Raw genomic sequence first — 57671 nt, 5'->3', positions numbered from 1 at the left:
ATAACATAACATATAATAATTATCAGCGGTAGGGAGGCGGTGATGAGAAAAAAACAAATGAATTTAAAATCTCCAGTTACCCAAAGCTTTAGTATAGGCGATGGTGTAGAAATTTCCATTGAAACCGGAAAATTAGCAAAGCAAGCCGATGGTTCGGTAGTTTTAAGATGTGGCGATTGCATGATCTTAGCCACCGTAGTTAGTAATCAGGAAGCCCGTGAAGGGATTGACTTTTTACCTTTAAGTGTTGATTACCAGGAAAAATATGCCGGTTCAGGCCGTTTTCCGGGTGGCTTTTTTAAACGAGAAGCCCGATTGAGCGAATATGAAATATTGATATCCCGATTAGTTGATCGTGCGTTACGTCCGCTTTTCCCCGAAGATTATCATGCCGATGTACAAGTATTGTTAACGACAATTTCTTTAGATAAAAATGTGATGCCTGATTCGCTTGCCGGGTTGGCAGCATCAGCAGCCCTATCTATTTCCGATATTCCTTTTGGTGGGCCAATAGGGGAAGTACGCGTAGCGCGTGTTGACGGAAATTTTGTAATTAACCCATCCCCACAACAAATTGAAGTAGCAGATATAGATATTATGGTGGCAGGTAGTGCCGAGAATATTGTGATGGTAGAAGGTGAAATGCAGGAAGTAAGCGAGACTGAAATGATTGAAGCAATAAAGCTTGGCCATGATGCCATAAAAAAAATGTGTCAGGCGCAAGTTGAATTGGTTGAAAAAATTGGTGGTGTTACTAAAAGGGAATACAACCATGAGGTTAATGATGATGAATTGAAAGAAAAGGTGAAGCAAGGCACCTACCAAAAGCTATACGAAATTGCGCTAATGGGCATGGCCGATAAGCACAAGCGCACTGAAATGTTTAAAGCTGTTTTAGAAGAATACAAAGCAACTTTTACTGCGGAAGAATTAGCGTTGAACGAGTCGTTGGTAAAAAAATATTTCTATGAAGTACAGTATCATGCCGTAAGAGATGCAATATTGAACGAGAGCAAGCGCCTTGATGGCCGCGAATTGCAACAAATTCGACCAATATGGAGCGAGGTTAATTACATTCCTTCAGCACATGGAAGCGGTTTATTCACACGTGGCGAAACACAGTCGCTTACCACGGTTACACTTGGAGGAAAAATGGATGAGCAAATGATTGACGGTGCAATGTTTAAGGGTGAAAATAGATTCTTATTGCATTATAACTTTCCACCATTTAGTACAGGTGAAGCCCGCCCAATGCGTGGAACAGGCAGACGCGAAGTTGGACATGGTAACCTTGCCATGCGTTCTTTAAAGAAAGTATTGCCGCCTTCAACCGAAAATCCCTATACCATGCGTATTGTTAGTGATATACTAGAATCCAATGGTTCATCATCTATGGCTACGGTATGCGCTGGTTCAATGGCATTAATGGATGCCGGAATTAAAATTAAGTCAACCTGTGCAGGCATTGCAATGGGATTGATTAGCGATGGTAAAGGCAAGTTTGCTGTATTAAGCGATATATTAGGCGATGAAGATCATCTGGGTGATATGGATTTTAAAGTAACAGGCACAACCAAAGGAATATGTGGTTGTCAAATGGATCTTAAAGTAAATGGTTTACCATACCAGGTATTGGAACAAGCATTAGAACAAGCTCGTAAAGGGCGTTTGCATATTATTGGAGAAATGGAAAAAACCATTAGCGTAGCTAATGCAGATTATAAGCCACATGCACCACGTATTGAAGAAATTATTATTGACAAAGAATTTATTGGAGCAGTAATAGGACCCGGAGGCAAAATTATACAGGAAATACAGCGCACTACAGGTACCACCATTACCATTGAAGAGAAAAACGAAAGAGGCTACGTTCAGATACTTGCAACTGATAAAGTGGCAATGGATGCGGCAATAGAAAGGGTAAAGGCTATAGTTGCTATTCCAGAAGTTGGTGGAACATACCAAGGGGTTGTGCGAAACATACAAACGTTTGGAGCATTTGTAGAGTTTATGCCTGGCAAGGATGGACTCTTACATATTAGCGAAATCAGTTATGACAGACTAAATAGCATGGATGGTGTACTGAAAGAAGGTGATAAAGTAAAAGTGAAACTAATTGAAGTGGATGAAAAAACTGGTAAGTTTCGTTTGTCGGCAAAGGCGTTGTTGCCCAAGCCTGATGGCTATGTAGAAGCACCAGCCCGAGGACCCCGCCCTGAAGGGCCTCGTGGTCCGCGCAGAGACAACCGTAGAGATGGCGAACGAGGTGACCGCAGAGATAACGACCGAGGCGACCGTTCGCAACGCAGATCAGCACCCGAGAATAATTAAGCACTCGATTTTTAATTGTTTCTAAATAAAATAAATATGGTCGGAAAATTTTTTCCGGCCTTTCTTTTTATAGCAATTCTTATTCTGTATTTGCTTTTGAATTTACCACCATCATCAATAACAAAATACATGGTGCTATTTAATTTCTGTTATTTTTGCGCGCTTTAATAAAATCTACAAAACACGTTATGAATCTACACGAATATCAAGGTAAACAAATTCTAAAAAGTTTTGGCGTTGCCATACAAGAAGGGATAGTAGCCGACACTGTTGATGGTGCAGTGCAAGCCGCAAAAGATTTACAAGCACAAACTGGCACAGGTTGGTGGGTGGTGAAGTCGCAAATACATGCCGGAGGCAGAGGTAAGGGCAAGATTAAAGGAACCGAACAACGCGGAGTAGCATTGGCCAAATCGCTAGATGATGTACAAACGATATCGAAAAATATTTTAGGCAATGTGCTCGAAACTATTCAAACCGGGCCAACTGGTAAGGTAGTAAACAAAGTGTTGATTGCACAAGATGTATATTATCCCGGCCCAACAGAGCATAAAGAATTTTACATGAGCGTATTGCTAAATCGTAGTACAGGAAAAAATATTATCATGTACAGCACTGAAGGTGGAATGAATATAGAAGATGTTGCTGAGCATACACCAGAAAAAATTTTCAAAGAAGAAATTGACCCGGCTTTGGGCATACAATCGTATCAAGCACGCAAAGTGGCTTTTAATCTGGGCTTAAGCGGAAGTGCTTTCAAGGAAATGGTGAAGTTTGTGACTGCCCTATACAATTGTTATTCGCAAATTGATGCAGCCATGTTCGAAATTAATCCTCTGTTTAAAACAACCGATGATAAAATAATTGCTGTTGATTCAAAAGTTACCCTCGATGATAATGCATTGTTTCGACACCCTCAGTATGCAGAGATGCGTGATAAAAGCGAAGAGGATCCAACCGAGGTACTTGCAAGCGAAAACGAACTCAACTATGTAAAATTGGATGGCAATGTAGGTTGTATGGTTAATGGTGCCGGATTAGCGATGGCAACCATGGATATTATAAAACTTGCCGGTGGCGAGCCAGCAAACTTTTTGGATGTAGGGTGCACTGCCAATGCTGCCCGAGTAGAAAAAGCATTTCGCATCATACTAAGCGATGAAAATGTAAAAGCAATACTGGTAAATATTTTTGGTGGTATTGTACGATGCGACCGTGTAGCGCAAGGTATTGTTGACGCATACAAGAACATCGGTGAAATTAAAGTTCCAATCATTGTGAGACTTCAAGGCACTAATGCCGAAGAAGCAAAGCGAATAATAGATGAGAGTGGCCTCAAAGTTTATTCTGCTATTCAGTTGAAAGAAGCTGCTGATTTAGTTACTAAGGTTATGCAATAGTTTTTTTTACCTTGTAAAAAATCTGTAATTTCTAAGGTGAGTATAAAATCACTTTTATTGACATTAAAATAATTTTTAATCATGCCTAAATCGCTAACAGCTAAGGACAACTTTCTAGGTATTGCTGAAAAGAAATATTACGATTATGCTACCAGCAAATATGTAATACAGCAAGTGCCGTATGAGCATACATCATCCTACTTGGCGGGTAGTGCCAAAGGGCCGGCTGCTATCGTAAAAGCTTCGCAGTATGTAGAGTTGTATGATGAAGTACTCGATTGCGAATCATATTCCAAGTGTGGTATTGCCACCGTGCCAGCTATTAATTTTAAAAATAAAGTAAATGCAGCAGCAGTAGAATTAATAGCTAATGAAACTACCAAGCACCTTGATGCCGGTAAATATGTTGTTTCATTTGGTGCTGAGCATACGGTTACCTATGGTTTTGTAAAGGCATATAGCGAGCGTTATAAAAACCTCACTGTATTGCAAATAGATGCACACAGCGACTTACGCGATACTTATCATAACAATAAGTATTCTCATGCAAGTGTAATGCATCGCGTGCATGACATGGGATTAAACTTAGTTCAGATTGGCATTCGTGCTCAATGCATCGAAGAGTCGGATTTGATTAAGAAATCAAAAAATATAAAAACGTATTACGCACACCGCATACGCAAGGATAAGAACTGGGCTGCTAAGGCTTTGGCTGATTGCAGCGAGAATGTTTACCTTACAATTGATGCGGATGGATTTGATCCTTCAATTATGCCTGCAGTTGGAACTGCTGAGCCTCAGGGTTTGTTTTGGGACGAAACAGTAACTTTTCTCGAATCAGTTATAAAAAATAAAAACGTAGTAGGGTTTGATATTGTAGAATGTGCTCCTATGAAAGGCTCCATTCTTAGCGAATATACCTTGGCTAAATTGGCTTACCGCCTTATTGGTTTTTTGGAGCAAAAATAGCGAGGCAATTTTTTTATCAAGTTATTATAGTCAGCCTTTTTTTATACCACTTCGTTTTTCAATTACAACAATTAATCTAATTGGGCGTAAATTGTTTTTCTGTTTGTTAACCCTTACGATATTATTTCGTTACTTCTTTCATTTTTATCCTGTATGTTAGTCCAAATTGCATCACCGATTTTGCAAGGCCAACCTCTACATAGCCTGCCATCTTTGGACTAAAGAAAATTCTTGTTCCAAGAGTAAGTTCTGCCCCAATAGGGAAATTATAATTGTTCTCTTTTAAAATATCAGGTCTGAATTTAGGGTCATTATCTGTATAAAGAAAATATCCTTGCCTGAAACCTAACCCAAGCCCACCATAAATTGTTGTATGCCTGGTTACTTTAAAATGATAGCTCCCTCGCAATAAAATGCTGAAGGTGTTATAACTAAACTCACCCGTATTTTCATTTCGCAGAGAGTCGTAAGTGCCAATCGTTCCCTCCTGAATTATTTTTAAATATGCACCGCTAACGCCAAAACTCATGCCTGAACGATAAACTCGATCATATTTTAAATAGATGGTACCTATTGCATTATCCTTCGTTTTACGAGTCCATAAGTCAACCAATAATGTATCAAGTATCGAGTTAAAATAATTTCCAATACCATAGCCTGCTGATACAGCTATGTATCCATTTTGATAATTCCACAAATTTTCAATCCTTTTTTGCTCCTCTGCTTCGCGCTCTTCTTTGGTTTTGCGTGATGACTGTGCTTGCGCGCAGGCGAAAGACAAACAAAATAACAAAAGCAATACCGTGATATTTTTATACGTGTTCATTATAATTTGATGATTTCTTCCTGCTGCAGCAAGTTTAGTTTTTTATAGCGTAAAATAATTTGTGCAATGGTAATAACATCTTTGCTGCAATAGGTGGTTATGCGTTCGAGATCTTTTTCTTGCCAATATACCCAATGCACCATGCTTCCATCAATATCATCCTTTGGGCTTTCTATTTCGAGTACATAAGCAAGCAAATTTAGTGGCGTGTAATTTTTGTAGTCACCAAATTTCCACAACTCCATCGTGTCAAGGTGTTGCACCTCCCAGGGTTTTTTCATCACAATATCCATTATTGCTGGCACATCAATGTTATTGATAATCATTCTACGTACAATGTAGGGGAAATCAAATTCCTTTCCGTTATGCGCACACAGTAAATGTTGTGGCTTGTTAAAATGCTGTTTTAATAATATGCTAAAGTCTTCGAGCAGTTCAGTTTCATTATGGCTGGCAAAAGACTTCAGCCTGAACTTTCGTTCTCCTTTCGAAAAATAAAAATAGCCACATGAAATACATACAATTTTTCCAAATTCTGCAAATATGCCTGCGCGTGAATAGATGTCCCTGTTCGATTGCCCTTCTTCTTTCTTTAAAAACTCAGCTTTACGCAACCACATTTCTTTGAGCTCCTCTTCGAGTTCATCAAAACTGCTGCATCCCGGAACGGTTTCGATATCCAGAAACAGAATGTTTTCGAGATCTATTTTGTCAAGCATTCTTTTTGCGTTTTTACATTTTCATTTGCCGGGGCGAATTCTTAATTTATGAAGGATGCTATGCGTTTTAAAGTTAAATTATTTTTTTTAAAAAATAATCAAGGCAAGGTAAATCAAAACTAAAGAATACCCATCAATAAATTTTTCATATTCACTTTGGCATCAACTATGGCATTAACTTCGCTTACTGATATTCGCTCCTGCTTCATATCATCGCGAAAGCGTATGGTTACCGTGTCATCGTTCAATGTTTGATGATCAATCGTGATACAATATGGTGTGCCTATTGCATCTTGCCTGCGGTAACGTTTACCTATGGCATCTTTTTCTTCGTAAAAACACATGACATCCATTTTCAATGCATCCATTACCTGACGCGCTTTTTCGGGCAGGCCATCTTTTTTTATAAGTGGCAACACGGCCACTTTTATAGGTGCTAGCGGTGGTGGTATTTTGAGCACAACACGGTCGCTGCCATCTTCGAGCTGTTCATGTGTATAGGCTGCTGACAAGGTTGCAAGAAACAATCGGTCAAGCCCAATCGAAGTTTCTATAACATATGGCACATAGCTAATGTTTTCTTCCGAATCAAAATACTGTAGTCTTTTTCCTGAAAACTCTTCATGGCGCTTAAGATCGTAATCGGTGCGCGAGTGTATACCTTCTAATTCCTTAAAACCAAAAGGAAATTCAAATTCAATATCGCATGCAGCATTGGCATAGTGCGCTAGTTTTAAATGATCATGAAAGCGATATTTATTTGTTGCAAAACCAAGGGCGCGATGCCATGCTAAGCGTGTTGTTTTCCATTTTTCGTACCACTCAAGTTCTGTTCCAGGTTTTACAAAGTATTGCATTTCCATCTGTTCAAATTCGCGCATGCGGAATATAAACTGACGAGCAACAATCTCATTTCGAAATGCTTTTCCGGTTTGGGCTATGCCAAACGGAATTTTCATCCTTCCTGTTTTTTGAACATTCAAAAAATTGACAAATATACCCTGGGCAGTTTCAGGACGAAGGTAGATGGTAGAAGCTTCTTCGCTTACCGAACCTAATTGCGTATTAAACATCAGATTAAACTGACGTACATCAGTCCAGTTGCGTGTACCGCTTACCGGGCATGTAATTTCAAGATCAATTACTAGTTGCTTAACCTGATCAAGATCTCCCGCATCAAGACTCGACTTAAACCTTGCATTTATTTCATCCACTTTTTTCTGATATTCCATCACACGTGGATTGGTTTGGCGGTAAATGGTTGGGTCAAAGCTTTCTCCAAAACGCGCCTTAGCCTTTTCTACTTCTTTTTCAATTTTGGTTTCGATTTTCGCCACATGTTCTTCAATAAGAACATCGGCACGATATCGTTTCTTGCTATCGCGGTTGTCTATTAATGGGTCGCTAAAGGCATCCACATGTCCCGATGCTTTCCATGTGGTAGGGTGCATAAAAATAGCAGCATCTATACCTGCTATGTTTTCATTCATTTGCACCATACTGCGCCACCAATATTCGCGCAAGTTATTTTTTAGCAAAGCACCGCTTTGTCCATAATCATATACGGCACTTAGCCCATCGTATATCTCGCTCGATTGGAAAATAAATCCATACTCTTTACTATGCGAAATAATGTTCTTAAATAATTCTTCGTTGTTTGCCATGTGTGCAAATTAATAAGTATTAAGTATGATGTGCAACTTATTGAAAATAACTTACGAATAAAATCACGGTTATTTTTTTTGGTACGATGCAGGAAGCAATGGTATCTAAAAGCCAATGGCTTTTTAGAAAAAAGTGAAATGAGTGTAGTGCCCAGGACTGGATTCGAACCAGCACGGTTGCCCGCCACCCCCTCAAGATGGTGCGTCTACCAATTTCGCCACCTGGGCAGGAGTTTTTTTTGAGAGGCGCAAAGGTAGAAATCTTTGGTTTCTTTCTGATACATAGTTGTTTCTAAAATATACTTCGTCTGCCACTAATGGAATTTTATTTTGCCAATCGAAAATTAATTTATATTTATATCAATTAATTTTTAATACCAAACTAAGATGAAAAATTGCATTCTTCCAAAGCCCAAATCTGGCAAGGGATTTGCGGGGGGGTGATTTCCTTCAGATGCCAATTGCCAGGGATGTATTGGGAGTTAAATTTGTGAAAGAATAAGAGAATTAATACAGTCAACAAGAAATTATCGAATAAAAAAAACGATTACGGTTTTAATCATTCATGCATTAGCCACCATTTTCGAAAACCATGTAATTTGCCTTTTCGCATAGTTGCGCGTGTGTTGCTTAATTTTATCAATGCACATTTCCAACGTCATGTCTTCATCTATATACTCAAACATTTCTTTGTACCCCACAGTTTGCAATGCATGGTGATTACGATAAGCAAGCAGGCTCCTGCATTCTGCCTCTAGCCCGGCTTCTATCATAGCATCTACGCGTTTATTAATACGGCTATACAATTCCTGCCGGTTCATGGTTAAATACTTGTACTCAACCTTATAGGGCATTTGGTTTTCTTTTTTTGCAAGGAAGGATGTGTAGGGTTTGCCGGTTTGATAAAATACCTCAAGTGCCCGCATCAGTCGTGCCGGATTATGAATATCCACAGTGGCCGCATAACCGGCATCGTGTTTTAATATTTCTTGTTGCAAAAATTCCAGGCCCTTCTCGTCAAAAAGTTTTTTTATATGTTGTCGTGTGTCTGCATTTATAGAAGGTATCGAATCGAATCCGTATAGCAAAGATTGCAAGTAAAGTCCCGAACCCCCAACCAGGATTATGGTAGAATATTTTTTGGCTAAATCGCTAATTACCAAGTTAGCCTCCTGGGCATACGTGCCTGCATTATATGCACGCTGAATAGAATGTGAGTTGACAAAGTGATGCGGTACTTTTTTTAACTCCTCGTTACTTGGTTTAGCAGTGCCTATGCTAAGCTCCTTAAAAAATTGCCGTGAGTCAAAACTAACTATTTCTGTTTGATGGCGTTGTGCATATTCAATAGCTACTTCAGTTTTGCCAATTGCGGTAGGGCCGCAAATGGCCACTAGTGTGGTTTTCAAGCTAATTGTTGTGGTTATTCGCTTTCTGGTTCTCCTTCAAAAAAACTGCCTTCGTCTTCGGTTTCACTTTTTTCTTCTTCTTCTACTCCAAAACCTTCCAGGTTTTCATCTATGTCTATAGCTTCTTCAGTTTCTGCAATTAATTCTGTTTCGGTTTCTATTATGTCCAAATCATCGGGTTCCAAATCTTCACCGGGCAGCACAGGTAATGCTAATTCATCAATGCCCGGCAGCGAAGGAAGCATTTTGTATTGCTTGGGGGCATCGCCACTTGATTTTACACAGCGTGGATATACTGATTTGTCATCCTTTTCAACGTTTATTTTTATAAGTTCCACAAAAAATGTCCAGGTATCAAATTCATAATATATTTTTTGATGAGGGTCGTTTATAAATTTATTCATTACAGCCTGGTCCATTACGGTAACTTCGCTTCCGTCTTTTAATATACGTGGTTCTGAGGCTATTTCTCTCCCCTTTATCCAGTGGTCGTTGCTCATGTAAAAGGCGGCCGCCTTACTGTTGTCAAACTTTATTGACTCCTGTATGCAGTTATGTAAATCGCGAAAAGTTTGAGAGGGTTTAATATCGATATCACGCGATATATCATCGTAATCTTCAAAAGTAATTCTAAAACGGTAAGATGCCATAGTGTTTATTAGGTAGCACAAAAATATGCTGATTTATTATTTTCTGTGGTTATTAAATGAATTAATGCGCGCAAATATACATGTTGCAAATAATAAAGAAATCTTATTAAAAAATATTTCGCGATTAACCTCATGCCAACACACTTATTGTTCGATAATAACAAGAGATTAATTTGGAGTTTCGCAAATTGCCTATCCTACTTCGCTATTGTCGCTAATAAGCATGTAATAATGTGATGAAAAAATACATGAATAATTAAAAAGAGTTTATTTAAGCACTTACTTCAGATTGCTTAAAGAAAATAATAAAATCACATTATTGCTTACACATTTTGTGCAGCCTTCATTTCCCACGATACCGTGTGCAATAAATTATTCTTTACAATAGTTGCAAGTTCGTTTGGGAGATCAAGTAGATTATGAGCGCAATTCAATAAATGCATATTGCCAAAGTTTACACCTTGCATAAATTCAATCATGGGTTGTGGCGGAACAATCTCATCATTTTTGCCTGCAATAACTTGTAAGTTGATTTGATAGCGTTTGCAAATATTTCCTAAACGGCTGATGTTGGGCCTATACTCCCGATATAATAATAATACATCATAAACTTTTTTCCGCTTTTCGGGCGATTCCATTTGCAACAACAGAAAACTATGCAACTTATGTGGAAGGAGTTTTACGCGCTTCATCACGGCAGCCACTTTTACAAAAATTTGTGGATGACGAATTACCCGTTCAAAAATTAATTGCCCCAAGGTAGTACTTGCTACAAAATTATTCCACAAACTCTGCTTGAAGCCATCGCTGGCAATCAGAAAAATATTTTCCCATTTATAAGGCATAACTTCTACAAGGCCCATTGCAAGTTTACCTCCAAGGGAATAGCCGAGTAACGAAGTTTTTTTAAGTTGATGCTTGTCAAGAAAAAATTGAATGAGGTCGCCAAATGTGGTATCATTCAGAATAGGATCATCTACCGATTGATCAATATAACTTTTACCATGGAAAAATAAGTCAAAAGAAAATATGGAATAATCAATACCCAACGAAATTTGGAGTTTTTCAAAATCGGCAGAGTTGCCATCAAAACCATGAAACGCAAGCAAAACCTTAGGCCCTGTTCCAAATCGCTGGTAATACAAATGATACGCATCATAATGAATAAAACCTTCGTTATTGTTCATAATATTTGGAATGGCGTTTTACTTATTAAATTAATTTCGCAAGCGAATTTTTTTAGCAGTTATAGAATTGGCAGGTAAGTAAATGATACCAATGCTAAATAAAATTCTAAATAGAAGAATTTCAAAGATAAACATAGTGTTAGAAAGTAAGTCAATTATTTTGGCGAAGGTTCAAAATAATTTTGTTAAACTTAAAATATCCAAAGTCTACTTTTAAACATTTGAAAACTCTCATGTTAATTGCCCTTTAAATATATGCCACGTAATCAAAATCTAAAATCTGTATTAATTATTGGCAGCGGGCCAATAATCATTGGTCAAGCATGCGAATTTGACTATTCAGGAACACAAGCCGCCCGCTCTTTAAAAGAAGAGGGTATTGAGGTAACGCTTATCAACAGTAATCCTGCAACCATCATGACCGACCCCATTACTGCCGACAATGTTTATTTAAAACCCCTTACACGAAAATCAATAGTTGAAATTCTTGAGAAGCATAAAATAGATGCCGTACTGCCTACTATGGGAGGCCAAACTGCTTTGAATCTTGCAATTGAATGTGAAAAAGCAGGTATATGGAAAAAGTATCAGGTAGAAATGATTGGTGTAAACACAGATGCCATTCGCACTACTGAAGACCGAGAACTTTTTCGTTTACGAATGATAGAGTTAAATGCAGGTGTTTGCAAAGGCAGAACAGCAACTTCTTTTCTTGAAGGCAAAGAGATTGCTCAGGAAATTGGTTTCCCATTAGTAATACGGCCATCCTTTACCTTAGGTGGAACCGGAGGTGGGTTTGTAAATGAAGCGGCCGATTTTGATCAGGCGCTTACACGTGGTTTGCATGCTTCCCCTGTGCACGAAGTATTGATTGAAAAGAGCATTAAAGGATGGAAAGAGTATGAACTTGAATTATTGCGTGATGGCAATGGCAATGTCATCATCATTTGTTCGATAGAAAATTTTGACCCCATGGGAATTCACACCGGTGATAGTGTAACGGTAGCACCGGCCATGACCCTTAGCGATGTCACGTATCAGCGTATGCGCGATCTTGCCATTAAGTGTATGAATGGCATTGGGCATTTTGCCGGTGGATGCAACATTCAGTTTGCATTGAATCCGGAAGACGAAGAAGAAATTATAGTAATCGAAATTAACCCGCGAGTATCGCGGTCCTCGGCATTGGCTAGTAAAGCTACCGGCTATCCCATTGCAAAAATTGCTGCCAAGCTAGCTATTGGTTATCATCTTGATGAATTAAAAAATCAGATTACCAAAACCACATCTGCATTTTTTGAGCCTACCATAGATTATGTGATTGTAAAAATTCCACGTTGGAATTTTGATAAATTCAAGGGTGCCGATAGGCACCTTGGTTTGCAAATGAAGTCGGTTGGAGAGGCAATGGGTATAGGTCGTAGTTTTCAGGAAGCATTGCAAAAGGCAGCACAGTCGCTTGAAATAAAGCGCAATGGTCTTGGTGCGGATGGCCGTGAAAATAAAGATCAGAATTTTTTGCTTGAGAGCCTGGCTAATCCAAGTTGGAACAGGCTGTTTCATATTTACGATGCACTCAAATTAGGAATTCCTGTTACTACTATTCATAAACTTACAAAGATTGATACCTGGTTTTTGCGCCAAATAGAAGAGTTGGTTTTATTTGAACAGGACTTACGCAAATATACAATTGATACAGTTTCTAAAGAGATGCTCTATGAAGCCAAAGTAAAAGGGTATGCCGACCGGCAAATTGCCCATCTTATTGGCTGCCTCGAAAGTCAGGTGTTTCATAAGCGACATGAATTTGAAATAAAACGAGTATGGAAATTAGTTGATACCTGTGCTGCAGAGTTTGAAGCAAAAACACCGTATTATTATTCCACGTTCGATCAGGAAAATGAAAGCATAGCAAGCGACCGAAAAAAAATAATTGTGCTTGGCAGTGGGCCCAATCGCATTGGTCAGGGTATAGAGTTTGATTATAGTTGTGTACATGGTGTACTTGCTGCGCGTGAATGTGGTTACGAAACTATCATGATTAATTGTAATCCTGAAACCGTAAGTACCGATTTTGATATAAGTGATAAGCTATATTTTGAACCGGTTTTCTGGGAACATATTTACGATATCATTTTACACGAAAAGCCCGAAGGTGTCATTGTTCAACTTGGTGGACAAACCGCTTTGAAGCTTGCTGAAAAGCTTGATCGCTATGGAATAAAAATTATAGGTACAAGTTTTAAATCGCTTGATTTGGCAGAAGATCGCGGAAGCTTTTCAACGTTGCTTCGCGATTTAAAAATTCCGTATCCAAAGTTTGGTGTGATAGAAGATGCCGATCAGGCAATTGCGCTTTCACGACAATTAGGATTCCCGCTATTGGTGCGCCCTTCTTATGTGTTGGGAGGACAAAGCATGAAAATAGTTATCAATGAGCAGGAGTTGGAACAACATGTTATTAATTTACTCAATGATATACCCGGCAACAAAGTATTGCTCGATCACTTTCTTGAACGTGCTATAGAAGCCGAAGCCGATGCCATTTGTGATGGAGATAATAGTTACATCATTGGTATCATGGAACACATTGAGCCCGCAGGCATTCATAGTGGAGATAGCAATGCAGTGCTCCCGCCTTTCGATTTAAGCGATCATGTGATTAATCAGATTAGAGATTATACCGCCCGCATTGCTAAAGCAATGCAGGTAAAAGGTCTTATCAATATTCAGTTTGCCATTAAAGACGAAGTGGTGTATGTGATAGAGGCTAACCCGCGCGCATCTCGCACGGTGCCTTTTATAGCAAAAGCATACAGCGAACCCTATGTAAATTATGCAACCAAGTTGATGCTGGGAGAAAAAAAACTATCTGACTTTACTTTCAATCCAATTCAAAAAGGATACGCTATAAAAATACCGGTGTTTAGTTTCGAAAAATTCCAGGATGTAAATAAGGAACTTGGTCCTGAAATGAAATCAACCGGAGAAGCCATCTACTTTATAGATGACTTGAACGATGAGTTTTTTACAAAAATTTATTCAGAGAGGAATTTGTATTTAAGCAGGTAGGCTGCTTTTCTAAATACGTTCCCACGTAACACCTTCTTTACCATCTTTAAGCTGAATGCCAATCCTGAGAAGTTCGTCACGAATTTTATCGCTGGCAGCAAAGTCTTTACGACTGCGTGCATCAGCACGCAAGCTTACTATCAATTGCATCAGGCCTTCTGTATCGTTGTTGCCTTCCGATTTTTCGCTTTTCAATCCTAATATGGTAAACACCATATCATCAAACAATTTTTGTAGCAAATGCAAATCATTTTCGTTTAGCTCTTCTGTATTCCCTTGTGCGGAATTAATAATACGTACTGCATCAAATATATGTGATAAGGCAATGGCTGTGTTCAAATCATCGTTGAGTGCAGCAAAACATTTTTCGCTAATCTCATTTACATTTACCGTAGAGGCAGCGGAGGGTTTTAACGTTTGTAAAGTATCATACGCAGCCATAATTCGCTGTAAGGCTTTTTCTGCTGCTTGCAATGCCTCGTTACTAAAGTCGAGTGTGCTGCGATAATGCGCCTGCAACATATAAAAGCGCACAGTCATAGGGCTATATGCCTGCTTTAATAAACTATGCGAGCCACTAAAAAACTCGTCCAGATTAATAAAATTACCTAACGACTTTCCCATCTTTTGTCCGTTGATGGTAATCATATTATTATGCATCCAATAACGCACAGGCGCTTTACCACCACATCCTTTGGATTGTGCAATTTCACTTTCATGATGTGGGAAAAGTAAATCCATACCACCACCATGAATGTCAAAAGTTTCGCCCAGATATTTTTTGCTCATAGCACTACATTCAATATGCCATCCCGGAAATCCATCACTCCAGGGTGATGGCCATCGCATAATGTGCACAGGCGCTGCTTTTTTCCATAATGCAAAATCGGCTGGATTGCGTTTCTCATCTTGCCCTTCCAACTCTCTGCGTTCATTTCCTGCCCCTGCAATTAATTCTTCAATAACTCGTCCGCTTAATTTCCCATAATCATTCGTCTTGCTATAATTTACTACATCAAAATATACTGACCCATTTGATTCGTAGGCAAAACCATTTTCAATTATTTTTTCAATCATAGCAATCTGTTCTATGATGTGACCACTTGCATTAGGTTCTATGCTTGGTGGCCGATTATTAACTAACCGCATTGCTTCATGAAATTGCGACTTGTATAATTCTACTATCTCCATAGGTTCAAGCTGCTCGAGACGTGCTTTTTTGGCAATCTTGTCTTCGCCCTCATCTGCATCGTTTTCCAAATGACCAACATCGGTTATGTTTCGAACATAACGCACTTTATATCCCAAATACTCAAGATAACGCCACAATACATCAAAAGTAATGTAGGGCCGCGCATGGCCTAAGTGTGGTGGTCCATATACCGTAGGGCCGCATACGTACATACCCACATAGGGAGCACTCAAAGGAATAAATTGTTCTTTGGTGCGCGAAAGCGAATTGGTTAAAAAAAGCGGATGGTGCATCTTTTTATTCATATTTAATGGGCAAATATAATGGTTAAGAATAAGTAACAGATAGAATTTGGTGGTGAAAATCCAAGTGCCCGGTGGTTGGAATCATTTATTTCTAAAAAAATGTTTTTCTTTACCGCTCCCTTAATAATAAAAATATGAGTTGGTTTACACGCATAAAGCAGGGCATAACCACTAGTACCAAGGAAAAAAAAGAAACCCCGGAAGGGTTATGGTACAAGTGCCCGGGATGCAAGCACATCGAAATAGCTGCTGACCACGCTGCTGGGGCTTATGTATGCGCAAAATGCGGATATCATGAGCGAATAGGATCGCGAGAGTATTTTGATTTATTATTTGACGATAGTAAATACGCAGAAATTAATGTTGGTTTACGTGCCGATGACCCATTAAGCTTTACCGATACAAAAAAATATAGCGATCGATTAAAAGATACCATTGCTAAAACCGGACTTAACGATGCTAACCGAACAGTTTACGGACAAATTGCAGGATATCCGGTGATGATTTCTTGTATGGACTTTAGCTTTATAGGCGGATCGATGGGTTCAGTGGTTGGAGAAAAAATCGCTCGCGCCATCGATTTTTGTATCGAGCATCAAATGCCCTTTATACAAATTTCCAAATCGGGTGGAGCCCGAATGATGGAAGCTGCCTTGAGCTTAATGCAAATGGCGAAGACCAGCGCCAAGTTAACGCAATTATCTGCTGCCAAGCTTCCTTACATTTCTATATTGACTGATCCTACTACCGGTGGTGTAACGGCATCCTATGCTATGCTGGGTGATATTAATATAGCCGAACCGGGAGCACTTATCGGCTTTGCTGGCCCTCGTGTAGTAAAGGAAACAATAGGTAAGGACTTGCCCAAAGGATTTCAAACTGCTGAGTTTGTTTTGGAGCATGGTTTTTTGGATATGATTGTTAGCCGGAAAGAAATGCGTAATAAACTCGGGCAACAGTTGGCTTTTTTTGCCAGTTGAAATCAAAACCCACATCAACAATGGTTGATGTTATCTTCTATTTATAAAATACTTTTATTGTTGAGTGCCGCTAAGGTGTTATTTACTTTGTAATAAATACCATGTATGCCTATTTGTTTTTTTTACTTTTATCCCTTTAATCAAAACTCAAAACTATGCGAATCATATACATTATTCTTTGTTTGATAGCAGTAACGTGCGCATGTACCATACGCAACAAGAAAGACGATACATTCGAAAAAAAGTCCAGACATGGTGAAGGCGCAGCCAATACCAGAGAGCGTATGCAATGGGAACAGGATATGCTTATGGATCCTGCAACAGGCGCAATTCCAAATGGAATGCGCGAAGCCGAAATTGAATTTGGAAAATCGCTTCCGGGAGATGCCAGCATGCATGCAAAAAGTATGGCACCTTTAAACTATGCTTTTCGCGGGCCTAACAACTTAGGAGGTCGTACACGTGCATTAGCCATGGATGTAAATAATGAAAGCATTCTGCTCGCAGGTGGAGTATCGGGCGGTATATGGCGAAGCACCAATGCAGGACTATCATGGACGCGTGTAACCCCATTAACTTTTAATCCCGATGTAATATCTATAGTGCAGGATCGCAGATCCGGCCATTCCAATAATTGGTACTGCCTTAGTGGCGAAGCCTATGGTACCTCGCATAGTGGAGGGTCTGCGTTTTATTTGGGAAATGGTGCATACAAGTCCGTAGATAGCGGACTCACCTGGGTTTCGCTTGCAACCACGGCCAGCAATACACCACAAACATTTGAAAATATTTGGGATGTAGCATGGAACCTTGCTTTTGATAACAGTAACCTAAGCCAGGATGAAGTATATGCTGCAACCTATGGTGCAATTTGGCGCAGTACAGATGGAGGTAACAACTGGTCGGCAGTAAAAGGCAATACTTTCGGTAATGCTTATGGCTATTTTACTGAAGTTAAAGTTACATCAACCGGTGTTGTGTATGTAACTCTCAGCAGTGATGCTCCTGCAACTCAACGTGGAATTTGGCGTAGCACCGATGGCGTGAATTTTACAAACATAAATCCATCGTTTATGCCTACAGAATACGACCGCATTGCTATTGGCATCGATCCAAATAACGAAAACAAAGTTTACTTTTTTGCTCATACTCCTAACAGTGGTTTTGCTGCTGTAAATTTTATTAACGAAACAGAATATAATAGTTTATGGAAGTTCGAATATCTTTCGGGAAATGGTTCCGGAGCAGGTGGACAGTGGGATAACCTGTCGCAAAATTTACCAAATCCTGGAAGTACTTATAATGGTGATGGCGTGTTTAATGGTGTGTTTACCCAAGGGGGGTATGATATTTATGTGCGTGTTATGCCGGGCGATTCGAACACAGTTTTTATTGGCGGCACCAATATTTTCCGCAGCACTTCGGCTTTTCAAGACACCTTGCATTCGCAGCTCATTGGTGGTTATGCCTTTAATGCAGCTCTTCCTTTTGTTGATGAATATCCTGCACATCATCCCGATCAGCACGAAATGATTTTTTCACCAACCAATTCTAATGTTTGTTTTACATCATGCGATGCAGGTGTTTACAAAACGCTGAGCGTTTCAGATTCTGTTGTAGTGTGGAGCTCTCTTAATGTAGGTTATAATGTAAGTCAGTTTTATACTGTAGCACAAGACCATGCAAGTACGAGTGATATTATTATTGGAGGATTGCAGGATAACGGAACATATTATACCAATACTACCAATAATCTTTTTCCATGGTACCATTCAATTGATGGCGATGGTTCTTATTGCGCTATTGCCGATCAGGGAAGTACCTATTACTTCAGCAAACAGCTTGGTAAAATGTATAAGGCTACACTTAATACCAATGGAGAAATGACAGCATGGAGACGCATGGATCCTATTGGTGGCGAGGGCTATGGATTTATAAATCCATTTGTTGTTGATCCAAATGATAACAACATCATGTACATGGCTGGTGGCAAATTTATGTGGCGAAACGATAGCTTACAATCTATTGCACTCAATGGAGGGCAGGATACCATTACACAAGGATGGACAAAGTTTCCCGATTCACTTGTAACTGTTGGCGAAGTAATCACGGCTGTTGCTGTTAGCACTGTTCCGGCCAATGTGGTTTATTATGGAACCAACCGGAAAAAGATTTTCAAAATAACGAATGCCAATTCCGGAGTGCCTACTCCGATAACTTTACCAAATACACTATTACCAGCCAATGGTTATGTAAGTTGTATTGCTATAGACCCTAGTGATGCCAATAAAGTAATGGTCGTGTTTTCCAATTACAGCGTATATTCCATTTTTTATTCTGCTGATGGAGGTAACACCTGGAAAAAAGTTGCCGGTAATCTGGAGCAAAATTTTAATGGTGCCGGCAATGGCCCTTCGTGCCGTTGGGCTACTATAATTCCAAGAAGCGATGGAACTGCTTATATGGTTGGTACAAGCATTGGACTGTTTGCTACCAATTTACTTGACACAGTTGGCAACACAACCATTTGGACACGACAGGCAGAAAACATGATTGGCAATGCCATCGTACCTATGATGGATTATCGTGCTTCCGATGGTAATGTGTGTATTGCAACGCATGGGCAAGGTTTATACAGTGTAAATGTTACCAGTGCAGTGCAAGCAGGATTCAGTCAGGTGAGCCAACAACCCGACATACAAGTTTATCCAAATCCCTCTTCGGATTATATCTACTTTGCTAATCTTGCTAATGGTGTATACGTTACCATATACGATGCCAGAGGGCGGATAGTAAAAAATGTGATGTATAACGGTCGCATAGCTGTTGCCGATTTACCAAGAGGAATTTATTATTGTTCGTTTGATAAAATAAAAAATTCGGTTAAGCGATTTCTGAAACAATAAACTACTTTATACACTAGCATATGATTACTGATTTGCTTATCAGTCTGGCAGCATTATCATTTTTGGAAATTCTGTTGGGTATTGACAATGTAATATTTGTTTCAATTATTATTGGCAAACTAAAAAAGGAGGAACGTGCCAAAGCCAACTTGATTTGGATGATAGTTGGCATAGCCATGCGATTAATTTTGTTGTTTACGCTGGCAACTTTTTTAAAAAATGAGACAACCTTGTTTTCTGTTTTTGAGCATCACTTTACCATTAAGGATTTGATACTACTTGCAGGTGGTTTATTTCTGTTGGTAAACACCACACTCGAAATACATGATAAGCTGGAAGGCGATTCAGGTCACGAAGAAACTACAAGGATAGGTGCATCCTTTGCAAGTGTTGTGACCAAACTCTTGATGGTTGATCTTGTATTTAGCATTGATGGTGTTGTTACAGCCATTGGCATGGCCAATGTTACATGGATACAGATAACATCTGTAATTATTGCAATGATGTTTATGTTTGTTTTTGCAGGGAGGATAAGCGATTTTATTCATCAGCATCCAACCTTCAAAATGCTTGCCTTATCATTCCTTATTCTTATTGGATTTCTTTTAATGGTGGAAGGTATCCATGTTGAAAAATTCGAATTACCTAAGGGCTATGTTTATTTTGCCATGGCATTTTCATTTGGTGTCGAAATATTGAATTTGCGCGTAAGGAAAAATCAAAGCCGGTCGAATTGCATGGTAAGGGATCGTAATGAGATTTTATTACTCGTGATTTCTATTTTTGCTTAAGCAAAAAATACAGCCAGTACTATAAGTCTAATTCAAACCGTCTGCGCAGTTCATTAAGCATGGTGTTTTCTGCAGCCATCTCTTTAAACTTTTCTTCGTTGGTATAGGCTCTTTTGTTATCGGTTGGTTTATCGGTAGTTGTAAGTTCAAAGGTGATTATATCATTCTGTAAACAATCTTTAATAAATGTAAGCATTTCGTTTTTTACTTCCGATACTTGTTCAGCTTGTACCTTATTGTTAAACTCAAATACGATGTGAGTTTCATTTTGCAACTTAGGTAAATGTGTTTGCAGGCTGTATCTTGTATTTATTTTATTGGTTGCATGCATTTGTTCGGCAAATAATTTTACCGCCTGATGCAACTGTTCTAAATCGAAAGGATGATGGCGCTGTTGTGTAAACAATTCGGCTTGAACTGCCTCTTGTTTTTTACCTATGGCACTTATTGATGGCGTTTTGGTTGTACCCTTGGGAATGTTACCCGAAGTAGAAGTTGCAGAGCTTTCAGGGTTTTGAGGAGCCGGCTGCACAGAAGCAATAGTAGGAGTTGTAGGGGTGACCATTGGAGCGGGTTTGATTGGCTCAATTGGAGCTGCATTTGGTTTTGAAGCCGGAGTTTTGGTAGCAATATCCGAAATGATGCTTTCTCCTAATTGTTCAAACTCCTGCTCATCAAGAAAGGATACTACCCATTCATCATTTTTTTTTTAAGTCTGCACATTTTCATAAGGGCAAGTTCAACATGCAGGCGTTGGTTTTTGGCGGCTTTAAACTCAATATCGCACCGGTTGCATATGTCAATTAATGCAAGCAGGAATTCTTCTTCCAATGCTGTTGATTGTTTTTTATATCGCTCCTTAATATTCGCGCTTACCTCCATCAACTTAAGGGTTTCTGAATTTTTACCCATTAGCAAATCTCTGAAATGGCTATGCAAGCCATTTATAAAATGATGGGCATCAAATCCTTGTTGTAATAAATCATCAAATATTACCATTAACGCAGGCAAATTGGAAGCATTAATGTAATCGGTTATCTCAAAATAATAGTCATAGTCTAGCACATGCAGATTGGCAATAACATCTTTATAAGTCACATTATTTCCTGAAAAACTAACAATCTGGTCAAACATGCTCAATGCATCGCGCATGGCACCATCTGCTTTTTGCGCTATTATATGCAGCCCTTCCTGTTCGGTGGTTACTTTTTCTTTTTCTGCTATTACTTCAAGTTGCGATACAATGTCTTTAATCTCTATGCGCTTAAAGTCGAAAATCTGGCACCGAGATAATATGGTCGGCAATATTTTATGCCTTTCGGTAGTAGCTAAAATAAAAATAGCATAGCGTGGAGGCTCTTCAAGCGTTTTAAGAAAAGCATTGAAGGCGTTGGCACTAAGCATATGAACCTCATCTATAATATATACCTTATATGACCCGTACTGAGGCGGATAGCGAACTTGCTCAACCAAACCACGGATATCTTCTACCGAATTGTTTGAAGCCGCATCAAGTTCATAAATATTTAGAGATTGTCCGTTATTAAAAGTTTCGCAAAACTCGCATGTGTTGCATGCTTCAAAGTCAGCAGTGCGATTGCTGCAGTTGAGGGTTTTAGCTAAAATCCGTGCACAGGTCGTTTTGCCAACACCTCTTGGACCACAAAACAAATAGGCCTGAGCAAGATGCGAATTCTTGATCGCGTTGCGTAATGTGCTTGTAATATGTGCTTGCCCAACCACCAAATCAAAAGTGGAGGGGCGATATTTACGTGCAGATACGACAAACTGACTCATGCTCTTTGGCGGGGGTTAAAATTTGATTCTGGTAGAAATAACAAAGCCCTCCGGATTACGAAAGGCTTTTTTTGAAAATGAACAAAGGTGAATTTATTACATCTTCTTTTCTTCTATACGAGCTGCTTTACCCGAATATTTGCGTAGATAAAACAAACGTGCTCTGCGCACTACTCCGCGCTTATTAACTTCTAACTTGGTAATTTTAGGCGACATAAGCGGGAAGATGCGTTCCACACCTACACCATGCGACATTTTACGAACTGTAAAAGTTTGGGTATTCCCTGTCCCTTTACGCTGTAATACAACTCCCTGAAAAAGCTGCTCGCGCTCCTTGTTTCCTTCTATAATCTTATAGGTTACTGTAACCGTGTCACCCGATTTAAAATTTGGCAACTCACGCTTTGTCATTACTTGCTCCTGTGCTATTTTAACTAAATCCATGATTTGGCTTTTTTTACTTTTTTAAAAATGGAGTGCAAATATAGATTTTTTTTAATTCAAAATTCTAAATCAAGAAATATTCTTTTTTTATCGCTGAAATACACGTTTAACAGCACTTTCAGCCTTTTTGCACCGGGGTGTGTATTGCTTCTTCTTTCCATTACTGATAGCAGGGAGAAAGTAATTGACCGGCAATTAACAACCGATTGTTATAAAATGGCAGGGTTGCTAACCTGCTGCGGCTGCCTAACCGTTTACTTTTGCACATAACTATGCTGGCCGCCTCTACTATTCAAAATCAGCTACATTAATAATTATGAAAAAAGGTTTAGTGAAACTTTTGATTTTTTTAATCAGTAAGAGCCTGATAGCTCAGGATAGCGCGTTGCAACGGCTAACAGCATACGATTATATTCAATTATATAAAGATGCCGCTATTGCTGATATGAAACTAAGCGCTGTGCCCGCAAGCATTACCTTAGCACAGGGATTGTTTGAATCGGATTTTGGAAACAGTATTTTGGCAAAGCAAGCAAATAATCATTTCGGAATTAAATGTCATAAGGAATGGAACGGAGACACCTTCCATCAGGATGATGATACCGAAAACGAGTGCTTCAGGAAATATAAATCAGTACAGGCTTCGTATGACGACCATTCGCAATTTTTGAGAACACGCGATAGGTAACGACCAATTGTATAAAAATCCCAATGCCAATATTACGAACATCGTTAAAGCTCCAACGGCTGAAGCCATACCCACAGCAACCAATGCTTATGCCCCTACAACTATTGCCGGAGCTGATGCAGGGATAAATGCAACAGAGGTAGTTGATTTTAATAATTTGAAAGCAGTAAAAGTAAATCGTGGCGATACCTGGTATAAAATTGCCAGAGAGCAAGAGTTGGAGTTGCATGATTTGCTTCGATATAATGATGCTGCGAGCAACGAGATTTTAAAACCTGGCGAAATGGTTTATCTGCAACAAAAAAACAAGCATGCTCAGGCAAACTCGCATGTGGTATTAAAAGGGGAAACGTTTCGTAGTATATCACAATTACATGGAATTCGTCTGAAAAGACTTTTTAAGTTGAACGATATGACCGCATCAAGTAAAATTAATGTAGGGGCTATACTTAAACTTCGTTAAAATTAATATTACTTTTCGCACCGAATTTCTATTTTATAATTTATGGGTAAAACAGTTGACTTAGCAGTTTTTAAGAAGGTAGCTTCTAAAAACAAAAAGAAGTATATGTCTTTTTTGCATGGGGTGCATCTTCGTAAAAACAAGAAGCAGATAGATAAAATGGCCTTAGGACTTCATACCGAAGCATTTAAAAAAATTGATTGCCTTGACTGCGGCAATTGTTGCAAAACCATGACCCCTACTTACCTAAAGAGTGACATAAAGCGAATTTCAAAGCACCTGAAAATGTCGCCTAAGCAGTTTGAAGAAAAGTATACCTATGTAGATGAAACTGGGGATATCATGAATAAGAATGTCCCTTGCCAGTTTCTACAGGCCGATAATAAATGTAGCATTTATGCCTTACGTCCGGTAGATTGCAAAGGGTTTCCACATACCAATAACCCACGCAAAAGTTTTACTTACTCGTATAATGTAAATAAAGATTTTTTCTGGCGTTGCCCGGCAGTTTATTATATAGTAGAACGAATATATAGTGCTGTGAAAGAAAAAGGAGGAATCCTTTCTAAATAAAAATGGCACTATCTTATTAGTGCCATTCCATCCTTTTTGTGGAGAAGATGGGACTCGAACCCACGACCTCTTGCATGCCATGCAAGCGCTCTAGCCAACTGAGCTACATCCCCTGATTGGGGTGCAAATAAACTACTAAGTTTTTAAGAGAAAAATTTTTTCTTAAGTTTTAGGGTTATTTCGTTTGTCTTTTACAATATCCCTGATGTCGCTCATTATTTTTTGAGCCAGATATTGTGCTGTGGTCATGCTTTGACTTTCGCTATAAATACGAATGATTGGTTCTGTATTTGATTTGCGCAGATGTACCCATTCATTATCAAACTCTATTTTTACTCCATCAATAGTATGTAGCGGTTGACGTTTGTATTTCTCCTTCATTTTTGAGAGTATATCATCTACATCTATATCAGGAGTGAGTTCAATTTTATTTTTCGAAATATGATACTCCGGATATTTTTTACGCAATAGAGAAGTTGTTTTGCCCCACGTTGCCAGCTGCGATAAAAACAACGCTATTCCAACTAAGGCATCACGTCCATAGTGAAGTTCGGGTAGTATAATTCCTCCGTTTCCTTCACCGCCTATTACTGCATTTTTTTCCTTCATTACTTCCACAACATTCACTTCGCCTACTGCCGAAGAAAAATATTTAAGTCCTGCTTTCTCAGTAATATCTCTTAATGCACGGGTGCTGCTCAGGTTGCTAACGGTATTTCCTTTCTTATGCGAAAGCACATAATCTGCAATGGCAACCAATGTATATTCTTCCCCAAACATTTCTCCATCTTCGCAAACAAGAGCAAGGCGGTCAACATCAGGATCAACAACAATACCCAGGTGGGCCTTTAGTTTTACTACCAGCTTACTTATGTCGTTCAGATTTTCGGGAAGCGGTTCAGGATTGTGAGCAAACATGCCATCCGGTTCGCAATACAATTTGGTAATTTCTTCTACCTGCAAGGCTTCTAGTAATTGTGGTACAGCCAAGCCACCTACACTGTTTACCGCATCAACCACTATTTTGAATTTGGCTTCGGCTATCGCTTTTTTGTTTACCAGTGGTAAATTAATTATTTGTTGTATGTGCCGCGTTATTGATTCGGTATCAGTAGTTATTTTCCCTAATGACATTACATCAGCATAGCCAAAGTTTAGTTCTTCTGCCAACACAAGCATTTGCTTGCCATCAGATTCGCTAATGAATTCACCATGGTCATTCAGCAATTTTAACGCATTCCATTGTTTTGGATTATGGCTTGCAGTAATGATAATGCCACCTTGAGCACGATGATGAACTACGGCCATTTCGGTTGATGGGGTAGTGCTTAAGCCCAAATTTATAACATCAATGCCAAGTCCTGCAAGGGTGGCTGTTACCAGCTGTTCGACCATCTCGCCCGAAATTCGGGCATCACGGCCAACCACTACTTTGCACCGGTTGCCATTATTTTTATTGATTACCAGTTTGCCAAAACCACTCGCAAATTTAACAATATCGATAGGCGTAAGCGCTGTTCCGGCTTCGCCCCCAATAGTTCCACGTATGCCCGAAATAGATTTAATTAATGTCACTGTTACTGTATATGTTTATGTTGGGTTCTTAAAGAATTTTGTTCGGCAAATATAAACACGCCTGCAGCTGTAGCAGTAATTAGTTCACAAAATTTATAAACATCTAACTCCCGATAAATGAAGCATTCAGGTTAATGCGTCTCTTCACTTTTTAACATTCTTCACAAAGTACACCTTTACTGATTAGTCAATCCTAAAACGGATTGATTTACCATAAACCCAAAACCCACCTTGCCACCAAGTTGTTTTGAATTGTTAGAAGTAAGTTACCTATTTAAATATATCGAAGCTAGTGTCTAGAAGCATGGGTAACATAAACACCGGGGTTGGACACTTTAAAAACCACCTGCGAAATGGAACTGCATAATTCGCACATAGCAACAATAGATAATGATTTAATATAAATTCTTTGAGATGCCACACCAATTGCAAGGCATGTGAGAGCGGTACTTACATTAAGAGCACTGGTATCTAATGGTTTGTTGCAGTAGGTTGATGTAAGGGTTACTTCAGTTGTAGCGCCATCAACGCAAACGGTTACCGTTGCGTTGCCATCCTTCGCAATCCATGAGTTAATATTGACATATACATTTAGCATGTAGGCTTTATTAATGCCGGGTTTGTTAGCCACTGCACAAAGGTCTAGTGCTTCAAAATTGCTGGGTTTAAGCCACCAGGCTTGGCGATAAGTTATCATTCTTAAGCTGCTCATTGGCTGTCATATTCCTTTTGCTATATGCTAGTACGGTACAATCTATTATCAAGCAGTGATTTCATTATTGGAGGCAATTGAAGTACTGCGCGGTAATTTTGTTTTTCAGCCACATACTGTGGTCACTTTTTGCACCAATGCAAAAAATGACGACAGGTAAAATGCCAATGTTACCAGCAGCCTGCGTGCTGTTGTCTTAGGCTGAAAATTTAAAGGACAACTGTCCGAACTATTTTTCAAAATTCCCTTCTCACTAAAGAAGGCACTGTTTTTATTAACCACCGGTAACAAAGTTACGTTTGCTTTTGTGTTCATCTTTTTGGTGTTTTTAAAATGGTTTTTACTAAATTCTGAACAAACGTATTCGCTCTGCTAGCCTATTAAAAGTCGTTTTTTGAATTCAGCGGCCCATTTCTTGAATTCGGACATTATTATCTATTTTGGTCGCTATTTTGTTTAATGAATCATTAATTTATTATGTTAATTTTTTTCATAATTCATTAATTTCAGTATCATTGTCAAAATTTATTTTTGGAATCTAAAATTTCAGTATGAAAAATTTCAAAGTAGCCGTCCTTTATTTTTTTGCCTGCGGGTTATTAGCTCTTCCATTACTCGTATGGGCGCAAGAAGAAATAAAGCCTCAATATGCCTCAGGTAAAAACCGCAAGCACCGAAACAAAATAGACGAGTTAGGCCAAAAGCAGGGATCGTGGAAGTTTTTCAACGCAATGGGTTCGCTTATGAGCGAAAACGAATATCTCAATAATCAAAAGCATGGCATTTCGCGCACTTACTATCCGTACGAAAAGGTAATGGAAGAAACCGAGTATCAGTATGGAGTGAAGGAAGGGGAGTATAAAAAGTATTATTACAGCGGACAAGCAGCACTTGAGGGTACTTATGCTGCAGGAAAAAAGGAAGAGAAATGGACAAAATATTATAGCGATGGAAGTGTAGCATGGGAAGGCACGTACAAGCGTGGCGTGCGTGATGGCGAATGGAAGTATTATGATCGTAAGGGAAATGTTATTTCTACCACCTCTTATAAAAATGGAGTTGATGTTGCGGTATCAAAGGCTGAAGACGACAAAAAGAAAGCAGACGAAGCAAAGAAGAAGAAGGCAGCTGGAGGTAAAAATCCTAACGATTCCATAAAGCCCAAAGTGCCTGTGCCTGTTCCTGCCCCGGCAGGTGGCACTACTAGTCCTGCCTCAACTACTTCGGCTCCGGTAAGTCCAAAATAATCTTTAATTAAATTATAAAATCAAAAATACCCTGGTGCCTCAAAATCATCAGGGTGTTTTTTTATTAACAAAAACAGATGAATGCATATATAGTAGCTGCCACACGCAGCGCAGTAGGCAAGGCACCTAAGGGAAAATTAAAAAGTACACGCCCCGATGATCTGGGAGCATACATTCTCAAAAAATTAATTGAGAAAACCCCCGGACTTGATAAAAGTCTAATTGAGGATGTTATAGTTGGTAATGCCACCCCCGAAGCGGAGCAAGGTTTAAATATAGGTCGTATGATTGCGCTTATGGGACTTGATACCGTAAAAGTTCCCGGTATGACCGTTAACCGATATTGCTCATCTGGATTAGAAACCATTGCCATAGCTGCAGCTAAAATTAACAGTAATATGGCACAATGTATTGTGGCAGGTGGGGTAGAGTGTATGAGCCCCATACCTTTTGGTGGTTGGCGTATTACGCCAAATTTGGAAGTTGCTAAGCAACATCCTGACTATTACTGGAATATGGGACTTACTGCAGAAGCTGTGGCGTCTGAATATGGCATTGCACGCGATGCACAGGACGAGTTTTCTTTTCATTCGCATTTGAAAGCTACACAGGCAATCAATTCCGGAAAATTCAAAGATGAAATAACACCCTATACCATCAATGAAACCTATCTTGATGAAAATGAAAAAAAGAAAACGCGTCAGTTACTATTTGATACCGATGAAGGTCCGCGGGCTGATACAAGTATTGAAAAGCTTAGTAGCCTTAAACCCGTGTTTGCAAATAATGGAAGCATTACGGCAGGCAATTCATCGCAAACCAGCGATGGCGCTGCATTTATCATGCTTATGAGCGAGGCCATGGTAAAGCAACTTGGCATTACACCCATTGCACGTTTTGTGTCCTATGCAGTAGCTGGGGTAGAGCCACGTATAATGGGCATTGGGCCGGTAGATGCCATACCACGGGCGCTAAAGATGGCGGGCCTTAAGCAAGACCAAATTGACCTTATTGAACTTAACGAAGCTTTTGCTGCGCAGTCGTTGGCTGTAATAAGTTCACTGGGCTTAGATGCCGCGCTTATCAACGTTAATGGAGGAGCTATTGCCTTGGGGCATCCCCTTGGGTGTAGTGGTGCCAAATTAAGTGTGCAACTACTGTACGAAATGAAACGCAGAAACAATAAATACGGCATGGTTACCATGTGCGTGGGAACAGGCCAGGGTGCTGCAGGAATATTCGAGATGTTGTAGTTTTCGGTTCTGCTCTTTTTAGCGTTTTCAATATCTTTTTACAAGAATGATTTATTTGATCGTATTACAATCTAATTATTGATTGTATTAATAACCTGTTAATTAAAATTTTCAACACATTACAATTGATTGTATAGTATTTATAGTTTTGCCATCCACATTAAAAAAATAAAAAAAATGGCAGCAACTAGCGAAGCAAAAGATAACAAGGAAAAATTAAAAGCCTTACAACTAACCATTGATAAATTAGAAAAGACATATGGCAAGGGCACCATCATGCGCCTGGGAGATAACGTGATTGAACCCATAGAGGCCATAAGCACGCGCAGTATCGGTTTGGATATTGCTTTAGGAATTGGAGGCTTGCCCAAAGGCCGGGTGGTTGAAATATACGGACCTGAATCGAGCGGTAAAACAACATTAGCCATTCACTGTATTGCCGAAGTGCAAAGCAATGGTGGCATTGCCGCCTTTATTGATGCCGAGCATGCCTTCGACCGTACCTATGCTCAAAAGCTTGGGGTTGACATCGAAAACCTCTTAATCTCACAACCCGATAATGGAGAACAAGCCCTCGAAATAGCAGACAATCTAATTCGGTCGGGAGCCATTGATATTATTGTAATTGATTCTGTGGCAGCCCTCACACCTAAAAGCGAAATTGAAGGAGAAATGGGTGATAGCAAAATGGGATTGCAAGCACGACTTATGTCACAAGCCTTACGTAAACTTACTGGTACAATCAATAAAACTGGCTGCTGTTGTATATTTATTAATCAGCTTCGCGAAAAAATTGGTGTTATGTTTGGCAACCCCGAAACAACTACCGGTGGTAATGCACTAAAGTTTTATGCATCGGTGCGAATTGATATTCGCAGAATTGGGCAGATAAAAGATGGTGATAATATTGTAGGTAACCGCACACGCGTAAAAATTGTAAAGAATAAAGTGGCTCCACCTTTCAGGCAAACGGAGTTTGACATTATGTATGGTGAAGGAATAAGTAAAGTAGGAGAGATAGTTGACCTGGGAGTAGAATGTAATATTGTAAAAAAGAGTGGCTCATGGTTTAGCTATGGCGAAACCAAACTAGGACAAGGCCGCGATGGAGTAAAACAATTGATGCACGACAATCCCGAACTATCAAATGAGATAGAAGCAAAGATTCGCGAAAATCTTGCACTTGCAGAAGGTAGCCCGGAAGAATAATTTCCCGCTGAAAAATAGATTTAAACTAAAAGAGCCTTTAGGCTCTTTTTTTTTGCCTGATGATGAATGGGCATCATATACTATCATAGAAACATATCACCACACATTGGACACTTCAAAAAAATCTCATTGTCAACAGGTAGCTAATCACAATTGTTTGAGATGGATAAAGATGACCAACTCTGATCTTTGTAAAACGTAATTTGCATGGTTGCCTTTTTTCTATGTACTGCATTTGTTATCACAAGCGTTTACGCCAGTGTTTGTTGATATTGGTATTGCTTCAATAAAATATATCTGTGAAAAGTAGAAAAGTTTATGGATAAAACTCTGCATTTTACCTTTTGTTGTTTTCACCAACAAAAGAAAATCTATCTTTGGCGATATGTGTTTGTTGAAAAAGCCAATCACGAGCAGACTACACATCTATTTTACCCATTACACCTTTTTTTACAAAAAATCGATGCACACATCCATCTACTTTTTATAGTTTCGTGCTTTGATAATTTAGCAAATGAATAGTTCGGGCAAAACACTTATAAAGGCATTAATTGTAACCTCACTGGCCGGTGCATGCACAAACCCAAAAGCTGACGACAAGGCGCCATTAACTACCAAGCCTGCTATGTTACGCGATTCGGTGCAAAAGTATCTTGATGCAAAAATTGTGGAAGATACTACCGTTGCCGATTCCTATTTTCAACGAGCAAGGTATTATATTGCCAATCGTAAGTACACACTCGCGCATAACGATATGGTGAAGGCTATTGAGATTGACTCTGCCAACGCACAGTATTATCATTTGATTGGCGATTTGTTTATGTTTGAGAAGGAAGCATTTAAAGCACGCATATCTTATCAAAAAGCGCTTGACTTGAAACCCGAAAGTACGGAGATACTTTTTAAACTTGCTCAATTACTTTTTTACGGGCAAGACTATAAACCAGCACTCGACTATGTTGCTACTATCGAAAGGTTGAAGCCGGGTGATGTGAATGCCATGTTTTTAAGAGGCCTTATTTATAAAGACAAAAAAGATTTTGCCAATGCCAAGAGAGCTTTCTTGCGCTGTACAGAAATCAAAAAAGATCATTATGATTCTTTTATTCAACTGGGAATTTTACATGGAGAAAATAAAGAGAAGATAGCGCTTAGTTATTATGATGCCGCCTTACGAATTAAAGCGAACAGCGAAGAAGCAGTTTATGGTAAGGCCATGCTATATCAGAATACCAATTATCTGGATGAGGCAATAAAGGAATACTCTACACTTATGAAAATAAACCCGGGCAATAAAAATGCATATTTTAATACCGGTTATATTCATCTTGTAAAGCTAAGAGAATACAACGAAGCAATAGATTATTTTGGGCGTGCTATTAATTGCGACAGCATGTACTTTGAAGCATATTATAATCGTGGTTATAGCTATGAAATGCGAGGCGATATAGGGGCAGCACGTAAGGATTATTTAAAGGCAATAGATATAAATCCGGCATATAAAATGCCACGCGAAGGACTTAAACGCGTAGGGAAATAAAAAGTAAGAAAATAAAAAAGGCTGCGCAATGCAGCCTTTTTTGGTTATAGCTTATAACAGTTTTTTTTATTCAATGATAAAACGTCCGCTGGTGATTGATTTATTATCATACGATATGCTGTACATGTAAATTCCTGAAGAATTATTGGTCATATCTATTTGTGCCACCATACTTTCGGTCATTGGTACGGTCTTTACAATCTGCCCTGTAAAGTTGTAAATGCTAATCATCATGTTCGACTTTGGTTCCATCAAAAGCTTAATATAGAACAAACCTTTCGATGGATTTGGAAATACATCTACATCAATATTTTCAAAATTAATAATGTCGGTATAAGGTAAACGGTTGTTGCATATTTGCTTGTCTTCGTATGCCTTATCTTCGTTGAGCAATGCATAAAACGCACGTGCTTTGTACACCGCATTGCCTTCAGCATAGGGGCAGGCAAATGCTAATTGTTCTATGGTTGCTTTATCATTAACCAATACACTTTCCAAATTTCCTTTCAGCGTTTCTATCGTAAGGCGATTAATAATTTGTTCGTTTTTCTCAATTTTGTTTGAAGGCATAATTGCATCATTCATTGCTTCTGCCTGCGTTAAAATGAAACTACGTCCATATTGCGAACCATTCCAGTTAGATAGTTTCGAAATTAGCTTTTCAGCTTCTTCAAATTGACGGATATTAGAAGCATTCAATAAATTGTAAGTGCTTGTAAGATCGTTGTTTCCATTCATTAAGCCTGTATTGCTTTCAAGTATCTGAAGTAAATTCTTTTTCATATACCAGGTAATAGCTTGATTATCGGTATAAGGCAATTTAGCATCAATGCGTTCAAGGGTTTGCGTTAACAGTTGGCCATCAATTTGCTCTGCATAAGGGATGATTTTTTCAGGATTTGGTGATGCACAGGTAGCCTCACAAATACGTGGTTCCTTGGTGCTATATCCCGGCATTAATGAAGTTGCTCCCGGTCCTACGGCAAGATTTGGAAATGGTATTTGCAATGAATCTTCTTCATAAGAAAGAAATTGATTTTCGCTACCGGGTTCGCCAGCAAGGTCTGAGTGCGAACTTAACGTTGCTGCATAGCCAAATTTGCCTTTGCCTGAAGCATAGCCATTAGTCGCTATATATTTTCCAAGAAATAAATTGCTGTTTGGCTTTTGTCCTTTTTGCAATGGCTGTGGTCCTATGGTGCCACCGGTTACTCCTTTTGCTCCAACGCTTAAGCCAATATCCAAAAATTTGATATCGTTATTTCGGATTTGCGAATTATCGCAATTGCCAAGAAATTCAATTCCCTTTCCTAGTCGGTCAACAGTATTACAACGCACGTGTAAGTGGAGCCATAGATATTGTGATGCCTGTTTTATTTTCCATCAGCGCAGTGGAGGTACCATTGCCTTTGATGAGGTTACAATCTACATCTATCGAGTCAGCATTTTCAAGATAGATACCATAAGACTCGCGTATGGCAGTTGGATGACTCATGTATATTTTATTATCTATCACATCAGCAAGGCGTGAATTTTGAATCCATATTCCATAGGTTCCAAAACTAAAAATCGTATTGCCCAATATTGCAGTATTCGAAGGCGAAAGTGGATCATCAGATACGCGCATTCCAAAAAATGTTTGATCCAACGTTGTGGCATTATTCGTTGTGATGAAATTGCCAACTATATTTATTTCAGATCCTTTATTGTAGACGAAATCTATACTCGCAAAGCTATTGGTCATGGTGTTGCTTTGAATATAGTTCTTCTTGAGCATACTACCAACCGATTTTATTGATCTGCGGCAATTAGTAAATTCATTAGCATACACATTTAATGCTGCATTTATAACGTAAATGCCATTGCGACAATTGCTAAATTTGTTTCCGTATTCTGGTTGCAGGTTACGATGCCCGGCATTTACACTAAACATTGGCCATAGCTGATTATAGTCATTTATGTTGCCATATCCGTTTAAGTTTTTAATAAAAATACATGAAGCAAGATATTCCTTACTAATATCACTCGAACGAATATTATTAAAGTGATTGTTGTAAGCTGTAACGGTGGCATTTTCTCCATAAACGCCAAACTCTGCATTCTCAATTTTATTTGGCAACCCAAAATTATTTCCAAGAACAAAATTGGCAACGTTTGTCAATTTGAAATGAGCAAAAGTTTTCTTGTTTGCATAAGGAGCAATTAGAGGCCTTGTTTGTGTAAATCGCGAATTTTCTATTATGCCTTTTAAGGTACCTTCGTTATCAACTAAAGTCATACTAATATAATTAGCATCGAAGGTAGTGTTGTTGATAAACAGGTTAGGGTCATTTTTGCAAGTTATAGCCGAAGTAGCATCACATATATAACTGTCATTTAGTGTTATTTCCTGATTATATTCGTTTGTAACAATGCCTCCCCACATTTTGGTGGCACAACCGGCAAGTCGGAGCGAGCATTTTTCAAAATCGAGTTTAAAGGGGCCTTCAATGATTTCAATTTTTGCACCTTCGGCAAATCGAATATTAGGACAGTTGATAAAAGTATAATTCCGGTCAATGTACAAGGTGCCATTTATTACAATATTAGCAGATATGTTTTCAACCATTTTTCCATCAGCAAATCCAATTCCGCTAGTGGTGCAATAGTCTTTGAATAATTCGCATACTGCAGAAATGCGCGAACCTGGCGCTATCGTAAGCAGTGGTGTATTAGATGTGCAGCATTTATAGGTATTAAAAGTGATTTCCATACTGTCTACACAACTTGCATCGTTATTGTTTACTATTTTTATTGTATAAACCGTTTTGGCAACCGAAGGGTTAGCATTAAGGTAAGTGCCTGTATTAACTTGAGTGCTATTAATAAACCACTTGTAAGTAAATCCGGGTTTAGCAAAGTCAAGATTAATTTGGTAAGGCAACTGATCGGTACATGCTTCAATATTTATTGACTCTTCATGCTCATTAATGATATCTACCCTAACAGAATCGTAAGCCGAAAAACATTGTCCGTCTGTAGCAAATACGGTATACGTTGTTGATCGGGTAGGATATACGATACAATTGGCAGCATCGGGAGCGTTTATATTCTCAGAGGGTGTCCAGATAAACTTTTTTAGCAGCGCTGAATTGCCTCCTGTAAGTGTAGCCTTAAGATTTACCGGTTGTCCTGCCCCGCAAATAACTGTTGGTGGTGTTAAAATGTTTAATACAGGTTTTGGATACACGGTAATTACGGTTGATGCGGTTACACCAAAGTTATTTGTAACGGTAACTGTATAGTTTTTGGTGGTAGTAGAAGTTGCGCTGAAAACAGCAACATTATCAGAGAGGTATCCTGTTATTCCAGCACCCGAAAAAGTAAAAGAATTGCCACCTTCGGCAACGATACTTGTTTGTGTTCCTGAACAAATTTTTGTTGAGCCAACTGAAAGTACTAACCCTGTGTTTTTCTTCTTATAAATTCTGGTTGCTGAATACGGTGGAAGGGTAATTGATTGTGTGGCAGCCAATACACCTGACGATTTCATGCCTCCGATGGATGGGTTAAGCGAAGGATTTTTTGTAACCAAATCTAACAAGCCTCCCGGTCCGGCAGATAAGTGTTCGTATACTCCCCCTGTTAAATTCCAAGTGTTTGATGGAATGGTAATAACCTGTGGTTGACCACTAAGGTTCATTATAACGGCATTGCCGGCAAGTGGACCATCAAAATACCAACCGTACACTACATCGTAATTATAGTCGCTTGATAATTTGGGAACTCCAGGAAAAGTTAGTTTTCTGCGTGTAGTAGCATTGCGCACACTTTGACCAATCATCTTAACAACACTACCTGCCGGGCTAAAATGATGAGGTAGTGTTTTAGGTTCACCTCCAAGGCATGGCGAATTGGGGTAATAATAAGATTCCATGGTAAGGCCTGTAGTATCGTTATAGATCATTGCCCAGGTGCCGTTGCCAACCATTGAGTGGGCGCAGTATTTTGTAATAGTGGGATCTTCGTTCATAGTAAGCAGTAAAGTTCCAACTAATAGGCCATGTGCAAAAGAACCATTAACGCAAACCGTTCGATCGTAGATATTTGTCTCTGTTAACCAGGCCTCTTTACCTGCTCCTTTTATTGAAGCCAATTCTGGTGATAGATCATCAAAGGCAACAAAGGGTGAGGCAAAAAAACGATTGATATTGCTCATGGATAATTGCTCTCCATTTACATTTGCTCCAATATAATGATGCAAGGTTACTGCATCAACTGAATTATCAAGACTATCACAAACTAGCTGTGTCCATGTATTTCTGCGGCTGTATGCAGGCTGATTGCTGCGGCTTGTTGCACCAACTACTGCCACCTTAATGTTACCCATTCCCGGTTGGCTTTTCATATACGTTGCGTATTCATTGCATCTGCGTGCATAAGCAAAAGCATCAGGAAAATTGCTCATAAAAGAACTGTGTTCATTGTACAGCTCATTGCCAAATTCAATATATTTTAGTGGCAGATTAAGATTGCGCAAATAATACAAGCAAGCTGTTTGGTAGTATTTGCTGCTATTTAATACGTTCATCACAAATATGGGTGACACACCATTGCGATCAACAAATCCTTTAAAGCGGTCAAACGTATTGTCCTTATATTTCATGGTGCCATAGTCGAAAGCATATTCTTCGCCATGAGGCAAATCTTCGGCACGTTGAACATGACCTATGCGCCAATCCCAATAATTGGCAAGACTACCTGGAGGGAAACGTAAGTTGCCCGGAGCCATTTGCCTCACTGAATCAACCAACCAGTCTGTATCTATATATGGAAAATCCATATCGGTACGAATAGTATTACTACCATTAAAACCGGCAAAGTCAGCTGGTACCATATTGGAGGTGCCAAACGAAACTGTACTTTGCGACCGACTTGCTAATGTGACAAGGCAACAAATCACTGCCGTACATAAGATAAAAATTTTCTTCATCTTCGTTAAATTAATTTTTTCTAGTAAACAAGAATATAAGGGACGTTGTTTCAAAACGTGTCGCGAAATAAATACAATATGCAAGTCGCCTAATGAATTTTGATTTCCGCCCACCCAATTTCACTTCTTGCCTTTTTTTAAAATACTCGATTACCCAAACTGGCATTCAAATTATTAACTATAAATATATGAATTTCAATAATTTAATTGCAGAATAAAGGTAAATAAGTTTGAAGTTTTAATTATTTGGGGGATTTCTGGTTTTCAAAAAACTTATCAACATGGGTGTTAATTAGTAGTTGATGTTGGTGATTAGACCATTTTTTGTAGTCAATATACTATATACGCGCTGTCATTGTTCTATTTTTTGTAGCCAGAATTTTAGCTTTTTACGTATTATTTTGAAAAAGTAAGGATGCAGATTGTGTTTTTTCAATTGGTTGAATAACCATTTTTCTTTGATTAGAACAGATATTAATGGTGCCAATACCCTAAATTCTTGATGTTACTAGGCTTACCCCCCTCTATTTTGTTAGCCGAATTAATTTTTATTATTAATTGTTGGATTTTGAAAAGCGTCAACAATTTTTTATCAAACAGACCTTAATTTTTTTTGCAACGAAGTGGAAGTAAGATTCAGGATCTTCCTTCTTCTAGCAATAGGCCAGTATGTTTCTTTATTAATTTAAGAATAAGCGCAACCAAACCAAATGTAAGAAGTATAATTAGTTGGTAGGGAATAGCTTTAATTTCATAATCGACACCAACAGTAAGGTTACGTAACACATCAACAAAAACGAAGCCTATTGCGGTTGCCAGCCAACCAGAGTATTCGCGCCTGAGAACGCTAATAAAAGAAAAAGGAACAATCGGTTTTACAAAATTGGCAAATGCCGGAATAAAAGCAGGCACCTTAAGGGACCAGTCCAAATAGCGTTGTCCAAACTTTTTTTCAAGAAACCTTTCTTCGGCAAACATGATACGTTCGTAATAGAGCCAATACATAAGGCTAACCATTATTACAAAAGAAATATTCAACGTGTAAAGCACGATGCCAATCCACATAAAATAATTACCTAAATACAAAGGATGCCTGACCATAGAATAAATACCGGTGCTGTTGAGCGTTTCGGCTACTTGCTCCGCAGTATTTCTGCCTGATGTTCCTTTGGGAGTGGTGCCTATGGTATAGGCACGTATGTACGCGCCAAGTATACTTAAGCAAACAGCTACCATACTTATTATAGTTGCTTTAAGTGGAAAAATAGTTGCATAGGGTTGTAAATATACTGCCGGTAAGGCTAATATAAAAAGAATTAGGGGTAGGTAACTTCGATGTTTAAACAGCCAGTTACCCTCTGACTCCATTGAATGCAATAAGGCCATATGCTGTTTTATTAATCAGCTTTGAGCAAAGCAGGTTTGCGCCACCGAATAAGTGCAAATGATCCAAATAACAATAAGTTGAAAAACAAATCGCCCATAACAGTGTATCTGAAAAATGGTATTGCCTTGATGTAACATGTTGCAAGACCTGCCAGATTTTTTGAGTAATAATCATTAAGTAGCCATACACCAAAATTTGTTACAAAGAAAAAAATCAAAGAGCCAACTAGTGAAGCTACCATAATAGTTTGGCGCTGCTCGCGGCCTTTCAGTAAAAATCCCAAGGTGCTTATAAGCATAAGACTAGCATATACCGATACAGAAGGGGAATACCCCTTTGATATAAATAGTATCATATCGCTAATAAGCATTACAATAATGGGAATGGCAATTGCCCATCTGCGATCTTTTAAATAGCAACCACAAAATAAAGCAATAGCGGCAACCGGAGTAAAGTTTGGCCAATGTGGAATGAGGCGAGCAATGATTGCCAAACCAACTAAAATTAAAATTACAATATTACGTGCATTGAGTTTTAGAATCATAGGTGTATTTTTTTATGAGGTCAAATATAAAACAAATACCTATGACAATAGTTTTTAGAAAAAAAATAACAACAGCAGAAATTTGCAGCCAACTTGGTAGAAGGTTTGGTGCTTTTTTTTAATGATTTATTTCACAAGAAATAATCATGGGTTTGGTGGTTGTTTCAATTTACAATTTAATTATTTTTTGACTAAAAGTAGTGGTCAAATTTGTAACTGTTACCATATACAATCCCGGAGATAATGCAGCTATTTCTATCGGAAGTTGATGGTCTTGAATAACGGTTTGCAAAACCACCTGTCCGGTTAAATTTGTAATGGTGACAGTACTCCGCACATCCGTATTGCTTTTCACAAACAAAAAATCGCGTACCGGATTTGGATACAGTTGATGGTGTACTTCTGTCAATTCAGGTTTACCTGTAATTGCTGACAGCGAAATATCATCAAGCCTAGACGAAGAAGATCCATTGGCAAGCGTGCCGGCACTTTTAAATCCCAGGTAGTAATAGCCATCAACACTTACTGTAAATGGTGCTATATAATTAATCCAGTTTCCGGCTCCTAATGGTTGCGAAAAAATCAATTGTTTGTTTAAGGCTCCGCTAAAAGCGGTATCGGAAAGATGAACTTGAATTGGTGCAGCGTTCGAATCAAATTGATAGTTGAAATAGGATAAGGAATAATAGCTTGTGCTTTTTAAAAACAAACAACCCGAAAAAAGCCAATCCTCATCCGGCAAGCCCGTGGCAGGTCTGCGCATGCACCACAATCCGGTGTTTGCATCTATATTGCTGTTTGCATTGTTTACAGGCGCCCAGGTCGAAAAATCCTGATCCGTATCTTCCGATTTCCAATCACTGAATAAATCTATTGGCTCAAAACCTATGTTTAAAGCAAAGGATGATATATCCGGATTATTGTATTCAAATTTTACGGTATCATTTAACTGATTGCCATCTCCCATTACTTCCAAAAAAATGGTTGTGCGCTGTATACCATAAACGCTAAAATCAACCGGCTGAGTAAAGGTATACAATTTTTGTGCACCAGGAGCAATGGTATCATTTACATTTTCATGAGTGATGTTGCCATTATTTATCTGATATGAAATCTTATAATTGAAAATATCTGTAAAGCCATTGTTTTGTAAGGTTACAGCCATATAGGTTGCATTGGACAAGTCACATGCTTGTGTAGGATTATCAACCTTTAATATTTCAACATCGATGGTTGGTATTTCGGTCAGTTCGATATCATCAATTTGCCAGAAATAACCATAATCGCCCCGGTACAAAAACTTCAAATAAACAGCAGGTTGATTGGCAGCAACTGAACTAATATTTATACTTATCAAATTTGGATTAGTTGTAGCAGCATTGTTGGCCAAACCTGTTTCTGCATGATGAAATTCGATCCAGTTTATACTATCGTTGCTTAAAAGTAAAATTGCTTCAGCTCCTGCCAGGGTGTAATGGCGATAATGCTCTTCGAACGAAAGCATTACTGCTGCTTTGGCGCTGCAATCTATTGCCGGTGAAATTAATTCGGCCATCATAGCACCATTGTTGCCATAACTATCGTCATCTATTAGCGCCCAACCGTTTTGCGAACTACTCGATTGTAATGCATCGCTAACATAATTTGCAGGTCCTGTTTTAGTATGCTTCCATACCTCTCCATTGCCTGCGCTATCAGTTAACTGCCAGCCTGGTGGAATTGAATTTGCAAAATTCTCTGAATAAAAAGGCGCTAATTTGTTCGCATAAGGCCATGGCGAACTTAATCGATTTGTGCCAATTTTTGATTTGTTTATGTCAGGTTGTGCTGTTAAAAAATTAAATACCGAAAAACACAACATGAGAAGTGAAAAGTTTCTCATCGTTTTTATATATAGTTAAAAAAGTTGTGCAAAGCTAACGCTGTTGAGTTGCTCAGATTTATCAATCACCCAATAGTGCAATTTAATTTAGGCGAATTCCTCTTTTCTGTTTTGGGTAAAATGTCTTTTGTTGGGATAAAAAAATAGTAAGCAGTTTCTCACATAAATCTTACTGTTGTTAATTATAAATATGCAAAGTAACACCATCAAAATCGGCCCGGTAGCGTTGCAATGGCTGGGTAGCGACTCCGGAAAAAACATTGCCATCCGTAATTAAGTACTGCGACTTGCAGCAAGAATCTACAGCAATCACATTATCTTTGGTTACTTCTACAAGGCTGCAGTCATCGGTAGGGTCATAAGTACAGGCGCGGTCGTAGGCAATAAATTCATCCTGTGTACTTCGGTACACGATTATGCCTTTGTAGCCTCCGCTAAGGTAAATCCAGCCACCAATGATGTTTAAATTTATATAGGCAGGTTGCGAAGGATAGACATAAATATCTACATTTACATACGGAATTTGATTACGGTTACGTTTACACGAAACAGAACTTAAAAAAATAATTCCAAAGAAAATAAATAAAATCTTTCTCGCCATGATATTAAATTTCGAAACAAAAGTAGGCAAATATTTGAGGGTATTTGTAATGCTTGGAGCTTTAACATTTATAGGGTTTGGCCTTACCGGTTGCGAAAAAACGCAAGGTAACGCAACTATCGTCCGCGATTGCACAGGAACTTATTTAACCTTTAAGGGAGATGACTATTTAGTATGTAATTATGAGAAACTTGATGGTTTTGCTAGCGGATCTTTGGTAACAGCTACTTATAAATTGATTGATGAATGCAGCAATAATCAGGTTGTGTGTTTGATGTATCATGAACACAAAGGAATAATTCATGTGTCAAGAGTGAATTGATTACTGTTTCATTTGTCCCCATTGGGCTATTTGTGCATCATTCACTGCAAAGCCCTTCGACTTTGCTTCGGCTGCTTTAGCACTCGCGTTTGCAAAATCATTTTGCGAAGCATACACCAAGGCCATCATCCAGTAAACTTCGGGGTTTGGGCCATTTCGATTAAGGTATTGCCTTAGATAATTGAGGGATTTTTCTGGTTGCTTTAGTTCGAAATAGGTTTTTCCAAGATTCAGGTAGGCATCCTGAAAATCTGGATTGATTCGAATAGCTTGCTCATAATTTTGTATGGCAGTTGGGTAGTCACGTTTAATTGCATAGTAATTACCTCTGTTGCCATAAGCTTCAAACATTTCTTTCTTGTATTCTATAGCCTTATCAAAATCTTTTTTGCCTTCTTCAATGTTTCCTAAAACACAATAAACAATACCTCTATTAACCAAAGCCTGAGGCGAGTTGGGTTTTAGCTTTAAAGCATAGTTTAAGTTTTCCATTGCCTCTTGCGATTTTCCCTGCGTGCGGTAAATGTCGCCAAGTATAATATAGGGTTCCAGATAATCTTTTTTTAAGCGAATGGCTTCTTTCAAATCGGGTATTGCCTTTTCGAAATCATTTTTAGACTTGTACTCATTTCCACGATTGTTATAGGCAATAGGAACCTTAGAATCTTGCTTGATAACATCGCTCCAAAAAGTAATACTGTCTTTCCATACCTCGCATTGGGCGCGGGTTTTTACAATAAGCAGCAAAGCGCATACACATATTATTCCCAACGAAATGTTCTTGTTTAGCTTAAAACCTGCAATGCCCGAGGTGCCTAGTTGCATTAAGCCATACGCTATAAGCGCATACAAGCCAGCAGAGGCTACATAGGTATAGCGTTCCGAAAAAATGGTAGGGCCTATAGTATATAACATCAATACGAGCGCAACAGCTACCGTAAAAAAGCCGACACCAAAAAATATCCAACGGGTAAATTTTAAAGAATAAATAATAAGACCTGAAAGTATCAATACTACTGCAAATGCAATCATATATTCAATAGGCACGGCCTCATTGCCAACTACAGGGTACTGATAATATGTTTTTTGATTAATAGGAACTATTGATTTTACCAGATAATTGAGCAAATTGTGCGAAGCAAAATAGATGCGGCTCATGAGAGGATATGGTGCCGATTCCTGAGCATAGGGATCGGTAGTATCTTTGGTAACATTTACCGAAATTAATCCCATAATGATTGCAAGTACAACAAATGGAATTTTTTCAATTATCGCACGTGCATTAAACTCCCGCTTATAAAGAATATCGATAAGAATTAGCATAGGCACCAATGATACCGCCATAGTTTTGGAAAACACCGATAAAATAAAAAACAGAAATGCGAGGACTATCCATTTTAATTTAAAAGCCGACTGCACGTATTTGGTATAAAAAATAAGTGCCGAAAATAAAAACAAGGCGTACAGTAAATCTTTGCGTTCTGCCGCCCATGCTACCGATTCAACGTGAATGCTATGCACTCCAAAAATAAGAGCAGCAGCTGCGCTCAACCAAATATCATTAATAAGGAGGTAAATAAAAAAGCCAACTAATAAAGTAATTACTATGTGCATTGCCAGGCTTACTGCATGATAACCCGATGCATTCAGTCCAAAAAAATGATATTCGATAGCATAAGAAACTATTTGCAAAGGTTGATAGTTGGCAAAATAAACTTCGCTAAAAATACGCTTGATATTGGCAGCGCTTAATTCTTTAATGATTGGGTTTTCTATAATATAAGTTGGGTCGTCCCAGTTTGTAAAACCATTATCGAGACAAGGATAATAAGCAATTAGGGTAAACATCCCAATACCCAAAGCAATACCAATAATTAGCCATTTGTTTAGTTGATGGCCTCCACGTTTTACGAAAGTGCTTTCGGAGCTTCGTTTTACGGCCTTTTCGGTAGGTTGGTTTTTTTTTGTTTTATCAATCCGCATGAGTATAATTTATGCTTATGGGTGAGCGCAAGTAAAACATTTTGTGGCATATGTATATATTGAAAATACTTTTTTTACATTCGCACCCTTAAAATTTTAAACCATCATTAAAAAATGGCTAAAAAAACCGAAGATGTTTTGGATATAAATGAGAGTATCAATAAGGCTGAAACATTTATTGAGAATAACAAAAAGAGCCTGATTATAATTGTTATAGCCATAGTAGTAGTACTTGCTGGTTATCTAGCCTATACCAATTTCTGGCTCAAGCCACAGGAACTAAAGGCACAATCTGCCATTTTTCCGGCACAATTTCATTTTAAAAACGATAGTACTGACCTTGCCATTAATGGGAAGGGCACTACCATGGGCTTTAAGCAGATAGCTGCTGAATATGGAAGCACCAAGAGTGGTAACCTTGCGCATTACTATTTGGGTATGTGCTATATGAAAAAAGGGCAGTGGCAAGAAGCTATTGACGCACTAATGGATTATGATGCCGAAGATGATGTTACTGGTGCCTTGGCCTTAGGCGCAATAGGCGATGCCTATAGTGAGTTAGGAAACAAGGACGAAGCATTAAACTATTACAAGAAGGCTACTGCATGGGATAATAATTCTTTTACCGCACCTTACTTTTTGAAGAAACAAGGTTTTGCCTTTGAAAGCAAAGGTGATTTTAAATCGGCAGTTGATGTTTATACCAAAATCCAAACAGGATATAGCAAAAGTGATGAAGCACGTGATATTGAAAAATATATTACACGTGCCAACGCTAAAGCAGGCAACTAATATGCCTTTAAAACATAGTGAAGCCGCCTCAATTGAGGTGGCTTTTTTGTTAATTACTTTGTTACAATTGCTTGAAGGCGGTTCTTTACGTGCTTAAGTTGCACCGTAATTTTGAACATTTGCATGAGTGCATCACTAAACGATTAAAAATACAGGTCAATAGGCATTATGATTGGATTTTGGTACCGCATTACTAACATTGGCGTTTCCAACGAAATGATATTTACTGAAAAGCGAAAAATACGGACGCTTAACGCGCTCGCATTGATTTCACTTATCTTAAGTATATTTCATGGTGCTTTATTGTATTCCTACTTATTGCCTGAGGCCGGTATTCGCAAACTCATTATTCCTGCATTGTTTCCCTTTGGTTTTTCAATCGTATTTCTATTGCATCGTTACCGTCAGTACATTTTTGCCAGGTATTACTTTATCACTTTTTCAGCATTGCTTATCTTGATATTTTCGCTTAAGTTTGGCTATACCGGTATCGAATATTGCCTGCTACCTTTGCTTGTATTGTCATTTCTGTTCTTCGAAAAAGCCTTGAGCCTTACCTATTCAGTAATCACCATTGCACTTTGCTTTTTATTTGCAATGCGACAAAATGAGTTTAACGCCAATTTCTATCTGCTACGCGAAATGAATGATTTGTATTTGCCTTACATGCTGGCAGTGTTCATTTTGTTATCGGTCATAACCTACTTGTTTCGAAAAGAATTTCTCGACTACCAAAAATTATTGGAGGAAAGCAACAAATCATTGATTCAAAAAAATATACTGCTTGAAGAAAAAGAAAATGCATTGACCAGTGCTTTAAGCGACAAGGAATTTTTAATGAAAGAAATTCATCATCGCGTAAAAAACAATCTGGCTACCGTTTGTGGGTTAATAAACCTTGAATCGTATAATTACACGAATCCCGAAACAAAGCAAATTCTTGAAACTATTCGCAGCCGGATTAGTACCATTGGACTTATTCACGAAAATCTATACCGCTCGTCTGATATGCAAAGCATTAATCTGGAGGTTTATTTAGATGGATTGATACAAAGCCTTTACTACGGGTTGGGATTACAAACCAAAAATATCTTTATCGAAAAAAAATTAATTCCACTTCTGATTAACAGTGACAAAGCACAAAATATTGGTATGTTGGTGTGCGAACTGATAAGCAACAGTGTTAAGTATGCATTTATAAATCAGGATAACGGTAAAATTAGTATCGAGGTAGAACGCTTGCCCAATAAGGGTTTTGCGCTCAATATTAGCGATAATGGCAAAGGATTCGATAAAAACTTTGATTGGAAGAATACCGAGTCGCTTGGATTCCAGATAATTGATGCCCTATGTCAGAATCTTGATGCTGAACTATCGATAAGCGATAATCAGCGACATGGAGCGCGAGTTTGCATTCGATTTATTTAATCAGTTGTAAGGCATTTTTGTGGCGACATTGATTTACTTTTTTGCTGTTCAAAAAATGTTTACAATATTGTGATGTTCCACTTGTTTTCATTTACATTTGCAACGTATCATTCTTCACAAGTATTTTTATTTAAAGCACACACAAGCAAGATATGGGTTTATTCGACCTACTCACGCAGGAAATTGCCATAGACCTTGGCACAGCAAACACGTTAATTATTCACAACGATAAAGTAGTAGTAGACGAACCATCGATAGTAGCCATGGACCGCACCACCGGTAAAGTGCTTGCAGTAGGCAAACAAGCCATGATGATGCATGGCAAAACGCATGAAAATATAAAAACCGTACGTCCGTTAAAAGATGGCGTAATTGCAGACTTTGATGCAGCCGAGCACATGATTCGCGGGATGATAAAAATGATAAACCCCGGCAAACGATTATTTCAGCCTTCGCTGCGCATGGTAATTTGTATTCCTTCGGGAATTACCGAAGTTGAAAAACGTGCGGTGCGCGATAGTGCCGAACATGCTGGAGCCAAAGAGGTTTATCTGATTCACGAACCAATGGCGGCAGCTATTGGAATTGGCATTGATGTGGAAGAGCCTATGGGCAATATGATTATTGACATAGGTGGTGGTACCAGCGAGATTGCTGTAATTGCCCTGGGAGGAATTGTTTGCGATCAGTCGATACGTGTAGCTGGTGATGGCTTTACATCTGATATTTGGGATTATATGCGCAGGCAACATAATATATTGATTGGTGAACGTAGTGCCGAAAGAATTAAAATAGAAGTTGGTAGTGCATTGCCTGAATTAGACAATCCTCCCCCAGATTATGCCGTGCATGGTCGCGATCTTATGAATGGTATTCCTAAAGAAATTACGGTCTCTTACTCAGAGGTAGCGCATGCCCTCGATAAGTCAATCAGTAAAATAGAAGAGGCCATTTTGAAAGCTCTTGAAATGACACCTCCTGAACTGAGCGCTGATATATATCGTACAGGAATTTATCTTACCGGAGGCGGTGCATTGCTTCGCGGCTTGGATAAACGTATTAGTATGAAAACAAAATTGCCAGTACATGTGGCCGATGATCCGCTTCGCGCAGTAGTGCGTGGAACTGGCATAGCCTTAAAAAATATTGGCCGATATAAATTCCTAATCCCATAATTAGTTTCTTTACCATATTCTCAATTGATACATGCGCAATCTCTTCCAGTTACTCTGGAAAAATAATTTCCTGATACTTTTTCTTTTATTAGAAATTTTTTGCCTGTATGTAATAGTTCAAAACCAATTTTACCAGCGTGCAGTGGTAGTCAATTCTTCTAATAGTGTTGTGGCTAAAGGATTAGGTTACGTTAGTAACGTGCAGCAATATTTATACTTGAAAAAAAATAATGACTTGCTTCTTTCGGAACTCGAAATTTATCGCAATGCAGATATGCGCTCTTTTTACGATGTACGTTTTATTAAAAGCGAAGCAAACGATACCATGTATAAAAGGCAATACACCTATACCAGCGCCAGGGTAATAAATAATAGTGTAAACAAAGTTGCCAATTACATAACGCTCGACAAAGGCTCCATGCATGGTATAAAGCGCGATATGGGAGTAATTGGCGCAGCTGGCGTAGTAGGTGTGGTTAAGGAAGTTTCAAAAAATTATGCTACCGCAATTTCTTTATTGCACAAAGACTCTAAAATTAATGGGAAACTAAAACGCACGGGAGAGTTCGGACCTGTTCTGTGGGATGGTCAACCAGCCTATGCTTACCTGCGCGAAATTCCTACAAGTGCACGATTCAATAAAGGGGATACGGTGATTACAACTTCCTTCTCCTCCATTTTTCCAGAGGGCATAATGATTGGAACCATTGAAAGTGCCGAAATCCCTTCGGGAGAAGAAAGCTATAGTATCAAGATTAAATTGGCCACCAACTTTCATTCGGTATCGCATGTTTTAGTAATTGATAATAAATTCAAAGAAGAGCAAAAGTCGCTTGAATTTAAAACAGATTCGGTAAACAACAATGATTGAAGCTATTTACAATTTATTGCGTTTTATAATACTGGTAGTACTTCAGGTTGTATTATTGGATAATATCGAATTGAATTATTTTATCAATCCATATTTATACATATTGTTTATTTTGATGTTGCCATTGCGCTTGTCCCCGGCATTGTTTATGCTTATTGCTTTTGCTACAGGTATGTTGGTTGGTGCATTTAATAACACTGCCGGGTTGCATGCAGCTGCATGCACCTTTGTTGGTTTTATCAGACCTACGGTGCTTAAACTAGTTTCACCTCGCGAAGGATATGATTCTGATGCTACGCCTACCATTCGTGATTTAGGATTAAGTTGGTTTATGGCTTATGCTACCATTATGGTGACAGCGCATCACTTCGTTTTATTGTTCCTCGAAGTTTTCAGTTTTAACTCTTTTTTTACAACATTGCTTAGGGTTTTGCTAAGCACAACATTTACAATGATATTAATTTTGCTCTCGATATTTTTATTCTTTAAGTCGGCTAAAAAACGATGATCTATAATACTGGGCAACGCAATGTTATACTGGGAATTTTCATTGCCGTTATGTTCGTTTTCATTGCCAGACTCTTTTATATTCAGGTAATTGATGATGAGTATATGGCTTCGGCCAATAATAATGTATTGCGTTATGTTACCATATATCCTCCGCGAGGGGTTATCTACGACCGACATGGCCGCGTTATGGTGCACAACGAAGTGTTTTATGATCTTACCGTAGTGCCTCGGCAGGTAAAAGATATTGATACAAATGAGTTTTGTTCGCTACTGATGATGGATAAGGAAGAGTTTAGAAAAAGGATGGTTGCCGCACGTCAGTATTCAACTTACAAAGCATCTCTATTTGAAAAGCAAATATCGAAAGTGAATTTTGCCACCTTGCAGGAAAAGCTTTATAAGTTCCCCGGATTTTTTGTTCAGCCACGTACCTTGCGGTATTATCCCCGGCCGGTTGCTGCGCATTTGTTGGGATATGTTGGTGAAGTAGACGAACGTGTAATAAGCAAAAAGCCATACTATAGGTCGGGCGATTATATTGGTATTAGCGGGCTCGAAAGCAGCTACGAGGATGCACTTCGCGGAAAAAAAGGATTAAAGGTGGTAATGGTAGATGTGCACAATCGCGAAAAGGGTAGTTTTAAAAATGGAGCTTATGATAGCACTGCCTATACCGGAGAAAATCTTATTTTATCTCTTGATCTAGAATTGCAGGAATATGCAGAAAGATTGATGGCAAATAAGCTAGGCGGTATTGTTGCTATTGAACCCGGTACCGGAGAAATACTTGCCATTGTAAGTGCCCCTGCCTACGATCCTAATTTGTTAGTCGGAAGAGTTCGGGCTAACAACTACCGTTATTTACTTAACAATCCTATGAAACCTTTATTTAATAGAAGTACACAGGCATATTATCCGCCCGGAAGTACATTCAAATTAATTAACGGATTAATTGCTTGTGACAAGGGCCTAATGACACCAGATACGCGCTATCCATGCGCCTTTAGTGTGGGAAGTCATCATGTAAAATGTCATGGAAGTCATTCAGGTGCCGATTTTAGAAGAGCCATACAGTTTAGTTGCAATCCATATTTCTGTCGTGTATTTACTAACTATGTTGGCAACAGTGTTTTTGCCTCAACCGAAGAAGGATACAATGATTGGAGAGATGCCGTTCTCACATTTGGTGTTGGAAAAAAACTTGGTAGCGATATCCCACATGAACTTGCAGGTTTGGTGCCTTCATCTAAATACTATGATAAATATTTTGGAAAAGGAAAATGGAAACCTAACACGATATTTTCGTTAGGGATAGGGCAGGGTGAGTTAGGAATTACGCCATTACAAATGGCCAATATTATGTGCATTATTGCAAATAAAGGTTATTACTATGTACCACATGTGGTTAAGTTTATTGGAAAAAATAAAAACATACCAACTGAATTTACAAAGAAGAGGTATTGTAGCGTTAGTCCCGAACACTTTGTAGCGGTGCAAGACGGAATGCAACTTGTGGTAGAAGCCGGAACAGCACGTGTTGCTCGTATGGATAGCATTATCGTATGTGGTAAAACAGGGACAGCGCAAAATCCACATGGAAAAGACCACGCCTTGTTTTATGCATTTGCACCACGCGAAAATCCCAAAATAGCCATTGCAGTAATTGTTGAAAACAGCGGCTTTGGTGGCACATGGGCAGCACCAATAGCAAGTTTATTGTTAGAAAAATATTTGAATGATTCAATCACCCGGCCCGAACTTGAAAAGAAAATGTTGAATGCTGTAATATTGCCTCAGCCCAAAGATGCGACTGATAGTACTATAGTTAATGATTAATAAAAGCTAGTAAGGATGCGTCAACAGAAAAGTATTTTCGAAAACATTGACTGGTTAACGGTACTATTATACCTTGTGCTAGTGCTTTTTGGATGGATAAATATTTATGCTGCAGTTTATGACGAGCGCTATCATAGCATTTTCGATACCTCCATGCGCTATGGCAAGCAAATGCTTTGGATAGCATGTGCATTAATTATAGGGATGGTAATTCTTGTAATAGATGGAAAATTTTACGAAACTTTTGCCTTCCATATTTACGCTTTCTTTATCATGCTGCTGGTGGTAGTATTGGTTGTAGCCCGCGATGTTAATGGTGCAGTATCATGGATAGATATAGGTAGCTTTAAGTTGCAACCTTCTGAGTTTATGAAATTTGCCACGTGCCTTGCATTAGCAAAGTACTTAAGTTCGCCATACGTTCGTATGGTTGAAAATAAAACCAAAATATGGGTTGCCATCATTACCATGTTACCCATGGTGTTAATTCTGATGCAAAACGATACCGGGTCTGCGCTAGTTTATTTCTCATTTATTTTGTTTTATACCGTGCCGGACTTTCGCAAAATGTACTGTTGTTAGGCTTTGTGGTGGTGTTATTGTTTGTGTTGTCATTGATGTTACCCAAAATTGCACTTGCAATTGGAATAGTTGTCATTGCCATACTTGCAAGTTTAACAATGCGTAGAACCTGGGGCAATATGATTGCACTCGCAGGCATTGCAATATTGGCAATAGGCCTTGTATATAGTGTAGACTATGCCTACAATAATGCATTGCAAACACATCAGCGCGATCGTATCGAAATATTATTAGGCAAAAAAACCGACCCTAAGGGGGTTGGGTATAATCTTAATCAAAGCCTTATTGCTATTGGTTCAGGGGGATTATTTGGAAAAGGATTTTTGCAGGGAACTCAGACAAAGTATGACTTTGTGCCTGAGCAAGCAACCGATTTTATTTTTTGCACCATTGGCGAAGAGTGGGGTTTTCTTGGCTCTACAATTTTAGTTCTTGTATTTCTTGCATTCCTTATTCGAATATTAATTATTGCCGAACGGCAGAAGAATGATTTCGTACGTGTGTATGGATATGGTGTTGCCTCTATTATATTTTTTCATGTGTTTATCAATATTGGTATGACCATCGGGTTGCTCCCGGTAATCGGAATACCATTGCCTTTCTTTAGTTACGGAGGTAGTTCATTATGGTCTTTTACAATATTGATTTTTATTTTAATCAAACTAGATAGTTACCGCACGTTTGTTCTGCGATAGCTGAGTTATCCTTATTTCTAATAAGTATTTTTAATTCCGGCAGTTGCAATAGCTGCAAACATTTGCAGGTTCTTTTAGTCTTAAAAGGGGAATATTATTTTTGCTATACAGAGGAATTTTGCATAGCAAAATCCAAATTCAGATGCTGCCAGAATTCTCTAAACTTTGACAGCATCAGGTTTTTTTGATAAATAAACATTCCCTACCATTGCACCAACAATCATAATTATGCCAAGCAAAGCAACCAGGTTATAACTTTCGTTGAAAAAGAAAAAGCCATATACAAGTGCAAGCACAATTCCGCTATAGGTTATTATGCCGACCTTTGTAACCGAACTATTCTGTAGCGAGCGGGTCATATTTATTTGCCCTAATTGAGTGGTAATACCTATGCCCAATATAAAAATCACTTCATACATAGTTGGGGTTACAAAATTTGTAACCGTTCCTGCAAATCCGGTAATTGTTCCTATGGCCATAAAATAAAAAACAACAAGCATGGGATGTTCGCTTCCTTTCATTTGATTGATAAGTGTAAATACCAACCCCGATAAACATGCAGAGCACAAGCCCATAAGCAGGAAAATCGTATTTACACGATGATCATAACCTTTGATGATAAATACACCTGAGATAGCAGTTAGAAAACAGATACTTTGCCATAAGGTGATTTTTTGTTTCAAAAAAAGATAACCGATTATTAAACTAAATACCGGTGAGAGATATTGAATAGAAACTGCGGTGCCCAAAGGCATATGCTTTATCGAACCAATGTACATAAAAAGAGAAACGGTACCTACTATGCCACGCCCTACTAATAGCAGGTAATTGGTGCCTTTTAAATTTACTTTTTCGCGGTAAAGAACCACATAGCAAAATAGCATTGACAAAAGACACCTGAAAAATACAATCTCTGAAACTGGCAGTCGTTCTAATTTGCGTGCACAAATATTCATAAGCGAAAACCAAAACGTAGCAAGGAACATTTGCCAAACTGCGCTCCTGAAGAAATCACGTTTTAGTTGCATTTAAATTAACCCAAAAAGTTTGTTACAGCTTAAGTGCCTTTTCGTGGTAGTTTTAAAAATTGGGCTTTAGCATATATTTTTCATAGAACGCATCTATTTTCGCAACGCATTCCTCTGCAGTGTCAACTATGCGCACCAACGATAAATCTTCTTCGTTTATATTGCCTTCATTAATCATCTTCTGTTTTATCCAATCGAATAAGCCTTCCCAATAGTCTTTACCAACAAGTACAATAGGAAAGCGGCCAATTTTTTTTGTCTGAATTAATGTGAGCGATTCAAATAGTTCGTCCAATGTGCCAAAGCCTCCCGGCATTACCACAAAACCTTGAGCATATTTTATAAACATGAGTTTACGCACGAAGAAGTAATCAAATGTTATTAGCTTATCCTGATCTATATAGGGATTAGAGTACTGTTCAAAAGGTAGTTTAATATTTAGACCTACCGATTTGCCATCAGCTCTCTTTGCACCTTTATTTCCAGCTTCCATTATTCCGGGGCCTCCTCCGGTAATTACACCATAACCCTGCTTGCATAAGCGATAGGCAATTTCTTCGGCAAGGTTGTAATACATGGTGTCTGGCTTTGTACGTGCACTACCAAATATGGATACACAGGGGCCTATTTTGCTGAGCTTTTCGAAACCCTCTACAAACTCGGCCATCATCTTAAACATCCACCATGTATCTTGAGTTTTAATTTCCTGCCAGTCTTTTTCTACAAATGCCTTCCTTATTTTTTCTTCTTCTGAGGACATATATTTTTAAAATTGAGTTTATCTAAAAAAAATTACTTGGCAAATATATCAATACTAAGAGCCCGTTTCAGATTTATATTTTGAATTTATTATGAGCGAAATTTTTGACTAGCAAGGCAGGTTTTTGCAGGCCAAAGAGGCACACTGCAGCACAGGGCAATTGCCTTATGGTAATTGCCCCATACTCTTGGAATGCATAATGATAATCGGAAAATTTGTTTTAAGAAAACAAACAGTTAAATTTAAAGAGTCTTTAAAATGCCTATTGCCAAATAAGCTTTTTTATTTTGTAATAAATTAAAAGTTCCAGCATGATTGGTTGTTGAAAATCAGAAAAACTTCGCAAGAAGGGAATGTAGGTAATGCCCATCCTTAAAAAATTTAATTATGAATATTTTGCATGACTGCATTTGAGTTTATTAACAATTTGTTTGTTAATACTAGCCGAATTGGCTATCATTGCACTAAAGACTCACGGTCTCCAAAAAAATCTATAGTTTTAGTCTATTTAACGGCATTAATGTCCAGTTTAAGTTATTATAAATCAGCCATTTGGAAATTTGGCGCTGTTCTTAAGTTATTCGGAGTCTGCATTATTTTTCAAATTTTCTTCTTGCCCATAGATTTAGTAGGACATGAAATTTGTTCTGGAAATGGCAATTTGCCATTTAATATTACCTATCAACTTTCGGATTATAATGGTTTTGGAGTCAGTTGTAATAATGCTTCTGATGGCTCGGTTGACCTAACAGTGAACGGAGGAATCGCCCCCTACAGTTTCAATTGGAGTAATGGAAGCACAAATGAGGACATTAATAATCTCAGCGCAGGGGTATATAAGGTAATTATTACGGATGCTGTTTCAGATACGGATTCAATAGAAATAACCATTAATGAACCACCTGCATTAATTATTATAACAGATTCTATTATTAACCCACCTTGTTATGGAATTAGTAACGGGTCAATTTATATTTCTGTTGCAGGAGGGGTGGGGAATTATATATATAATTGGTCGGGAGGACAAACCACAGAAGATATTAATAATCTGGGAGCATTTGATTATACAATTACTATTACAGACGATAATGGATGTCAGGTTTCTGATCTTTACACCATAATTCAACCTTCCCTGTTAAATTTAATCGTTGATAGCATTAATAATCAAACTTGTGGACAAGCTAATTCAGGTAATATCTTTATCTCGGTTAGCGGTGGTGCAGCTCCTATGAATTATATCTGGAGTGATGGCAGTTCTGATAACGATAGAATCGGAATACCGCCTGGAACGTACTTTGTAACTGCTACAGATCAGAATGGTTGTTCCGATACTGCATGGGCAACTGTTTTAAATGTACCACCTCCAATCATTATATTGGATAGCCTTAGGAATGTGTCTTGCAATGCAATCAACGATGGGGCGATTTACTTATCTGTTGACAGTGGTTCGCCACCATTCAACTATTTATGGAGTAATGGCGCAACAGTTGAAAATATAACCAATTTAAGCTCAGGGTTATATACCATTACTGTTATTGATAGTCTAAGTTGTTTGAGCAGTTTGACATTTTCAATTTCAGAGCCGTCTCAATTATTCGTAGTAGCCGATTCGGTAATTAATTTACAATGCAATGGCAACAGCACCGGAGCCATTTATACGAGCATAATAGGAGGCACTGGTCCTTTTAGTTATAATTGGAGCAACGGAGCTACCATTGAAGATATTAGCGGACTAATTGCAACAACCTATTCGTTAACGGTTACAGATGCAAATGGATGCCTTGCCTATTTAAACAAGATTATAAGTCAGCCTTCAGCTTTACTTGCAGCAATTGGTAGCTTTTCTAACCCGGATTGCAATGGGTTTACAAACGGAAGTATTAACTTGAGCATCTCGGGTGGTTTTGCTCCATATCTATTTTTGTGGAGTAATGCCGCTAGTACACAAAACCTTGTTGGCCTTGCAGCCGGAACTTATACCGTTACCGTAACAGATGCGAATGGTTGCACCAAAACCGCTTCTCAAATATTAACACAGCCGTCCACATTTGATGTGATAATAAGCAACTTTACCAATGTTAGCTGCAATGGAGCTTCCAATGGAACAATCAACATCACTGCAAGCGGAGGAACTACGCCTTATGGATACGTTTGGAGTAATGGTTCAACTATCCAGAATCAAACAGGCCTAGTAGCCGGAACTTATACCGTTACCGTAACTGATGCGAATGGATGCACCAAAACCGCTTCTCAAATATTAACACAGCCGTCCACATTTGATGTGATAATAAGCAACTTTACCAATGTTGGCTGCAATGGAGCTTCCAATGGAACAATCAACATCACGGCACGCTGAGGAACTACACCTTATGGATACGTTTGGAGCAATGGTTCAACTATCCAGAATCAAACAGGGCTTGCAGCCGGAACATATACCGTTACCGTAACTGATGCGAGTGGTTGCACCCAAACTGCTTCTCAAACATTAACACAACCATCCACATTAAATGTAGTGGTTAGTAGCTTTACCAATGTTGGTTGCAATGGAGCATCCAATGGAACAATCAACATCACCGCAAGCGGAGGAACTACGCCTTATGGATACGTTTGGAGCAATGGTTCAACTATCCAGAATCAAACAGGGCTTGCAGCCGGAACATATACCGTTACCGTAACTGATGCGAATGGTTGCACCAAAACCTTGTCACAAACGGTGACACAACCATCCACATTGGATGTGATAATAAGTAACTTTACCAATGTTGGTTGCAATGGTGCTTCCAATGGAACAATCAACATCACCGCAAGCGGAGGAACTACACCTTATGGATACGTTTGGAGCAATGGTTCAACTATCCAGAATCAAACAGGGCTTGCAGCCGGAACATATACCGTTACCGTAACTGATGCGAATGGTTGCACCAAAACCGCTTCTCAAATATTAACACAGCCGTCCACATTTGATGTGATAATAAGCAACTTTACCAATGTTGGTTGCAATGGCGCTTCCAATGGAACAATCAACATCACCGCAAGCGGAGGAACTACACCTTATGGATACGTTTGGAGCAATGGTTCAACTATCCAGAATCAAACAGGCTTAGCAGCCGGAACTTATACCGTTACCGTAACTGATGCGAATGGTTGCACCCAAACCGTTGTCTCAAACAGTGACACAACCATCCACATTGGATGTGATAATAAGTAACTTCACCAATGTTGGTTGCAATGGTGCTTCCAATGGAACAATCAACATCACTGCAAGCGGAGGAACTACGCCTTATGGATACGTTTGGAGTAATGGTTCAACTATCCAGAATCAAACAGGCTTAGCAGCCGGAACTTATACCGTTACCGTAACTGATGCGAATGGTTGCACCAAAACCGTGTCACAAACGGTGACACAACCATCCACATTTGATGTGATAATAAGCAACTTTGCCAATGTTAGCTGCAATGGTGCTTCCAATGGAACAATCAACATCACCGCAAGCGGAGGAACAACCCCTTATGGATACGTTTGGAGCAATGGCTCAACCAATCAGAATCAAACAGGCCTTGCAGCCGGAACTTATACCGTTACCGTAACTGATGCGAATGGTTGCACCAAAACCGTGTCGCAAACGGTGACACAACCATCCACATTGAATGTAGTGGTTAGCAGCTTTACCAATGTTGGTTGCAATGGCGCTTCCAATGGAACAATCAACATCACCGCAAGCGGAGGAACTACACCTTATGGATACGTTTGGAGCAATGGTTCAACTATCCAGAATCAAACAGGCTTAGCAGCCGGAACTTATACCGTTACCGTAACTGATGCGAATGGTTGCACCCAATCTGCTTCTCAAACATTAACACAACCATCCACATTAAATGTAGTGGTTAGTAGCTTTACCAATGTTGGTTGCAATGGAGCATCCAATGGAACAATCAACATCACCGCAAGCGGAGGAACTACGCCTTATGGATACGTTTGGAGTAATGGTTCAACTATCCAGAATCAAACAGGCCTTGCAGCCGGAACATATACCGTTACCGTAACTGATGCGAATGGATGCACCAAAACCGTATCACAAACTGTGACACAACCAACTACAGTGAATGCAGTTGTTAGTAGCTTTACCAATGTTAGCTGCAATGGAGCATCCAATGGAACAATCAACATCACCGCAAGCGGAGGAACTACGCCTTATGGATACGTTTGGAGCAATGGTTCAACTATCCAGAATCAAACAGGGCTTGCAGCCGGAACATATACCGTTACCGTAACTGATGCGAATGGTTGCACCAAAACCTTGTCACAAACGGTGACACAACCATCCACATTGGATGTGATAATAAGTAACTTTACCAATGTTGGTTGCAATGGTGCTTCCAATGGAACAATCAACATCAATA

The 57671-nt window shown here is 38.8% G+C and carries 45 protein-coding genes, 2 tRNA genes and 2 pseudogenes (1 of these 49 cut by a window edge); 25 read left to right on the top strand and 24 right to left on the bottom strand.

Features of this window, described 5'->3' with window-relative positions:
• The first annotated feature begins 57 nt into the window (after nt 1-57).
• The 3 genes from pnp (at nt 58) to speB (ending at nt 4700) form a co-directional block, all read left to right on the top strand.
• On the top strand, nt 58-2331 hold the full coding sequence (pnp, locus tag IPO27_01200; protein MBK8845224.1) for a polyribonucleotide nucleotidyltransferase: 2274 nt from the start codon (nt 58-60) through the stop codon (nt 2329-2331).
• Nucleotides 2332-2519: 188 nt separating this feature from the next.
• Entirely contained in the window at nt 2520-3731 is a 1212-nt protein-coding gene (gene sucC / locus IPO27_01195) for an ADP-forming succinate--CoA ligase subunit beta (protein ID MBK8845223.1), read from the top strand.
• A gap of 81 nt (nt 3732-3812) precedes the next feature.
• Entirely contained in the window at nt 3813-4700 is an 888-nt protein-coding gene (speB, locus tag IPO27_01190) for an agmatinase (GenBank protein MBK8845222.1), read from the top strand.
• Between the two features lie 121 nt (nt 4701-4821).
• On the opposite strand, the gene IPO27_01185 is transcribed toward speB, so the two are convergent.
• The 7 genes from IPO27_01185 to IPO27_01155 all read right to left on the bottom strand — a co-directional run bounded on the left by IPO27_01185 (nt 4822) and on the right by IPO27_01155 (nt 11155).
• Nucleotides 4822-5526 carry an outer membrane beta-barrel protein gene (locus IPO27_01185; GenBank protein MBK8845221.1) on the bottom strand — a complete coding sequence of 235 codons (705 nt, stop codon included), beginning with the start codon at nt 5524-5526 and terminating at the stop codon, nt 4822-4824.
• Nucleotides 5526-6245, bottom strand: a complete 720-nt coding sequence (locus IPO27_01180) for a 3'-5' exonuclease (protein MBK8845220.1) — start codon at nt 6243-6245, stop codon at nt 5526-5528. Before IPO27_01180 ends, IPO27_01185 begins: the two co-directional genes overlap by 1 nt.
• A gap of 119 nt (nt 6246-6364) precedes the next feature.
• Entirely contained in the window at nt 6365-7909 is a 1545-nt protein-coding gene (locus IPO27_01175) for a glycine--tRNA ligase (protein MBK8845219.1), read from the bottom strand.
• A 148-nt stretch (nt 7910-8057) separates the two neighbouring features.
• Nucleotides 8058-8137, bottom strand: a tRNA-Leu gene (locus IPO27_01170).
• A gap of 335 nt (nt 8138-8472) precedes the next feature.
• The gene (gene miaA / locus IPO27_01165) at nt 8473-9318 is read right to left on the bottom strand and encodes a tRNA (adenosine(37)-N6)-dimethylallyltransferase MiaA (protein MBK8845218.1); all 846 of its coding nucleotides are present in this window, start codon (nt 9316-9318) and stop codon (nt 8473-8475) included.
• Between the two features lie 14 nt (nt 9319-9332).
• Nucleotides 9333-9968: a hypothetical protein gene (locus IPO27_01160; protein MBK8845217.1), complete on the bottom strand. Its 636-nt coding sequence runs from the start codon at nt 9966-9968 to the stop codon at nt 9333-9335.
• Nucleotides 9969-10291: 323 nt separating this feature from the next.
• Nucleotides 10292-11155 (bottom strand): alpha/beta fold hydrolase, encoded by an 864-nt coding sequence (locus IPO27_01155; GenBank protein MBK8845216.1) that lies wholly within the window; start codon nt 11153-11155, stop codon nt 10292-10294.
• 255 nt (nt 11156-11410) lie between these two features.
• Here IPO27_01155 and carB point away from each other — a divergent pair, with 255 nt between their 5' ends.
• Entirely contained in the window at nt 11411-14227 is a 2817-nt protein-coding gene (carB, locus tag IPO27_01150) for a carbamoyl-phosphate synthase large subunit (GenBank protein ID MBK8845215.1), read from the top strand.
• Nucleotides 14228-14236: 9 nt separating this feature from the next.
• Here the strand turns inward: carB and IPO27_01145 are convergent, their stop codons facing one another.
• Nucleotides 14237-15712, bottom strand: a complete 1476-nt coding sequence (locus IPO27_01145; GenBank protein MBK8845214.1) for a cysteine--tRNA ligase — start codon at nt 15710-15712, stop codon at nt 14237-14239.
• A gap of 146 nt (nt 15713-15858) precedes the next feature.
• On the opposite strand from IPO27_01145, the gene IPO27_01140 reads away from it, so the two are divergent.
• The 3 genes and pseudogenes from IPO27_01140 (at nt 15859) to IPO27_01130 (ending at nt 20364) form a co-directional block, all read left to right on the top strand.
• On the top strand, nt 15859-16704 hold the full coding sequence (locus IPO27_01140; GenBank protein ID MBK8845213.1) for an acetyl-CoA carboxylase carboxyltransferase subunit beta: 846 nt from the start codon (nt 15859-15861) through the stop codon (nt 16702-16704).
• Nucleotides 16705-16859: 155 nt separating this feature from the next.
• Entirely contained in the window at nt 16860-19610 is a 2751-nt protein-coding gene (locus IPO27_01135) for a T9SS type A sorting domain-containing protein (GenBank protein MBK8845212.1), read from the top strand.
• A gap of 20 nt (nt 19611-19630) precedes the next feature.
• A pseudogene (locus tag IPO27_01130) lies at nt 19631-20364 on the top strand (TerC family protein).
• A gap of 56 nt (nt 20365-20420) precedes the next feature.
• On the opposite strand, the gene IPO27_01125 reads toward IPO27_01130, so the two are convergent.
• From IPO27_01125 to rplS, 3 genes are all read right to left on the bottom strand, one after another.
• Entirely contained in the window at nt 20421-20966 is a 546-nt protein-coding gene (locus IPO27_01125) for a hypothetical protein (GenBank protein MBK8845211.1), read from the bottom strand.
• A 122-nt stretch (nt 20967-21088) separates the two neighbouring features.
• Entirely contained in the window at nt 21089-22198 is a 1110-nt protein-coding gene (locus tag IPO27_01120; GenBank protein MBK8845210.1) for a DNA polymerase III subunit gamma/tau, read from the bottom strand.
• A 96-nt stretch (nt 22199-22294) separates the two neighbouring features.
• On the bottom strand, nt 22295-22645 hold the full coding sequence (rplS, locus tag IPO27_01115; protein MBK8845209.1) for a 50S ribosomal protein L19: 351 nt from the start codon (nt 22643-22645) through the stop codon (nt 22295-22297).
• Nucleotides 22646-22958: 313 nt separating this feature from the next.
• On the opposite strand from rplS, the gene IPO27_01110 reads away from it, so the two are divergent.
• Genes IPO27_01110 through IPO27_01100 form a run of 3 tightly spaced genes read left to right on the top strand, consistent with a single transcriptional unit; the run spans nt 22959 to nt 24366 of the window.
• Complete coding sequence (locus tag IPO27_01110; GenBank protein ID MBK8845208.1) at nt 22959-23330, top strand: glucosaminidase domain-containing protein; 372 nt, start codon at nt 22959-22961, stop codon at nt 23328-23330.
• Nucleotides 23331-23337: 7 nt separating this feature from the next.
• The gene (locus IPO27_01105; GenBank protein MBK8845207.1) at nt 23338-23793 is read left to right on the top strand and encodes a LysM peptidoglycan-binding domain-containing protein; all 456 of its coding nucleotides are present in this window, start codon (nt 23338-23340) and stop codon (nt 23791-23793) included.
• A 42-nt stretch (nt 23794-23835) separates the two neighbouring features.
• Nucleotides 23836-24366, top strand: a complete 531-nt coding sequence (locus IPO27_01100) for a YkgJ family cysteine cluster protein (protein MBK8845206.1) — start codon at nt 23836-23838, stop codon at nt 24364-24366.
• A 39-nt stretch (nt 24367-24405) separates the two neighbouring features.
• On the opposite strand, the gene IPO27_01095 is transcribed toward IPO27_01100, so the two are convergent.
• From IPO27_01095 to IPO27_01080, 4 genes are all read right to left on the bottom strand, one after another.
• Nucleotides 24406-24479 (bottom strand) — tRNA-Ala (locus IPO27_01095).
• Between the two features lie 49 nt (nt 24480-24528).
• Nucleotides 24529-25941, bottom strand: coding sequence for a phosphoglucosamine mutase (gene glmM, locus IPO27_01090; protein MBK8845205.1), 1413 nt, complete (start codon nt 25939-25941; stop codon nt 24529-24531).
• 289 nt (nt 25942-26230) lie between these two features.
• Nucleotides 26231-26638: a hypothetical protein gene (locus IPO27_01085; protein ID MBK8845204.1), complete on the bottom strand. Its 408-nt coding sequence runs from the start codon at nt 26636-26638 to the stop codon at nt 26231-26233.
• 120 nt (nt 26639-26758) lie between these two features.
• A complete protein-coding gene (locus tag IPO27_01080) occupies nt 26759-26968 on the bottom strand; it encodes a hypothetical protein (GenBank protein MBK8845203.1) in 210 nt (69 codons plus the stop codon).
• Nucleotides 26969-27204: 236 nt separating this feature from the next.
• Here IPO27_01080 and IPO27_01075 point away from each other — a divergent pair, with 236 nt between their 5' ends.
• From IPO27_01075 to IPO27_01060, 4 genes are all read left to right on the top strand, one after another.
• Nucleotides 27205-27900, top strand: a complete 696-nt coding sequence (locus tag IPO27_01075; GenBank protein ID MBK8845202.1) for a toxin-antitoxin system YwqK family antitoxin — start codon at nt 27205-27207, stop codon at nt 27898-27900.
• A 77-nt stretch (nt 27901-27977) separates the two neighbouring features.
• Nucleotides 27978-29153 (top strand): acetyl-CoA C-acyltransferase, encoded by a 1176-nt coding sequence (locus IPO27_01070; GenBank protein ID MBK8845201.1) that lies wholly within the window; start codon nt 27978-27980, stop codon nt 29151-29153.
• A 177-nt stretch (nt 29154-29330) separates the two neighbouring features.
• Nucleotides 29331-30362: a recombinase RecA gene (gene recA / locus IPO27_01065; GenBank protein MBK8845200.1), complete on the top strand. Its 1032-nt coding sequence runs from the start codon at nt 29331-29333 to the stop codon at nt 30360-30362.
• A 514-nt stretch (nt 30363-30876) separates the two neighbouring features.
• On the top strand, nt 30877-31902 hold the full coding sequence (locus IPO27_01060) for a tetratricopeptide repeat protein (GenBank protein ID MBK8845199.1): 1026 nt from the start codon (nt 30877-30879) through the stop codon (nt 31900-31902).
• Between the two features lie 66 nt (nt 31903-31968).
• Here IPO27_01060 and IPO27_01055 read toward each other — a convergent pair whose 3' ends face one another.
• From IPO27_01055 to IPO27_01030, 6 genes are all read right to left on the bottom strand, one after another.
• Nucleotides 31969-33240: a T9SS type A sorting domain-containing protein gene (locus tag IPO27_01055; protein ID MBK8845198.1), complete on the bottom strand. Its 1272-nt coding sequence runs from the start codon at nt 33238-33240 to the stop codon at nt 31969-31971.
• Nucleotides 33230-36874 carry a right-handed parallel beta-helix repeat-containing protein gene (locus IPO27_01050; protein MBK8845197.1) on the bottom strand — a complete coding sequence of 1215 codons (3645 nt, stop codon included), beginning with the start codon at nt 36872-36874 and terminating at the stop codon, nt 33230-33232. Before IPO27_01050 ends, IPO27_01055 begins: the two co-directional genes overlap by 11 nt.
• A gap of 636 nt (nt 36875-37510) precedes the next feature.
• Entirely contained in the window at nt 37511-38260 is a 750-nt protein-coding gene (locus tag IPO27_01045; protein ID MBK8845196.1) for a DUF1295 domain-containing protein, read from the bottom strand.
• An 11-nt stretch (nt 38261-38271) separates the two neighbouring features.
• Nucleotides 38272-38805 (bottom strand): hypothetical protein, encoded by a 534-nt coding sequence (locus IPO27_01040; GenBank protein ID MBK8845195.1) that lies wholly within the window; start codon nt 38803-38805, stop codon nt 38272-38274.
• 169 nt (nt 38806-38974) lie between these two features.
• A complete protein-coding gene (locus IPO27_01035) occupies nt 38975-40687 on the bottom strand; it encodes a T9SS type A sorting domain-containing protein (GenBank protein ID MBK8845194.1) in 1713 nt (570 codons plus the stop codon).
• A gap of 178 nt (nt 40688-40865) precedes the next feature.
• A complete protein-coding gene (locus tag IPO27_01030; protein ID MBK8845193.1) occupies nt 40866-41288 on the bottom strand; it encodes a hypothetical protein in 423 nt (140 codons plus the stop codon).
• Here IPO27_01030 and IPO27_01025 point away from each other — a divergent pair.
• Entirely contained in the window at nt 41287-41610 is a 324-nt protein-coding gene (locus IPO27_01025; protein MBK8845192.1) for a hypothetical protein, read from the top strand. The genes IPO27_01030 and IPO27_01025 overlap by 2 nt on opposite strands.
• On the opposite strand, the gene IPO27_01020 is transcribed toward IPO27_01025, so the two are convergent.
• On the bottom strand, nt 41611-43593 hold the full coding sequence (locus tag IPO27_01020; protein ID MBK8845191.1) for a tetratricopeptide repeat protein: 1983 nt from the start codon (nt 43591-43593) through the stop codon (nt 41611-41613).
• A gap of 114 nt (nt 43594-43707) precedes the next feature.
• On the opposite strand from IPO27_01020, the gene IPO27_01015 reads away from it, so the two are divergent.
• The 7 genes and pseudogenes from IPO27_01015 (at nt 43708) to rodA (ending at nt 51482) form a co-directional block, all read left to right on the top strand.
• Complete coding sequence (locus tag IPO27_01015; GenBank protein MBK8845190.1) at nt 43708-44385, top strand: tetratricopeptide repeat protein; 678 nt, start codon at nt 43708-43710, stop codon at nt 44383-44385.
• Nucleotides 44386-44553: 168 nt separating this feature from the next.
• Complete coding sequence (locus tag IPO27_01010) at nt 44554-45813, top strand: sensor histidine kinase (GenBank protein MBK8845189.1); 1260 nt, start codon at nt 44554-44556, stop codon at nt 45811-45813.
• Between the two features lie 152 nt (nt 45814-45965).
• Nucleotides 45966-46988 (top strand): rod shape-determining protein, encoded by a 1023-nt coding sequence (locus IPO27_01005; protein ID MBK8845188.1) that lies wholly within the window; start codon nt 45966-45968, stop codon nt 46986-46988.
• A gap of 31 nt (nt 46989-47019) precedes the next feature.
• Complete coding sequence (mreC, locus tag IPO27_01000) at nt 47020-47859, top strand: rod shape-determining protein MreC (protein MBK8845187.1); 840 nt, start codon at nt 47020-47022, stop codon at nt 47857-47859.
• Nucleotides 47852-48367 (top strand): rod shape-determining protein MreD, encoded by a 516-nt coding sequence (locus IPO27_00995; GenBank protein ID MBK8845186.1) that lies wholly within the window; start codon nt 47852-47854, stop codon nt 48365-48367. Before mreC ends, IPO27_00995 begins: the two co-directional genes overlap by 8 nt.
• On the top strand, nt 48364-50205 hold the full coding sequence (gene mrdA / locus IPO27_00990) for a penicillin-binding protein 2 (protein MBK8845185.1): 1842 nt from the start codon (nt 48364-48366) through the stop codon (nt 50203-50205). The genes IPO27_00995 and mrdA overlap by 4 nt, the downstream gene beginning before the upstream one ends.
• 15 nt (nt 50206-50220) lie before the next feature.
• A pseudogene (rodA, locus tag IPO27_00985) lies at nt 50221-51482 on the top strand (rod shape-determining protein RodA).
• A gap of 158 nt (nt 51483-51640) precedes the next feature.
• On the opposite strand, the gene IPO27_00980 reads toward rodA, so the two are convergent.
• Together IPO27_00980 and IPO27_00975 are read right to left on the bottom strand one after the other, a co-directional pair.
• A complete protein-coding gene (locus IPO27_00980; protein ID MBK8845184.1) occupies nt 51641-52510 on the bottom strand; it encodes a DMT family transporter in 870 nt (289 codons plus the stop codon).
• A gap of 52 nt (nt 52511-52562) precedes the next feature.
• Nucleotides 52563-53270: a TIGR00730 family Rossman fold protein gene (locus tag IPO27_00975; protein MBK8845183.1), complete on the bottom strand. Its 708-nt coding sequence runs from the start codon at nt 53268-53270 to the stop codon at nt 52563-52565.
• Nucleotides 53271-53883: 613 nt separating this feature from the next.
• Here IPO27_00975 and IPO27_00970 point away from each other — a divergent pair.
• From IPO27_00970 to IPO27_00960, 3 genes are all read left to right on the top strand, one after another.
• The gene (locus IPO27_00970; GenBank protein ID MBK8845182.1) at nt 53884-55626 is read left to right on the top strand and encodes a SprB repeat-containing protein; all 1743 of its coding nucleotides are present in this window, start codon (nt 53884-53886) and stop codon (nt 55624-55626) included.
• Nucleotides 55627-55782: 156 nt separating this feature from the next.
• Nucleotides 55783-56478: a SprB repeat-containing protein gene (locus IPO27_00965; GenBank protein MBK8845181.1), complete on the top strand. Its 696-nt coding sequence runs from the start codon at nt 55783-55785 to the stop codon at nt 56476-56478.
• Nucleotides 56441-57671, top strand: partial view of a SprB repeat-containing protein gene (locus IPO27_00960; protein ID MBK8845180.1) — the 5' portion only. It continues 1088 nt past the right edge of the window; only the first 1231 of its 2319 coding nucleotides appear in the window; its start codon is at nt 56441-56443; its stop codon lies beyond the right edge, outside the window. The genes IPO27_00965 and IPO27_00960 overlap by 38 nt, the downstream gene beginning before the upstream one ends.

The organism is Bacteroidota bacterium (genome assembly GCA_016714535.1).
Taxonomy (GTDB): Bacteria; Bacteroidota; Bacteroidia; order AKYH767-A; family OLB10; genus JADKFV01.
This window is presented reverse-complemented; position numbering and strand designations above follow the sequence as displayed.

What these genes read in the sequence shown, in the direction of transcription:
- pnp (MBK8845224.1), top strand. Translation starts at nt 58, where the DNA reads ATGAATTTAAAATCTCCAGTTACCCAAAGCTTTAGTATAGGCGATGGT.
- sucC (MBK8845223.1), top strand. Translation starts at nt 2,520, where the DNA reads ATGAATCTACACGAATATCAAGGTAAACAAATTCTAAAAAGTTTTGGC.
- speB (MBK8845222.1), top strand. Translation starts at nt 3,813, where the DNA reads ATGCCTAAATCGCTAACAGCTAAGGACAACTTTCTAGGTATTGCTGAA.
- IPO27_01185 (MBK8845221.1), bottom strand. Translation starts at nt 5,526, where the DNA reads ATGAACACGTATAAAAATATCACGGTATTGCTTTTGTTATTTTGTTTG.
- IPO27_01180 (MBK8845220.1), bottom strand. Translation starts at nt 6,245, where the DNA reads ATGCTTGACAAAATAGATCTCGAAAACATTCTGTTTCTGGATATCGAA.
- IPO27_01175 (MBK8845219.1), bottom strand. Translation starts at nt 7,909, where the DNA reads ATGGCAAACAACGAAGAATTATTTAAGAACATTATTTCGCATAGTAAA.
- IPO27_01160 (MBK8845217.1), bottom strand. Translation starts at nt 9,968, where the DNA reads ATGGCATCTTACCGTTTTAGAATTACTTTTGAAGATTACGATGATATA.
- IPO27_01155 (MBK8845216.1), bottom strand. Translation starts at nt 11,155, where the DNA reads ATGAACAATAACGAAGGTTTTATTCATTATGATGCGTATCATTTGTAT.
- carB (MBK8845215.1), top strand. Translation starts at nt 11,411, where the DNA reads ATGCCACGTAATCAAAATCTAAAATCTGTATTAATTATTGGCAGCGGG.
- IPO27_01145 (MBK8845214.1), bottom strand. Translation starts at nt 15,712, where the DNA reads ATGCACCATCCGCTTTTTTTAACCAATTCGCTTTCGCGCACCAAAGAA.
- IPO27_01140 (MBK8845213.1), top strand. Translation starts at nt 15,859, where the DNA reads ATGAGTTGGTTTACACGCATAAAGCAGGGCATAACCACTAGTACCAAG.
- IPO27_01135 (MBK8845212.1), top strand. Translation starts at nt 16,860, where the DNA reads ATGCGAATCATATACATTATTCTTTGTTTGATAGCAGTAACGTGCGCA.
- IPO27_01125 (MBK8845211.1), bottom strand. Translation starts at nt 20,966, where the DNA reads ATGGTCACCCCTACAACTCCTACTATTGCTTCTGTGCAGCCGGCTCCT.
- IPO27_01120 (MBK8845210.1), bottom strand. Translation starts at nt 22,198, where the DNA reads ATGAGTCAGTTTGTCGTATCTGCACGTAAATATCGCCCCTCCACTTTT.
- IPO27_01110 (MBK8845208.1), top strand. Translation starts at nt 22,959, where the DNA reads ATGAAAAAAGGTTTAGTGAAACTTTTGATTTTTTTAATCAGTAAGAGC.
- IPO27_01100 (MBK8845206.1), top strand. Translation starts at nt 23,836, where the DNA reads ATGGGTAAAACAGTTGACTTAGCAGTTTTTAAGAAGGTAGCTTCTAAA.
- IPO27_01085 (MBK8845204.1), bottom strand. Translation starts at nt 26,638, where the DNA reads ATGATAACTTATCGCCAAGCCTGGTGGCTTAAACCCAGCAATTTTGAA.
- IPO27_01080 (MBK8845203.1), bottom strand. Translation starts at nt 26,968, where the DNA reads ATGAACACAAAAGCAAACGTAACTTTGTTACCGGTGGTTAATAAAAAC.
- IPO27_01075 (MBK8845202.1), top strand. Translation starts at nt 27,205, where the DNA reads ATGAAAAATTTCAAAGTAGCCGTCCTTTATTTTTTTGCCTGCGGGTTA.
- IPO27_01070 (MBK8845201.1), top strand. Translation starts at nt 27,978, where the DNA reads ATGAATGCATATATAGTAGCTGCCACACGCAGCGCAGTAGGCAAGGCA.
- recA (MBK8845200.1), top strand. Translation starts at nt 29,331, where the DNA reads ATGGCAGCAACTAGCGAAGCAAAAGATAACAAGGAAAAATTAAAAGCC.
- IPO27_01060 (MBK8845199.1), top strand. Translation starts at nt 30,877, where the DNA reads ATGAATAGTTCGGGCAAAACACTTATAAAGGCATTAATTGTAACCTCA.
- IPO27_01050 (MBK8845197.1), bottom strand. Translation starts at nt 36,874, where the DNA reads ATGAAGAAAATTTTTATCTTATGTACGGCAGTGATTTGTTGCCTTGTC.
- IPO27_01045 (MBK8845196.1), bottom strand. Translation starts at nt 38,260, where the DNA reads ATGGCCTTATTGCATTCAATGGAGTCAGAGGGTAACTGGCTGTTTAAA.
- IPO27_01040 (MBK8845195.1), bottom strand. Translation starts at nt 38,805, where the DNA reads ATGATTCTAAAACTCAATGCACGTAATATTGTAATTTTAATTTTAGTT.
- IPO27_01035 (MBK8845194.1), bottom strand. Translation starts at nt 40,687, where the DNA reads ATGAGAAACTTTTCACTTCTCATGTTGTGTTTTTCGGTATTTAATTTT.
- IPO27_01025 (MBK8845192.1), top strand. Translation starts at nt 41,287, where the DNA reads ATGATATTAAATTTCGAAACAAAAGTAGGCAAATATTTGAGGGTATTT.
- IPO27_01030 (MBK8845193.1), bottom strand. Translation starts at nt 41,288, where the DNA reads ATGGCGAGAAAGATTTTATTTATTTTCTTTGGAATTATTTTTTTAAGT.
- IPO27_01020 (MBK8845191.1), bottom strand. Translation starts at nt 43,593, where the DNA reads ATGCGGATTGATAAAACAAAAAAAAACCAACCTACCGAAAAGGCCGTA.
- IPO27_01015 (MBK8845190.1), top strand. Translation starts at nt 43,708, where the DNA reads ATGGCTAAAAAAACCGAAGATGTTTTGGATATAAATGAGAGTATCAAT.
- IPO27_01010 (MBK8845189.1), top strand. Translation starts at nt 44,554, where the DNA reads ATGATTGGATTTTGGTACCGCATTACTAACATTGGCGTTTCCAACGAA.
- IPO27_01005 (MBK8845188.1), top strand. Translation starts at nt 45,966, where the DNA reads ATGGGTTTATTCGACCTACTCACGCAGGAAATTGCCATAGACCTTGGC.
- mreC (MBK8845187.1), top strand. Translation starts at nt 47,020, where the DNA reads ATGCGCAATCTCTTCCAGTTACTCTGGAAAAATAATTTCCTGATACTT.
- IPO27_00995 (MBK8845186.1), top strand. Translation starts at nt 47,852, where the DNA reads ATGATTGAAGCTATTTACAATTTATTGCGTTTTATAATACTGGTAGTA.
- mrdA (MBK8845185.1), top strand. Translation starts at nt 48,364, where the DNA reads ATGATCTATAATACTGGGCAACGCAATGTTATACTGGGAATTTTCATT.
- IPO27_00980 (MBK8845184.1), bottom strand. Translation starts at nt 52,510, where the DNA reads ATGCAACTAAAACGTGATTTCTTCAGGAGCGCAGTTTGGCAAATGTTC.
- IPO27_00975 (MBK8845183.1), bottom strand. Translation starts at nt 53,270, where the DNA reads ATGTCCTCAGAAGAAGAAAAAATAAGGAAGGCATTTGTAGAAAAAGAC.